The sequence below is a fragment of the Stenotrophomonas sp. SbOxS2 genome (assembly GCF_013416715.1).
Lineage (GTDB): Bacteria > Pseudomonadota > Gammaproteobacteria > Xanthomonadales > Xanthomonadaceae > Stenotrophomonas > Stenotrophomonas lactitubi.
Map to the genome: position 1 here is coordinate 230,687 of NZ_JAAVXD010000006.1, position 49,271 is coordinate 279,957.

47 protein-coding genes and 4 tRNA genes are annotated in these 49,271 nt (G+C 66.6%); 29 read left to right on the plus strand and 22 right to left on the minus strand.

What is annotated here, in order from left to right:
• Positions 1-366: 366 nt before the first annotated feature.
• The 5 genes from HFK18_RS14550 to ahpC form a co-directional block, all read right to left on the minus strand.
• A complete protein-coding gene (locus HFK18_RS14550; RefSeq protein WP_099820238.1) occupies positions 367-1,323 on the minus strand; it encodes a transaldolase in 957 nt (318 codons plus the stop codon).
• 58 nt (positions 1,324-1,381) lie between these two features.
• Positions 1,382-1,786: a nucleoside diphosphate kinase regulator gene (rnk, locus tag HFK18_RS14555; protein ID WP_089238903.1), complete on the minus strand. Its 405-nt coding sequence runs from the start codon at positions 1,784-1,786 to the stop codon at positions 1,382-1,384.
• Positions 1,787-1,909: 123 nt separating this feature from the next.
• Positions 1,910-2,875, minus strand: a complete 966-nt coding sequence (locus tag HFK18_RS14560; protein ID WP_180166804.1) for a LysR substrate-binding domain-containing protein — start codon at positions 2,873-2,875, stop codon at positions 1,910-1,912.
• A gap of 81 nt (positions 2,876-2,956) precedes the next feature.
• Entirely contained in the window at positions 2,957-4,549 is a 1,593-nt protein-coding gene (gene ahpF, locus HFK18_RS14565; protein ID WP_180166805.1) for an alkyl hydroperoxide reductase subunit F, read from the minus strand.
• 238 nt (positions 4,550-4,787) lie between these two features.
• Positions 4,788-5,351 (minus strand): alkyl hydroperoxide reductase subunit C, encoded by a 564-nt coding sequence (gene ahpC / locus HFK18_RS14570; protein WP_025877950.1) that lies wholly within the window; start codon positions 5,349-5,351, stop codon positions 4,788-4,790.
• A 387-nt stretch (positions 5,352-5,738) separates the two neighbouring features.
• Here ahpC and prmC point away from each other — a divergent pair, with 387 nt between their 5' ends.
• From prmC to HFK18_RS14585, 3 genes are all read left to right on the plus strand, one after another.
• A complete protein-coding gene (gene prmC, locus HFK18_RS14575) occupies positions 5,739-6,596 on the plus strand; it encodes a peptide chain release factor N(5)-glutamine methyltransferase (protein WP_180166806.1) in 858 nt (285 codons plus the stop codon).
• A 49-nt stretch (positions 6,597-6,645) separates the two neighbouring features.
• Positions 6,646-7,587, plus strand: coding sequence for a prolyl aminopeptidase (gene pip / locus HFK18_RS14580; protein WP_180166807.1), 942 nt, complete (start codon positions 6,646-6,648; stop codon positions 7,585-7,587).
• Between the two features lie 167 nt (positions 7,588-7,754).
• Positions 7,755-8,384: a hypothetical protein gene (locus HFK18_RS14585; protein WP_180166808.1), complete on the plus strand. Its 630-nt coding sequence runs from the start codon at positions 7,755-7,757 to the stop codon at positions 8,382-8,384.
• A gap of 96 nt (positions 8,385-8,480) precedes the next feature.
• On the opposite strand, the gene HFK18_RS14590 is transcribed toward HFK18_RS14585, so the two are convergent.
• Positions 8,481-9,365, minus strand: coding sequence for a LysR family transcriptional regulator (locus HFK18_RS14590; protein WP_180166840.1), 885 nt, complete (start codon positions 9,363-9,365; stop codon positions 8,481-8,483).
• A gap of 106 nt (positions 9,366-9,471) precedes the next feature.
• On the opposite strand from HFK18_RS14590, the gene HFK18_RS14595 reads away from it, so the two are divergent.
• Together HFK18_RS14595 and HFK18_RS14600 are read left to right on the plus strand one after the other, a co-directional pair.
• On the plus strand, positions 9,472-10,890 hold the full coding sequence (locus HFK18_RS14595; RefSeq protein ID WP_180166809.1) for an MFS transporter: 1,419 nt from the start codon (positions 9,472-9,474) through the stop codon (positions 10,888-10,890).
• The gene (locus HFK18_RS14600) at positions 10,887-11,558 is read left to right on the plus strand and encodes a hypothetical protein (RefSeq protein WP_180166810.1); all 672 of its coding nucleotides are present in this window, start codon (positions 10,887-10,889) and stop codon (positions 11,556-11,558) included. Before HFK18_RS14595 ends, HFK18_RS14600 begins: the two co-directional genes overlap by 4 nt.
• A gap of 71 nt (positions 11,559-11,629) precedes the next feature.
• Here the strand turns inward: HFK18_RS14600 and HFK18_RS14605 are convergent, their stop codons facing one another.
• From HFK18_RS14605 to HFK18_RS14620, 4 genes are read right to left on the minus strand one after another with little or no spacing between them, the layout of a single operon-like run.
• Positions 11,630-12,427 (minus strand): N-formylglutamate amidohydrolase, encoded by a 798-nt coding sequence (locus HFK18_RS14605; RefSeq protein WP_180166811.1) that lies wholly within the window; start codon positions 12,425-12,427, stop codon positions 11,630-11,632.
• On the minus strand, positions 12,420-12,974 hold the full coding sequence (locus HFK18_RS14610; RefSeq protein WP_089238921.1) for an NUDIX hydrolase: 555 nt from the start codon (positions 12,972-12,974) through the stop codon (positions 12,420-12,422). The genes HFK18_RS14605 and HFK18_RS14610 overlap by 8 nt, the downstream gene beginning before the upstream one ends.
• Positions 12,971-13,912, minus strand: coding sequence for a 5'-3' exonuclease H3TH domain-containing protein (locus HFK18_RS14615; protein WP_180166812.1), 942 nt, complete (start codon positions 13,910-13,912; stop codon positions 12,971-12,973). Before HFK18_RS14615 ends, HFK18_RS14610 begins: the two co-directional genes overlap by 4 nt.
• The gene (locus HFK18_RS14620) at positions 13,909-14,490 is read right to left on the minus strand and encodes a nitroreductase (RefSeq protein ID WP_180166813.1); all 582 of its coding nucleotides are present in this window, start codon (positions 14,488-14,490) and stop codon (positions 13,909-13,911) included. The genes HFK18_RS14615 and HFK18_RS14620 overlap by 4 nt, the downstream gene beginning before the upstream one ends.
• A gap of 332 nt (positions 14,491-14,822) precedes the next feature.
• On the opposite strand from HFK18_RS14620, the gene HFK18_RS14625 reads away from it, so the two are divergent.
• Positions 14,823-17,144: a DUF1631 domain-containing protein gene (locus HFK18_RS14625; RefSeq protein ID WP_180166814.1), complete on the plus strand. Its 2,322-nt coding sequence runs from the start codon at positions 14,823-14,825 to the stop codon at positions 17,142-17,144.
• 52 nt (positions 17,145-17,196) lie between these two features.
• Positions 17,197-18,276: an NAD(P) transhydrogenase subunit alpha gene (locus tag HFK18_RS14630; protein ID WP_180166815.1), complete on the plus strand. Its 1,080-nt coding sequence runs from the start codon at positions 17,197-17,199 to the stop codon at positions 18,274-18,276.
• A 72-nt stretch (positions 18,277-18,348) separates the two neighbouring features.
• Here the strand turns inward: HFK18_RS14630 and HFK18_RS14635 are convergent, their stop codons facing one another.
• From HFK18_RS14635 to HFK18_RS14645, 3 genes are read right to left on the minus strand one after another with little or no spacing between them, the layout of a single operon-like run.
• Positions 18,349-18,813, minus strand: a complete 465-nt coding sequence (locus tag HFK18_RS14635) for a DUF3106 domain-containing protein (protein WP_180166816.1) — start codon at positions 18,811-18,813, stop codon at positions 18,349-18,351.
• A gap of 4 nt (positions 18,814-18,817) precedes the next feature.
• Positions 18,818-19,144, minus strand: a complete 327-nt coding sequence (locus tag HFK18_RS14640) for a hypothetical protein (RefSeq protein ID WP_180166817.1) — start codon at positions 19,142-19,144, stop codon at positions 18,818-18,820.
• Positions 19,141-19,725: an RNA polymerase sigma factor gene (locus tag HFK18_RS14645; protein ID WP_180166818.1), complete on the minus strand. Its 585-nt coding sequence runs from the start codon at positions 19,723-19,725 to the stop codon at positions 19,141-19,143. Before HFK18_RS14645 ends, HFK18_RS14640 begins: the two co-directional genes overlap by 4 nt.
• 97 nt (positions 19,726-19,822) lie before the next feature.
• On the opposite strand from HFK18_RS14645, the gene HFK18_RS14650 reads away from it, so the two are divergent.
• Entirely contained in the window at positions 19,823-20,143 is a 321-nt protein-coding gene (locus HFK18_RS14650; protein ID WP_089238935.1) for an NAD(P) transhydrogenase subunit alpha, read from the plus strand.
• Positions 20,140-21,600, plus strand: a complete 1,461-nt coding sequence (locus HFK18_RS14655; protein WP_180166819.1) for an NAD(P)(+) transhydrogenase (Re/Si-specific) subunit beta — start codon at positions 20,140-20,142, stop codon at positions 21,598-21,600. The genes HFK18_RS14650 and HFK18_RS14655 overlap by 4 nt, the downstream gene beginning before the upstream one ends.
• 101 nt (positions 21,601-21,701) lie before the next feature.
• Here the strand turns inward: HFK18_RS14655 and HFK18_RS14660 are convergent, their stop codons facing one another.
• Positions 21,702-22,121: a hypothetical protein gene (locus HFK18_RS14660; protein WP_180166820.1), complete on the minus strand. Its 420-nt coding sequence runs from the start codon at positions 22,119-22,121 to the stop codon at positions 21,702-21,704.
• A gap of 121 nt (positions 22,122-22,242) precedes the next feature.
• Here HFK18_RS14660 and sufT point away from each other — a divergent pair, with 121 nt between their 5' ends.
• From sufT to HFK18_RS14675, 3 genes are all read left to right on the plus strand, one after another.
• Positions 22,243-22,794, plus strand: a complete 552-nt coding sequence (gene sufT / locus HFK18_RS14665) for a putative Fe-S cluster assembly protein SufT (RefSeq protein ID WP_025877975.1) — start codon at positions 22,243-22,245, stop codon at positions 22,792-22,794.
• A 59-nt stretch (positions 22,795-22,853) separates the two neighbouring features.
• Positions 22,854-23,948 carry a branched-chain amino acid aminotransferase gene (locus tag HFK18_RS14670; RefSeq protein ID WP_100463132.1) on the plus strand — a complete coding sequence of 365 codons (1,095 nt, stop codon included), beginning with the start codon at positions 22,854-22,856 and terminating at the stop codon, positions 23,946-23,948.
• Between the two features lie 449 nt (positions 23,949-24,397).
• Positions 24,398-26,137 carry a S8 family peptidase gene (locus tag HFK18_RS14675; RefSeq protein ID WP_100551629.1) on the plus strand — a complete coding sequence of 580 codons (1,740 nt, stop codon included), beginning with the start codon at positions 24,398-24,400 and terminating at the stop codon, positions 26,135-26,137.
• A gap of 305 nt (positions 26,138-26,442) precedes the next feature.
• Here HFK18_RS14675 and HFK18_RS14680 read toward each other — a convergent pair whose 3' ends face one another.
• From HFK18_RS14680 to wrbA, 3 genes are all read right to left on the minus strand, one after another.
• Positions 26,443-26,928 carry an asparaginase domain-containing protein gene (locus tag HFK18_RS14680; RefSeq protein WP_033830416.1) on the minus strand — a complete coding sequence of 162 codons (486 nt, stop codon included), beginning with the start codon at positions 26,926-26,928 and terminating at the stop codon, positions 26,443-26,445.
• A gap of 79 nt (positions 26,929-27,007) precedes the next feature.
• The gene (locus HFK18_RS14685; RefSeq protein ID WP_099820220.1) at positions 27,008-27,343 is read right to left on the minus strand and encodes a DUF2069 domain-containing protein; all 336 of its coding nucleotides are present in this window, start codon (positions 27,341-27,343) and stop codon (positions 27,008-27,010) included.
• A complete protein-coding gene (wrbA, locus tag HFK18_RS14690) occupies positions 27,340-27,933 on the minus strand; it encodes an NAD(P)H:quinone oxidoreductase (protein ID WP_093818977.1) in 594 nt (197 codons plus the stop codon). Before wrbA ends, HFK18_RS14685 begins: the two co-directional genes overlap by 4 nt.
• A 77-nt stretch (positions 27,934-28,010) precedes the next feature.
• Between wrbA and HFK18_RS14695 the strand changes: the two genes are divergently transcribed.
• Positions 28,011-29,285 (plus strand): YihY family inner membrane protein, encoded by a 1,275-nt coding sequence (locus HFK18_RS14695; protein ID WP_032977469.1) that lies wholly within the window; start codon positions 28,011-28,013, stop codon positions 29,283-29,285.
• Positions 29,282-29,845, plus strand: a complete 564-nt coding sequence (locus HFK18_RS14700) for a TlpA disulfide reductase family protein (protein WP_180166821.1) — start codon at positions 29,282-29,284, stop codon at positions 29,843-29,845. The genes HFK18_RS14695 and HFK18_RS14700 overlap by 4 nt, the downstream gene beginning before the upstream one ends.
• Positions 29,846-30,498: 653 nt before the next feature.
• Here the strand turns inward: HFK18_RS14700 and ppk2 are convergent.
• Genes ppk2 through hemA form a run of 4 tightly spaced genes read right to left on the minus strand, consistent with a single transcriptional unit; the run spans position 30,499 to position 35,383 of the window.
• The gene (ppk2, locus tag HFK18_RS14705) at positions 30,499-31,281 is read right to left on the minus strand and encodes a polyphosphate kinase 2 (RefSeq protein ID WP_180166822.1); all 783 of its coding nucleotides are present in this window, start codon (positions 31,279-31,281) and stop codon (positions 30,499-30,501) included.
• 46 nt (positions 31,282-31,327) lie between these two features.
• Positions 31,328-33,034 (minus strand): tetratricopeptide repeat protein, encoded by a 1,707-nt coding sequence (locus HFK18_RS14710; protein ID WP_180166823.1) that lies wholly within the window; start codon positions 33,032-33,034, stop codon positions 31,328-31,330.
• 5 nt (positions 33,035-33,039) lie between these two features.
• Positions 33,040-34,122, minus strand: coding sequence for a peptide chain release factor 1 (prfA, locus tag HFK18_RS14715; protein ID WP_180166824.1), 1,083 nt, complete (start codon positions 34,120-34,122; stop codon positions 33,040-33,042).
• Positions 34,100-35,383, minus strand: coding sequence for a glutamyl-tRNA reductase (hemA, locus tag HFK18_RS14720; protein WP_089238957.1), 1,284 nt, complete (start codon positions 35,381-35,383; stop codon positions 34,100-34,102). The genes prfA and hemA overlap by 23 nt, the downstream gene beginning before the upstream one ends.
• 63 nt (positions 35,384-35,446) lie before the next feature.
• Between hemA and HFK18_RS14725 the strand changes: the two genes are divergently transcribed.
• From HFK18_RS14725 to ychF, 9 genes are all read left to right on the plus strand, one after another.
• Positions 35,447-37,132: a tetratricopeptide repeat protein gene (locus HFK18_RS14725; protein WP_180166825.1), complete on the plus strand. Its 1,686-nt coding sequence runs from the start codon at positions 35,447-35,449 to the stop codon at positions 37,130-37,132.
• Positions 37,129-37,788: a lipoprotein insertase outer membrane protein LolB gene (gene lolB / locus HFK18_RS14730; RefSeq protein WP_180166826.1), complete on the plus strand. Its 660-nt coding sequence runs from the start codon at positions 37,129-37,131 to the stop codon at positions 37,786-37,788. The genes HFK18_RS14725 and lolB overlap by 4 nt, the downstream gene beginning before the upstream one ends.
• Positions 37,785-38,654: a 4-(cytidine 5'-diphospho)-2-C-methyl-D-erythritol kinase gene (gene ispE, locus HFK18_RS14735; RefSeq protein ID WP_180166827.1), complete on the plus strand. Its 870-nt coding sequence runs from the start codon at positions 37,785-37,787 to the stop codon at positions 38,652-38,654. Before lolB ends, ispE begins: the two co-directional genes overlap by 4 nt.
• A gap of 11 nt (positions 38,655-38,665) precedes the next feature.
• Positions 38,666-38,742: transfer RNA gene (locus tag HFK18_RS14740), tRNA-Gln, on the plus strand.
• Positions 38,743-38,880: 138 nt separating this feature from the next.
• Positions 38,881-39,840: a ribose-phosphate diphosphokinase gene (locus HFK18_RS14745; RefSeq protein WP_025879147.1), complete on the plus strand. Its 960-nt coding sequence runs from the start codon at positions 38,881-38,883 to the stop codon at positions 39,838-39,840.
• Positions 39,841-39,947: 107 nt separating this feature from the next.
• Positions 39,948-40,565: a 50S ribosomal protein L25/general stress protein Ctc gene (locus tag HFK18_RS14750; protein ID WP_089238965.1), complete on the plus strand. Its 618-nt coding sequence runs from the start codon at positions 39,948-39,950 to the stop codon at positions 40,563-40,565.
• 50 nt (positions 40,566-40,615) lie between these two features.
• Complete coding sequence (gene pth / locus HFK18_RS14755) at positions 40,616-41,194, plus strand: aminoacyl-tRNA hydrolase (protein ID WP_176021684.1); 579 nt, start codon at positions 40,616-40,618, stop codon at positions 41,192-41,194.
• Positions 41,195-41,235: 41 nt separating this feature from the next.
• Positions 41,236-41,817, plus strand: coding sequence for a DUF4375 domain-containing protein (locus HFK18_RS14760; RefSeq protein WP_240196452.1), 582 nt, complete (start codon positions 41,236-41,238; stop codon positions 41,815-41,817).
• A 98-nt stretch (positions 41,818-41,915) separates the two neighbouring features.
• Entirely contained in the window at positions 41,916-43,007 is a 1,092-nt protein-coding gene (gene ychF, locus HFK18_RS14765; RefSeq protein ID WP_180166828.1) for a redox-regulated ATPase YchF, read from the plus strand.
• A gap of 541 nt (positions 43,008-43,548) precedes the next feature.
• On the opposite strand, the gene HFK18_RS14770 is transcribed toward ychF, so the two are convergent.
• Complete coding sequence (locus tag HFK18_RS14770) at positions 43,549-46,287, minus strand: TonB-dependent receptor (RefSeq protein WP_180166829.1); 2,739 nt, start codon at positions 46,285-46,287, stop codon at positions 43,549-43,551.
• Between the two features lie 170 nt (positions 46,288-46,457).
• Here HFK18_RS14770 and HFK18_RS14775 point away from each other — a divergent pair, with 170 nt between their 5' ends.
• The 6 genes from HFK18_RS14775 to HFK18_RS14800 form a co-directional block, all read left to right on the plus strand.
• A complete protein-coding gene (locus HFK18_RS14775; protein WP_180166830.1) occupies positions 46,458-47,477 on the plus strand; it encodes a cyanophycinase in 1,020 nt (339 codons plus the stop codon).
• Between the two features lie 111 nt (positions 47,478-47,588).
• Positions 47,589-48,599 carry an isoaspartyl peptidase/L-asparaginase gene (locus tag HFK18_RS14780; protein ID WP_180166831.1) on the plus strand — a complete coding sequence of 337 codons (1,011 nt, stop codon included), beginning with the start codon at positions 47,589-47,591 and terminating at the stop codon, positions 48,597-48,599.
• A 144-nt stretch (positions 48,600-48,743) separates the two neighbouring features.
• Positions 48,744-48,829: transfer RNA gene (locus tag HFK18_RS14785), tRNA-Tyr, on the plus strand.
• A gap of 26 nt (positions 48,830-48,855) precedes the next feature.
• A tRNA-Gly gene (locus HFK18_RS14790) sits at positions 48,856-48,929 on the plus strand.
• A gap of 48 nt (positions 48,930-48,977) precedes the next feature.
• Positions 48,978-49,053: transfer RNA gene (locus tag HFK18_RS14795), tRNA-Thr, on the plus strand.
• A 39-nt stretch (positions 49,054-49,092) separates the two neighbouring features.
• On the plus strand, positions 49,093-49,271 hold a 179-nt coding region (locus tag HFK18_RS14800; protein WP_257216260.1), incomplete at its 3' end, for a GTP-binding protein.

The following is a 49,271-nucleotide window of genomic DNA, read 5'->3' on the forward strand; positions in this document are numbered from 1 at the left end:
GTCCCGCCATCTGCACCCGTCCCGCCTTCGACAGTTTCCCGGTGACGGTGGGCAAGAGCATTGGGTTACTGACGACCTGATAGAAAACAAAAAGGACGCGGCATTCGCCGCGTCCTTTTTGTTTGTGAGCACGCGCAGCGCGCGACCGGCTTTTGCTCTTCTTTTCTTTCTTCCGTGGCGGACCGCCGCAGGAAACTGTCGAAGGCAGGGCGGGTGGGTCGTGCAGGGGCGTGAGCCGCATGGATGCGGCGACCGAGCTTACATGGACGTACTTGCAGCGTCCCCTGCATGGCCCACCCGCCCTGCCAATCCCGCGATCTGCCTTGCGCGATCCGCCACGAGGGGCTCAGCCGTTGGCCGGAACCCTTACAGTGCCTCGCGGATCCGCTGACGCAGCGCTTCCAGATCCTTGGCAAACGCATCGATACCCGTCGCCAGCTTCTCGGTCGCCATCGGATCGGCCGCCAGGTCGGCAGCGAACGTCGCCGCGTCGATCGGCGTCACCTGCACGGCCTCAGCGGCACCGGCCACCAGCTTGCGCGGCAGCGCGCCGTGGTCGGCGTCCAGCTTCTCCAGCAGGTCGGGCGAAATGGTCAGGCGGTCGCAGCCGGCCAGCGCTTCGATCTGCGCGGTCGAACGGAACGACGCGCCCATCACCACGGTCGGCGAACCGCGGCGCTTGAATTCGGCATACACACCACGCACGAACACCACGCCCGGGTCCTCGTCGATGTTCGCCGGGGTCTGGCCGTTGGCCACGTACCAGTCGAGGATGCGGCCGACGAACGGCGAGATCAGGAACGCGCCCGCTTCGCTGCAGGCCAGTGCCTGGGTCGGGTTGAAGATCAGGGTCAGGTTGCAGTCGATGCCTTCGGCCTGCAGCACGCGCGCGGCTTCCACGCCTTCCCAGGTCGCGGCGATCTTGATCAGGATCTTTTCGCGCGGCACGCCGGCATCGGCGTACATCTGGATGAACTGACGGGCCTTGGCCACGGTCGCGGCAGTGTCGTGGGCCTGGTCGGCATCGACCTCGGTGGATACGCGGCCCGGCACCAGCGTGCTCAGCAGCGCGCCGACGCCGATGGTCAGGCGGTCGGCCACGGCGTGCACCACGGTCTCGCGGTCGCCGCCCTGCTGGCGGCCCCAGGCCAGTTCGCGTTCGATCAGTTCTGCATAGACCGGCAGGTCCAGTGCCTTCTTCACCAGGGTCGGATTGGTGGTGCAGTCCACCGGCTGCAGGCGCTTGATCGCCTCGTAGTCACCGGTATCGGCAACGACCACGGACAGTTCGCGCAGCTGGGACAGTTTGGACGGGGTACTCATTACGGCTCCTGGTGCGGGGATTGCAGGGAAACTGATCGCGCGCGGTGCGCAGCGCAGGTCAGGGACGGTCGTTGTGGACCGCGCTCACGCGCAGCCGCAGCTTGCGGCCGCCGGGGGCGGTCCAGTCGATGCTCTGGCCCACGGCCAGGCCAAGCAGGGCGCTGCCGACGGGCGCCAGCACGGACACCTTGCCTTCATCGACATTGGCTTCGCGGGGGAAGACCAGGGTCAGGACATGTTTCTCGCCCGACACTTCATCTTCGCACTCCACGCGCGAATGCATCATGACGATGCCTTCGGGAATCTGGTCTGGCGGCAACACGGTCGCCCGGTTGAGTTCGTCGGCAAGCGCACGCGCGGCCGGCGTCTGGCTGTTTGCCGGAGATTCGAGCATGGCGTCCAGGCGGTCCATGTCGAGGGTGGAAACGGTGATCGACGGCGGCAGGCCGCTGGCGGTGTTCATGGTGACGCTCCTTGGTTGAAAGCCATGCAAAAGGCGGCACCTGCTGGCGCCGCCTGACTGTATTGTGGGGACAAATGCGGCCGGAATCGACTCCCGGCGGTTTCGAGGCCCGGCTGCGGTGTCTCAGCCGTTCAGCACCGGCGTGGGCGGGGAGGCGGCATCGCCGTTTGCCGGGGCCAGCGCCTCCAGCGTGAACAGCGCATCGGGCAGGCGCTTGAACTGCTCGGCCAGCTCCATCAGGAACTCGTTCATCGCCGAGCTGCGGCGCCAGATCATGGCGATGCGCCGGCTGGGACGGCCCTCGCCGACGAAGTCGAGCAGGCGGATGTTGTTCGAGCGCGGCACCGGCGGCTGCACCGACAGGCTGGGCAGCAGGGTGATGCCGACGTCGGCAGCGACCATCTGTCGCAGTGTTTCCAGGCTGGTGGCGCGGAATTCGGACTTTTCATTGGCGCCGAACAGGCGACAGACTTCCAGCGCCTGGTCACGCAGGCAGTGGCCGTCTTCCAGCAGCAGCAGCTTCTGCGTGGCCAGTTCCTGTACGTCCAGATGCTCGCGCGTGGCCAGCGGATGGCGGCCGGACACGGCCAGCAGGAACGGCTCCTCGAACAGGAATTCGGCATGCAGCTGGTCGTCGATCACCGGCAGCGCCAACAGTGCGGCGTCCAGTTTGCCTTCGCGCAGGCGCTCCAGCAGCACATCGCTCTTTTCTTCCACCAGCAGCAGTTCCAGCTCGGGGAAGCGGCTGCGGATGCGCGGAATCACGTGCGGCAACAGGTACGGGCCCAGGGTGGGGAAGATCCCCAGGCGCACGGTACCCGCTTCCGGATCACGGCTGCGCCGCGCCGCTTCCTTCAGTTGTTCCACCTCGGACACGATCACCCGTGCCCGCGCGGCCGCTTCCTGGCCTGCAGGGGTCAACATCACCTTGCGCGGCGCGCGTTCCACCAGCGGCAGGCCCAGTTCTTCTTCCAGCTTGCGGATCTGCGTCGACAGCGTGGGCTGGCTGACGAAGCAGGAGGCGGCGGCCCGGCCGAAGTGCTTGTGATCGGCCAGGGCCACCAGGTATTTCAGGTCACGCAGGTTCATCCTCAGACCTCTCGGGGTACTGCACCGGCATGGCGTTGCCCCGCCGGTTGATGGTGCTCCCGATGGCCTGGGAACGTTGGATCAGGCCGCTTCGGCCACCGCACCGCTGCTCTTGGGAACCGAGGAGCGGATCAGGTGATCGAAAGCGCTCAGTGCGGCGGTCGAACCGGCGCCCATCGCGATGATGATCTGCTTGTAGGGTACCGTCGTGCAATCGCCCGCGGCGAACACGCCCGGCAGATTGGTCTGCCCGCGGTCATCGATGACGATCTCGCCACGCGGCGAAAGGGCCACGGTGTCCTTCAGCCATTCGGTGTTCGGCAGCAGGCCGATCTGCACGAAGATGCCTTCCAGTTCAACGCGATGGGAGTCGCCACCGACACGGTCCTTGTAGACCAGGCCGGTGACGCGGCTGCCGTCGCCCAGCACTTCGGTGGTCTGCGCGCTGGTCAGCACGGTGACGTTGGCCAGGCTGCGCAGCTTCTTCTGCAGCACTTCGTCGGCACGCAGGCTGGAATCGAATTCCAGCAGGGTCACATGCGACACGATGCCGGCCAGATCGATGGCTGCTTCAACGCCGGAATTGCCACCGCCGATCACCGCCACGCGCTTGCCCTTGAACAGCGGGCCGTCGCAATGCGGGCAGTAGGCCACGCCCTTGTTGCGGTACTGCTCTTCGCCGGGCACGTTCATCTGCCGCCAGCGGGCGCCGGTGGACAGGATCACCGAGCGCGACTTCAGCACCGCGCCGTTTTCCAGCTGCACCTGCACCAGGCCGTCTTCACCGGCCGGCACCAGCGCAGTGGCGCGCTGCAGGTCCATGATGTCGACCTCGTATTCGCGCACGTGCTGCTCCAGGGCCGTGGCCAGCTTCGGGCCTTCGGTCTCCTTCACCGAAATGAAGTTCTCGATCGCCATGGTGTCCAGCACCTGGCCACCGAAACGCTCGGCGGCGATGCCGGTACGGATACCCTTGCGCGCGGCGTAGATCGCCGCAGCGGCGCCGGCCGGGCCACCACCGACCACCAGCACGTCGAAGGCGTCCTTGGCGCCGATCTTCTCGGCATCGCGCTTGCTGGCATTGGTGTCCAGCTTGGCCACGATCTGCTCCAGCGTCATGCGACCCTGGTCGAACACCGCACCGTTGAGGTACACGGTCGGCACCGACATGATCTCGCGCTGCTCGACTTCTTCCTGGAACAGCGCACCGTCGATGGCCACGTGCTGGATGCGCGGGTTGAGCACCGCCGCCAGGTTCAGCGCCTGCACCACGTCCGGGCAGTTCTGGCAGGACAGCGAGAAGTAGGTTTCAAACTTGTACTCACCTTCCAGGTTCTGCACCTGCTCGATCAGCTCGGCGGTGGCCTTGGACGGATGCCCGCCGACCTGCAGCAGGGCCAGCACCAGCGAGGTGAACTCGTGGCCCATCGGCAGGCCGGCGAAGGTCAGGTGGATGTCCTGGCCCGGCGTGCCCAGGTCGAAGGACGGCACGCGGCCCTGGCCATCGCGCAGCACCTGCAGCGAGATCTTGTCCGACAGGCTTTCCAGGGTCTGCAGCAGGTCCAGCATCTCCTGCGACTTGGCACCGTCGTCGGCATGCGCGGTGATCTGGATCGGGCGGGTCACGCGCTCCAGATAGGTCTTCAGCTGCGACTGCAGGTTGGCGTCCAACATGGTCTTCTCCTGGCTTCAGGCAAAACGGGGGCGTGGCACCGCTGTAGAAGGTAGCGGACCAGCGAGGGGTAGGGGTGAACCCAAGGCAGCAGAGGCAGCTGGAGACAGCTGTGGAAGGGGCTGGCGAGCGGTGGCTTGCGGGCTCGGCTGTCTTGGGTTCACCCCCACGCCGGCGGGGGGACCGGCACGGGGATGAAAGGCGCACCGCAGCGTGGGGCTGCGGCAGGCCGGTACTGCTTTAGATCTTGCCGACCAGGTCCAGCGACGGGGTCAGGGTCTTTTCGCCTTCCTTCCACTTGGCCGGGCAGACCTGGTTCGGGTTGGCGGCGGTGAACTGGGCAGCCTTCAGCTTGCGCAGGGTCTCGGAGACGTCACGGGCGATCTCGTTGGAGTGGATCTCCAGGGTCTTGATCACGCCTTCCGGGTTGATGATGAAGGTGCCGCGCAGGGCCAGGCCTTCTTCTTCGATGTGCACGCCGAAGGCGCGGGTCAGCTGGTGGGTCGGGTCGCCGACCAGCGGGAACTGGGCCTTGCCGACGGCCGGCGAGGTTTCGTGCCAGACCTTGTGCGAGAAGTGGGTGTCGGTGGTGACGATGTAGACCTCGGCGCCGGCCTTCTTGAACTCGGCGTAATGGTCAGCGGCGTCTTCGATCTCGGTCGGGCAGTTGAAGGTGAAGGCTGCCGGCATGAAGATCAGGACCGACCACTGGCCCTTCAGGGTGCTGTCGGAGACCTTGATGAACTCGCCATTCAGGTAAGCATTGGCTTCGAACGGCTGGATCTGGGTGTTGATCAGGGACATCGTTTTTCCTCTGGGTGAAGGGGAGTGGGTGAATCGACAGCACCTAGATTACTGGTTCTGTTTCGATAAGGACAATGCATTGATTACATCTATTTAATAGATGGAGACTATCAAAATCCAATGAGCAGGCACTGAACCCGGCCACGTCCATCCTGCAACTGCCTGTGTGACAAGGAAAATCTTCCTGGACGTGTGAAGAGCGCTGATAGCCCCTCTTTATCCCCTCTGGCGGAACCTGAACGGATTCCAGCATGTTGTAGCGTCGAGCCATGCCCGGCTGTGGATCCGTAGAGCCGAGCCCACGCTCGGCTGTGGACCTGTAGAGCCGAGCCTACGCTCGGCTGTTCCAGAAGTTGCCGAGCATAGGCTCGGCTCTACAATTGCCGGATGTCTCTGCAACCCGAACCCACCCTGCGCCAAGTCGTGACCGACGCGAGTACCCGGCTGGGCGGCGTCGACGCCCGCCACGAGGCTGAGCTGCTGCTGCTGCACGTGCTGGAGCGCCCGCGCAGCTGGTTGTTCGCGCATGCCACCGATCCGCTGCCGGCCGCCGAACAGGCCGCCTTCGAGGCCCTGCTGGGCCGTCGCCTTGCGGGTGAACCGGTGGCTTACCTGACCGGCCGCCGTGGCTTCTGGACGCTGGACCTGGAGGTGGACCCGGCCACCCTGATTCCGCGGCCGGAGACCGAACTGCTGGTGGAACTGGCATTGGACCGCCTGCCACCGGACCGCGCGCTGCAGCTGGCCGACCTCGGCACCGGCAGCGGCGCCATCGCCCTGGCCCTGGCCAGCGAACGGCCGCAGGCGCAGGTGCTGGCCACCGACGCCAGTGCCGCGGCCTTGGCGGTGGCGGCCCGCAACGCCGCGCGCCACGAGCTGGGCAACGTGCGTTTTGCCGAAGGTGGTCACGACTGGTATGCGCCGCTGCGCGGCGAACGCTTCGATCTGATCGCCAGCAATCCGCCCTACATCGCCAGCGCTGATCCGCACCTGCAACAGGGCGACCTGCGCTTCGAACCGGCCACGGCGCTGGCCTCGGGCGTTGATGGGCTGGACGACATCCGCCGCATCGTCGCCGGCGGCGGCGACCACCTGCAGCCCGGCGGCTGGCTGCTGATCGAGCACGGCTGGGACCAGGGCGATGCCATCCGCGCGCTGTTTGAGCAGGCCGGCTACAGCGACGTGCAGACCGTGCAGGACCTGGAGCAGCGCGACCGGGTCACTCTGGGCCGGCGACCGGCCTAGAATGGGGGTTCTCCTGCCAAGGGCAGGGCACCACCACGGAGCTGCAAGCATGCGTACGCTGTACCCCGCCATCACCCCCTACGACGTCGGCACCCTGAAGGTCGACGACCGCCACACGCTGTACTTCGAACAGTGCGGCAATCCGGACGGCAAGCCGGTGGTGATGCTGCATGGTGGGCCGGGCGGCGGCTGCAGCGACAAGATGCGCCAGTTCCACGACCCGGCCAAGTACCGCATCATCCTGTTCGACCAGCGCGGTGCCGGCCGTTCCACGCCGCATGCCGACCTGGTGGACAACACCACCTGGGACCTCGTCGCCGATATCGAGAAGCTGCGCGAGCACCTCAAGGTCGATCGCTGGCAGGTGTTCGGCGGCAGCTGGGGCTCGACCCTGGCGCTGGCCTATGCACAGAGCCATCCGCAGCGCGTGACCGAACTGGTGCTGCGCGGCATCTTCATGCTGCGCCGCTGGGAGCTGGAATGGTTCTACCAGGAAGGTGCCAACCGCTTGTTCCCGGATGCGTGGGAGCACTACCTGAAGCCGATTCCGGCGGTGGAGCGCCACGATCTGATCTCTGCTTTCCATCGCCGCCTGACCAGCGAAGACGAAGCAACGCGTCTGGATGCGGCCAAGGCCTGGGCGGTGTGGGAAGGCGCGACCAGCTTCCTGCACGTGGACGACGACTTCATCAACAGCCATGAAGACCCGCATTTCGCGCTGGCGTTCGCCCGCATCGAGAACCACTACTTCGTCAACGGTGGTTTCTTCGAAGTGGAAGACCAGCTGCTGCGCGACGCGCACCGCATCGCCGACATTCCGGGCGTGATCGTGCACGGCCGTTATGACGTGGTCTGCCCGCTGGCCAACGCCTGGGACCTGACCAAGGTGTGGCCGAAGGCCAAGCTGGAGATCACCCCGGCCTCGGGGCACTCGGCGTTCGAAGCCGAGAACGTCGACGCGCTGGTGCGCGCCACCGATAGCTTCGCCTGATCGTTGGCAATGCCGGCCGCTGGCCGGCAACGCCTTGCCGGTAGCGCCGGGCCATGCCCGGCGGCATTCCGTTCCGCCGCCACGAAGATGGGATGGGTGCACCCGCCTTCTCCATTGTTCAAGGCTGACGCTATTAACCTTGAACCGCGAGGAGGGTGGCTGGCACCGTGGATGCCCGTGCATCCCTCGGCCACACCACCATGTACACCCGCCTGCTGTTGACCACGGAAAAGCCATCTCCCACAGATGCGTATGTTGGCGGTGGTGCTCTTCTTCCAGAGCACATTCCTTGGCCAACCTGTGCTGAAGGTCGTGCGCTCTTTCACTTGATGGCAATTCCGGCCCATTGGTTCTATTCACAGGAGATCGCCGAAGACTTCTGGTTCTCCATCTTCATTCCGGTCGATGTCCAGCGTCACACGCACCTCCGCCAGCTACGCGCTGGGGAGGGAACCAGTGAGGCTGTTGTACTCGCATACCGCCGTGGCGCTGCACCGAGAAGCCGATGCATGAGCGACTCCCTTGAGCGCGGTCGGATGGAGCGTGTCGAGTGTCTGGAGCCTGACGACGACGAGAACCTGGATTCCAAGCTGGATGGAATTGACGCATGGCTGCAGTCGCCCTTGACTTGGAAAGGGGGGCGTCGTCGCCTGATGCTCTATGGGGCGGACATCGATGACATTCTGCATTCGCACAAAGGCGTCCTGTCCGATGGCATGGCGTATCTCTTCATTCAGGATCAGCCTGATTTTGCTCTCGGAGGACGCCTCGGGGCGTTCTTCCTCCAATTGGGCTGAATCAGATTTCGCTACGTCGCGCGCCAGCTCTGCACCAAAGTCCTCATCCACGCATGGCGTGGATCTACTGGGTTGGTATCCACGCATGGCGTGGATCTACCAATCCCCAGCGAGCAACGCCTCGGCCAGCACCTGCAGCTTCGGCGAATGCTGCCGCGAAGGCGGGTAGATCAACGACAACGCGCGGCTGCGGCCTTCGAACGGCTGCAGCACGCGCTGCAGGCGACCATCGGCCAGCGCGTCGGCCACTGCGAAATCCATTACCTGCACGATGCCGATGCCCGCGATCGCTGCTTCGACCAACGGATCGCCGCAGTCGAACACCATCCGCGTCGGCGGCGTGACCTCGCGCAGCTGCCCGTCCTGCAGAAACTGCCAGTCCACCAACCGGCCACTGCGCAGGTTGCGCACCGCCAGGCAGGCATGGTCCTGCAATGCCGCCACATCGGCCGGCTCGCCCTGCGCGGCCAGGTAGGCCGGGCTGGCCACGGTCACCCAGCGCAGTGGCTTCAACGCGCGCGCCACCATGCGCTGGTCAGCGATGGTGCCAGTGCGCAACGCCGCATCGAAGCCTTCCTCCACCAGATCCACCAGGCGGTCGCTGAGCACCGCTTCCACCTGCAGCTGCGGATGCCGTTCCAGCAACGGCCCCAGCAACGGCACCATCACCTTGCGCCCGAACATGGAGGGCGCGCTGATTTTCAGCACGCCCGAGGGCGTGCAGGGGCGGTCGGCCAGCAGCCGCTCGGCGTCTTCCATGCCGCACAGCAACGGTCCCACCTGCTCGACGAACTGCTGGCCATCCGGGGTCAGCGCGACATTGCGGGTGTTCCGCTGCAGCAGCTTCACTCCCAGCGACGCTTCCAGCCGGCCGATCGCGCGTGACAGCCCGGACTGGCTCAGGCCGAGCTGGCCGGCGGCCACGGTGAAGCTGCGCGCTTCGGCTACCTGCACCAGCATGCGCACCGCATTGAGGTCCATCGAGGATCCATTCATGCCAAAAATCATGACAGAAATCGCGCGAAGGGGGTTTATTGATGCACCGGCATCAATGAGACTGCCGTCCCCCCTCCGAACCGGGCGCCGCATGCCTCCCCTGAAATACCCGCGCTGGGCGCTGACCCTGCTGGCCACCGCGCAGCTGATCATCGCCCTGGACGCCACCATCATCTTCGTTGCCCTGCACGACATGGGCCGCGCGCTGCAGATCAATGCGCAGCAGCTGCAGTGGGTGGTCAGCGCCTACACCGTGGCCTTCGGTGGCAGCCTGCTGCTGGGCGGGCGTGCGGCCGATCTGCTGGGCCGGCGCCGCTTCTACCGGCTGGGCATGCTGCTGTTCGCGCTGGCCTCGCTGCTGGGCGCGCTGGCGCCCAATGCCACGCTGCTGATCGTGGCGCGTGCGGCGCAGGGCATCGGTGCGGCACTGCTGTTCCCGGCCACCCTGGCCTTGATCAATACCCTGTATGCCGAAGGCCCGGTGCGCAACCGCGCGCTGGCGATCTGGAGCATGGCCAGTGCCGCGGGCCTGGCGCTGGGCACGCTGCTGGGCGGCGTGCTGACCCAGGCGTTCGGCTGGCCGGCGGTGCTGGCGGTGATCGTGCCACTGGCCACGGCCTGTGCGGTTGCTGCGGGCGCGTGGCTGCCGGCCGATGGCCCGCGCGTGCGCGGCCGTTCCTTCGACCTGGCCGGCTGCCTCACCGTCACTGCCGGCGGCAGCCTGCTGGTCACCACCCTGGTACAGGGGCCGGAGTGGGGTTGGACGGCGCCGGCCACGCTCATCTGCCTGCTGCTGTCAGCGGTACTGCTGACGGTTTTCGTGCAGATCGAAAAGCGCAGCCGTGATCCGCTGATGCAATTCGCACTGCTGCGCCTGCCTGGCCTGCGTGCGGCACTCGGCCTGACCTTCGCGTTCATGAGCAGCTATGGCGTGCAGTACTACTTCCTGGCGCTGTATTTCCAGGATGGTTACGGCTGGAGTCCGCTGCAGGCTGGCATGGCCTTCCTGCTGCCGACGCTGGTGTGCACCTTCGGCATCCGCATTGCCGAGCGCATGCTGCAGCGCCGTTCGCCACGGCAGGTGCTGGCCTGGGGCTTCGCCGCCGGTGCCATCGGCATCACCGCAGTGGCGCTGGCGATGCCGCACGGCGCCGGCTACTGGCCGCTGCTGCCGGGCATCGTGGTGCTCAGCGTCGGCCAGGGCATGAGCTGGACGGCGATGTGGATCGTGGCCGGGCAGGGCGTGCCGGGTCCACAGCAGGGTGTCGCATCCGGCATGGCCGCCACCGCACAGCAGATCGGCGGCGCGTTGGGGCTGGCGGTACTGGTGATGGTGGCCAATGCCGCGCGCGGTACGCAGGCGGCAACCAGTGCTGATGCCCTGCAGGGCATGGTCAACGCACAGTACGGCGCTGCGCTGTTCGCTGCACTCGGCGTGGTCATCGCGCTGGGCCTGCGTCCGGCACGGGTAGACTCGGCGACGACCGCTTGCCTGAGCAACGAAGCATGATCGAGCTGCTGGACCTGCAACAGACCCTGCACGCGTTCGCAGCCTGCAACGATGACGATGAGGTGTATGCCTCCTTCGGTTGGGTGCACGCCACCGATGACGACCTGCTGCAGGCGCGCTTCTGGTTGCCGGCCGATGAAGACGCCGCGTTCGATGATGACGGTGAGGTGCCCGAGGCCGCGCAGGCGCTGGGCCTGTCGACCTACCTGGAACCGGCCACGTTCGCTGACGTCCTGGATGTGCAGAAGCGCCAGCGTCCGCTTTCTTCCCTGTACGATTACGCCGAAGCGTTGGCGTACTACGCCGAGTACGACGCCTTCCTGCAGGTGGACGGTGTCGATGAAGCATTGGGCGAGGCGGGTGCTGCGGAGCAGGCCGCTGCGCACGCAGCCGGGGTAGGGCCGGGCATCTTCGCCGTGTTCGGGTTGACGCTGGAGGGATGTGCGGACGAACAGATCAAGGCTGCGGCACAGCGCGTGGCGCACCTGCTCGACATTCCGGTGGGTGAAGCGTTGGCACGCTGCCGTGCGCTGCCGCTGGTGCTGGGTGAAGCACTGGATCGGCGTCGCGCGCAGGCGATCAAGGATGATTTTGCAGCGATCGGCGCACGCGTGCAGGTGCGCGGGTTCAAGCCGTTCCCTTGGATGGATGTTCCCGTGCTGCGTTGACGAAAATCATCCACGCATGGCGTGGATCTACTTGTAGTGTCCCAGTAGATCCACGCCATGCGTGGATGCGTTCATCCGAACGCCAACAACTGCGGCTGCAACGCGGTGAAAATCCGCGCCAACCGCTCCGCCCATGCCTGCTGCCCGGCTTCATCGGCAATCAGGTCCTGGCGGATCTCCAGTTCCACATGCACCAGACCGCGGCCTTCGCCATGCACGGGCACCGCGTAGTCGCTGCTGCGGTTGACCGAATACGGTTCGTTGTCGCCCACCACCAGGTCGCCTTCATCGCGCAGCGCCTGCAGCAGGGCGTGGGCAAAACGGGTGTCCTGGTGGTACAGCACGCCGGCATGCCAGGGACGCTCAACGCCGTTCATCAGCGGGGTGAAACTGTGCATCATCACCAGCAGCGTTGGCCGTTCCGCATCGCCGCGCGCATCCAGTTCGGCATCGATGCGTGCATGGTAGGGCGCGTGGATCGCATCGATGCGCTGCTGCCGCTGCGCGGGCGACAGCCCGGCATTGCCCGGCACCACGGTGCGGTCGCTGACCTCGGGGATCAGCGTGGGCGAAACCAGCGGGCGGTTGCAGTCGATCAGCAGCCGCGAATAGGTCTGCTCGATCGCCCACGCATCCAGCCGCTCGGCCAGTGCACGGGTGGTGCCGCCGATGCCGATGTCCCAGCCGATATGGCGGTCCAGTTCGGTCTGCGGCAATCCAAGATCGGCCAGCGCACGCGGTATCCGCTGGCCTGCATGATCGGCCAGCAGCAGGAACGGCGAAGCGCCCTGCGACCGGTGGATCGTGTAGATCGCCGGATCGTCGGCACCCAGCAGCGTCGGCAGCGCGTGCAGGCCGGCATCAGCCACGGGGGCGGCCGTCCAGATGGTGCTCGATCATCCACAGGCCGGCCCAAAGCTTGGCATCGGCTTCATAGCCTTCGGCCATTTTCTGCACCAGCCAGGCGGCTGCCTGCGTACGCGGAATCTCATGCACGGTGATGTCTTCGCTCTCGTCGCCGCCGCCTTCGCCGATGCGACGCAGGCCGGTGGCACGGACGAAGGCGATCTTCTCGCTGCTGGCACCGGAGGAGGTAGGACCGATCATCAGCACTTCGGCGTGCTCGGCGGTCCAGCCGGTTTCCTCTTCCAGTTCGCGTACCGCGGAAACTTCGATGGACTCGCCCGCATCGATGTCGCCGACCAGCCCGGCCGGCATCTCGATGGTCGGTGCCTGCAGCGGTACGCGGAACTGTTCGACGAACAGCACCTTGTCCTCGGGGGTGACGGCGATGATGATCGCGGCCAGGCCGCCGGCGTGGGTGCGTTCGCTGTACTCCCAGCTGCCGCGCACCACCATGCGCTGGTACTTGCCTTCGTAGACGACACGCGGTGCTTCGGTATTGCGCTGGCTCATGCGGGCTCGCTGGAAGTGGGAGAAGTGGAAACGGGGTCGGAAATGCCGGCGGCATTGAACAGCCGGCGGCGGGTCATGGGGCCGAAGCGCAGGGTCTGGCACAGGCCGCCGAGCAGCTCCGGATCGGCCGCCTGGCGAGGCATGCCGGGCTGGCAACCTTCCAGCGGGGCGTCCAGTGCGATGGTGGTCAGCTGGCGCCAGAGCTGGGCATGTTCGCGCTGCTCACGCAGGCGCACCGCCATCTGCGCCGCGCCGCGCAGGCGCAGGAACGGCACTTCGTCGAGGCGTTCGTACAACACGTCCATGCTGCCGAAATGGGCCAGCAGCACGGCCGCCGACTTGGCGCCGACACCGCTGATGCCCGGAATGTTGTCGACCGCATCGCCACACAGCGCCAGGTAGTCGGCGATCTGGTGCGCGTGCACGCCGTGCCGGGCCTTTACCCCGGCCACGTCCCAGCGCTGATTGCGTGCGTAATCCCATTGCTCGTCGTGGTCGAGCAGCAGCTGCGACAGGTCCTTGTCGGCGGAAATGATCACGCCGCGATGGCTGGCGCGATGGCCATGCAGGGCGCTGCCGATCAGGTCGTCGGCTTCGTAATCATGATGGGCCAGTACCGCCAGGCCGAGCGCTGCGCACAACGCCTTGCAGTGCACGAACTGGCGCTTGAGCGCTTCCGGTGCCGGGTCGCGGTTGGCCTTGTAGGCCGGGTACAGGCGGTGGCGGAAGCCGCTGTCGAGCGCTTCATCGAAGGCGATGGCGATGTGCCGCGGGCGTTCGCGTTCCAGCAGGTCGAGCAGGAAACGGGCGAAACCATGCACGGCGTTGGTCGGCCAGCCCTGGCTGTCCTGGAACTCGTCCGGCAGCGAATGCCAGGCGCGGAACACATAGATGCTGGCGTCGACCAGGTACAGCGGCGGCGGTGCCGGCAGGCTCATGCCGGCGGGGTCCAGTCACGCAGCAGGGCCGCCGGGTCCGGGCGCTCGCGCTCGGGCACCTCGGCCTTGGGCGTGCCGATGTGGATGAAACCGGCAATGCCTTCGCCCTCGGCCAGTCCCAGATGGGCGTGCACGGCGGGATCAAAGGCCATCCACGCGGTCAGCCACTGCGCGCCGAAGCCCAGCGCCTGGGCCGCCTGCAACAGGGCAAAGCACACGCAGCCGGCGGTCATCAGCTGTTCCTGCGCGGGCACTTTCGGGTCCGGGCGCGGGCTGGCTACCACCACGATCACCAGCGGTGCATGGCTGAAGCGCTGGCGGTCCTTCTCGAACACGGCATCGCCGGCATGCGGGTCGCGCTCACGGCTGCGTGCGGCAAGGAAGTCGCCCAGAGTGTGACGTGCATCGCCGGCGATCCTCAGGAAGCGGAACGGTACGCGCTTGCCATGGTCGGGCACGCGCACCGCCGAGGTCAGCATCCGCTGCAGGGTGGCCGGGTCTGGTCCGGGCTCGCCCAGTTGCCGCGAGGGCACCGAACGGCGGGCATCCAGGGCAAGCAGGGCAGCTGGGTCGGGCATGGAGTCTGAACCGGTCATCACGGGTCGCTGATTATAGTCGGGGAGGTAGATGACGCCGTTTGTGTCGCGTCAGACCCCTGAATAGCAAACTGTGATGAACATCATGCCACTGGCGGATCACGAAGCCCCGCTTCCCCTCGCCTCGCAGGCCCTGCACGGCTTACGATACGTAATATTGCCGGGCCGCCGTTCATGAGGTTTGAAGTGAGGACTGTTTCACTGTCCGTGATGGGCTGGCCGGCCTACCATCGAGGGACCGGTGCATGGGGTGCACCGGCCGTCGCGATGTCCATGATGTCTGTCGCACCAGAGAAGGTGGGGAGCCTTCCCGAATGATGAGCGCGCCCACTCCGATGGGATCGCCGGGCCGTGACCCGGCCCAGCTCCAGCTTGCCCGGGACATCGTCCTGCCGGCGTTGTGCCAGGCCTTTGGCGCGGCACTGGCCCGCTTCGATGATGCCCTGTTCGACCGTGCTGGCAATGCCGGCTCGTCGCAGTTGCTGTTCCTGGACGCGATGCGCGAGCTGCGCCGCCGCCGTGAGGAGATTGCCGGTGCCTTCGCCGGCCATCTCGGCCATGCCTGGGCCGGCCTGGCTGCAGGCGAGCCCGTCTCTGCCGAGCTGACCCTGTCCGGACAGGCCCAGGACGGCCTGAGCCTGGTGCCGGAACATGTACTGGAATCGCGGTTGGCGGTGCGCAACTTCGCCACCGTGCTGCTGCGCGACTTCAAGCCGGTGCTGGCGCGGCTCGACCGTCGCCTGGGCTGGCTGGGCGGCGGTATCGACCTCGATGCCGACCGCAACCCGATCAGCCCCGAGCATCTGGGCGTGGCCATCCACGAAGCCTTCGCCGGCTGTGAGCTGGCCCCGGAAGTACACCTGGTGCTGATCAAGCTGTGCGAGCGCGACATGCGCGCGCCGGTGGGCCGCATCTACGAAAAGCTGGACGAGCACCTGGCCGCGGCCGGGGTGATGTCGCAGATGGGCGCCCCGCGCCGACCACTGGCGCCGGCCCCGACGCAGCACGTTGCGCATGGCCTGGATGATCTGGTCGAGCAGCGCACGGCACCTGGCTTCGACAACGAATTCAATGACGACGAACAGGCCGCACCGGCCTGGGCGCAGCGATTCGCCGCGCGCTGGTCGGAGCGTCGTGGCCACATGCAGCAACACGCGGGTGGCGAAGAGAGCCCGTCCGGTGAAGCCTATTCCGGCCAGCAGGGCATGCTGCTGGAGGCCCTGCACGAACTGCTGCAGCAGACCCGCCACGTGCGCGAGGACGCGACCTCTGCGGCGCAGGTCGCGGTTGGCCAGCATCGCCCGTTGAGCCAGCGCGAAATGATGTCCGTACTGTCGCTGCTGCAGGCCACGCCCAGTGCGACCCTGCGCGCGGCGATCGGCGAGGACGGCGAATCCCTGGCGCAGCGCTTGAAGAGCGAAGTGCTGTCCAGCGCCACCCGGCTGGGTGTCGATCCGGGCCAGACCCGGCTGGACGCGCAGGACGAGGATGCGATCGACCTGGTCGGCATGCTGTTCGATGTGATGCTCGATGAGCGTGAACTGGAAGGCCGCTCGCGTGAGCTGATCGGCCGCCTGGTGGTTCCGTTCGTGAAGGTGGCGATGCTGGATCGCCGCATGTTCGTGCAGAAGACCCACCCGGCGCGCAAGCTGCTCAACTCGCTGGCCGAAGCCTGCGAGGGCAACACCGGCGAAAGCCAGGCCGAACGCATGCTGATGGCCAAGGTCGAAGAAATCATCGAGCGGTTGGTCGCCGAGTTCAACGAGAACCTGGCAATCTTCCTGACCCTGGAAGAAGAGTTCCGCGATTTCCTGGTACAGCACCGCCGTCGCGTGGAAATCGCCGAGCGTCGGGCCGCCGAGACCCAGCGCGGCCAGGAAAAGCTGGAAATGGCCCGTACCCGTGCCGGTGCCGAACTGGATCGTCGCATCGGCGACGCCACCCTGCCGCCGGCGATCGCCGAATTCCTGCGCCAGCCCTGGCAGCACCATCTGACCTTGGCGCTGCTGCGCGAGGGCGAGGAGGGGGCTTCGGTGGCCGAGGCGCTGACCCTGGCCGATGGCCTGCTGGAGGAAGTGGCCGAGGCGCGCCGGCAGATTGTAGGCAAGCCGTGGCTGCAGGCCTGGCAGCCGCTGCTGGCCAAGGTGTTTGCCAGCGTCGGCGTGCATGGCGACGCAGCCACCGCCGCCGTCGATGCGCTGCACGACACATTGCAGGGCATCGCCGAATCGCGACCGGAGCTGCAGCGTGCGTTGCCTGAACTGCCGCAGGTGGTGCTGCCCGCACCGCCGGCACCGGAAACGCCGGCCGTGGAGCTGGGCAGTAGCTTCAATACCGACGATTTCGACAACGCCGATGCCGATCGCTTCCGCCGGATGGAAATCGGCAACTGGCTGGACTTCGTCGACAAGGATGGCAAGGTGCAGGCCGGCAAGCTGTCCTGGATCAGCCCGATTTCCGCGCGCCTGCTGTTCGTCAACCGTCGTGGCGTGCGCTTCTGCGTGGCCTCGCCCGAGGAGCTGGCGGTGATGGTGCGGTTGGGTCGCCTGCGTCCCCACGTCGACGATGGCGCCTTCGACAGCGCCATGCAGGGCGTGCTTGACCGCCTCGACCCGGGTGGTGCGACGCTGCACTGAGCCGCGTACGCCTGCTAGGATCGGACCCACTCACCGATCAGCGGGAATCTGCATGGCCGTGGCGTTGCTGGGGATCAAGGAGACCGCGCCGGGCGAACGACGCGTTGCGCTCACGCCGGAGACGGCGCGCAAGCTCGGTGCGCTTGGCATCACCGTGTGGTATCAGCCCGGTGCGGGCCAGGCCGCCGGTTTCACCGATGCCGCCTACGACGACGCAGGTGCCCGCGCGTTCGACGCCGCTCGTTGGGCCGAGATCGACATCCTGCTGTGCGTGCAGGCGCCAGCGGCCGAGGTGCTGGCCCAGCTCAAGCCGGGCGCCAGTGTGGTCGGGCTGCTGACCCCGGCGGCGGACCCGGCGTTGGCCGCATTGGCTTCGGATGACCGCCTGCACCTGTTCCCGCTGCAGCAGTTGCCGCGCACCACGCGCGCGCAGGCGATGGACGTACTCAGTTCGCAGGCGGGCATGGCCGGCTACAAGGCGGCATTGATCGCTGCCGAACGTGCGCCGCGTTTCTTCCCGATGCTGACCACTGCGGCCGGAACCGTGCGTCCGGCCAAGGTGCTGGTGATCGGCGCCGGTGTCGCCGGCCTGCAGGCCATTGCCACCTCGCGCCGCCTGGGTGCGCAGGTGGAGGGCTTCGACGTGCGCCCGGAAACCCGCGAACAGATCCAGTCGCTCGGTGCGCGCTTCCTCGACCTCGGGGTAAGCGCGGTGGGCGAGGGCGGTTATGCGCGGGCGCTGACCGATGAAGAACGCGCCGAACAACAGCGTCGCCTCGGCGACCATCTGCGCAGCGTGGACGTGGTGGTCTGCACTGCCGCCGTGCCGGGACGCCGTGCGCCGACGATCGTCACCGCCGCGATGGTCGAAGGCATGGCTGCAGGCAGCGTGATCGTCGATCTGGCCGCCGAGAGCGGTGGCAACTGCGAACTGACCCAGCCCGGCGAATGCATCGAGCACCAGGGCGTGACCATCGACGGCCCGCTGGGCCTGGCCAGCCGGGGCGCCACCCAGGCCAGCGAGATGTATGCACGCAACCTGATGAACTTCGTCGCCCTGTTCGTGCGCGACGGCCAGCTGGGCTTCGATTGGGAAGACGAACTGCTGGCCAAGACCCGCTGGCAGGCATGAGTTGGTAGCGCCGGGCCTCTCCGGTAGATCCACGCCATGCGTGGATGAGGGGCCCAGCGTGCGGATGGCGGGTTACCGCGGCTTCGCCGGCGGTGGGTTGTCGCGCACCCATTCCCTGCGTTCTTCCGCGCTCATCTGTGACCAGCGCTCGCGCATGGCATCGCGCTGGGCCGGGCTGAGGTCACGCATCTGGCCGAACAGCGCCCGGGCCTGCTCGCGCTGTTCCGGGCTCATGTGTTCGAAGCGGCGCAGGCCGCGGCGGGCCTTGTCGCGCTCTTCCGGGCTCATCGACTGCCAGCGCTGGCCGTGCGACAGCATGCGCTGGCGCTGCGCGGGATCGGCGCCGTTCCAGCGGTCACGCAGCGGCGCCAGCAGCGCCTCGCGCTGGGCCGGGCCCAGCTGTTCCCAGTTTGGCAGCGGCGTGGCAGCAGGTGCCGGCCGGGTGGCAGGCACCGGTGCGGAGGCCTGCGCCAGGGCCGACGCAGCCGGCAACAGGGTCAGGGCGATCAGCAGGGGCAGGGAGGGGTATCGCAACATGGGTTCACTCCATCGCCAGGTCGTTGTCGCCCAGCCACAGGTACAGATCGGGATTCTCGTCGTACAGCGCGCCATTGTCTTCTTCTGCGGCCGCGATCGGCGTGGTGGTAGCGCCCTGATGCTCGCCCGGGCCGACGAACTGGACACCGATGCCCAGCGCGATCACCAGCGAACAGGCGCTGGCCAGCCACCAGCGCCAGCGACCGGCGTGCGCCCTGGCAGCGCTGTGACGGGCACCACGCAGGCGTGCCAGCGTGGCCGGCGACAGCGCCTGCAACGACTGCGCGTGCAGGCTGCGCAGGGCGTCATCGGAAGGCAGGGGGCGGTTCACGGGTGTATCTCCAGTTGATTCTGCAGCGCCTGTCGGGCGCGCGCCAGATGGGTCTTTACCGCGCCCTCGCTGCAGCCCATGGCGCGGGCGGTGGTGGCGCCGTCCAGGTCCTGCAGCACGCGCAGGGTGAAGGCTTCGCGCTGGCGGGCGGGCAGCTCGCGCAGCGCCTGCACCAGCTGCTGGTACTGCTGGCGCTGCTCGTGCGCCTGCGAAGGGTCCGGGCCGGGATCAGCCCAGTCGATCTCGCCCCCCTCCGCATCCTGGTTGTCGCGCCAGAACGGCAGGCGGAAGCGGCGACGGCGCTGCACGTCGATCACCCGCCGGCGCAGGATGCTCCAGAACAGCGGCGCCCACTCGGCGGCCGGCTTGTCGGCGTAATCCAACATGCGCATCAACGCGTCCTGCACCGCATCCATGGCGTCGTCGCGCTGGCGCAGGCCGGCTTCGGCGAAGCGGAACGCGCGGGGGCCGACGCTGGCCAGGAACGCTTCCAGCGACGCCGGCAGGGCATCGGTCTCGGCGCTCGGGGGGACAGGGCTGCTCACCAGCACAGGGTACGGTTCCTCGACAGGGGTCACCATCGACAACGCGTGAGTGCCGCCGTGGTTGACCGGGACGCGCGCGGGGTTCAGCCCGTGGTTATGATGGGGCGACGAAGACAGAGCAGGAGCGTTGCCGGTGAGTGACGGGTTCGTGGCGCTGTACATCTTCATGTTGGCCGCCATTGCCGGCCACGTGATCATTTCCCGGGTCCCGGTGATCCTGCATACCCCGTTGATGTCGGGCTCCAACTTCATCCACGGCATCGTGCTGATCGGCGCGATGGTGGTGCTGGGGCACGCGCAGACACCGCTGGAGAAAATCCTGGGGTTCCTTGCCGTGGTGCTCGGCGCCGGCAACGCAGCCGGCGGCTACGTGGTCACCGCGCGCATGCTGGAAATGTTCAAGCCGAGCGTGCGCAAGACCGGCAACGATGAACCGAAGGAGCCGCAGGCTTGAACATCAGCACTGTCGAACTGCTCGATTGGCTGGTCAAGGCCAGCTACCTGGTTGCCGCCACCCTGTTCCTGCTCGGCCTGCAGCGCATGGCCTCGCCGATGACCGCAAGCAGCGGTATCCGCTGGGCGGGGCTGGGCATGCTGCTGGCCACGGTGGCGACCTTCTTCCTGCCCGAACTGCACAACGTGCCGCTGATCCTGGTGGCACTGCTGCTGGGTGCCGGCCTGGCCTGGTGGTCGGCGGGCAAGGTCGCGGTCACCGACATGCCGCAGATGGTCGCGTTGTACAACGGCATGGGCGGTGGCTCGGCGGCGGCCATCGGTGCGGTGGAACTGCTGCGCTATGCCTTCCTGGCCAACCGCGATACCACCCACTGGAGTGCGCAGGCGATGGCCGACCTGGCCGCGCGCCAGCCATCCGGCACGGTGCTGGTGCTGGCCGTGGTCGGCGCGGCGATCGGTGCGGTGTCGCTGTCCGGTTCGGTGATCGCCTGGGCCAAACTCGATGGCCGCCTCGACAAGCGCGTGACCTGGCCGGGCCAGCAGGTGATGAACCTGCTGGTGGCGCTGGCCGTAGTGGTGCTGGGCATCATCGCTGCCAGCACGCTCAGCACCTGGGCCATCGTCGCCTTCTTCGTGCTGGCGCTGGCGCTGGGCGTGTTGATGACGCTGCCGATCGGTGGCGCCGACATGCCCGTGGTGATCTCGCTGTACAACGCGTTCACCGGCCTGGCGGTGTCCTTCGAAGGCTACGTGCTGGGCAACGAGGCGCTGATCATCGCCGGCATGATGGTCGGTGCAGCGGGCATCCTGCTGACCCGGTTGATGGCCAAGGCGATGAACCGGCCGATCCGCAACGTGCTGTTCTCCAATTTCGGCGGTGGCACCGGGGGTGAAGCGCAGGCGATTTCCGGTTCGCAGAAGCCCATCGAAGCGGCCGACGTAGCCGCGATGATGGGCTTTGCCGAACGTGTGGTGATCGTGCCCGGCTATGGCATGGCCGTGGCCCAGGCCCAGCACAAGATCTGGGAGCTGGCACAGCGCTTGATCACGCGCGGGGTGAAGGTGAAGTTCGCCATCCACCCGGTGGCCGGGCGCATGCCCGGGCACATGAACGTGCTGCTGGCCGAAGCGGGTGTGCCGTATGACCTGATCGCGGACATGGACGACATCAATCCCGAATTTGCCACCACCGACGTGGTGCTGGTGATCGGCGCCAACGACGTGGTCAATCCGGTGGCGCGCACCGATCCGGCCAGCCCGATCTACGGCATGCCGGTGCTGGACGTGGTCAACGCGCGCAACGTGGTGGTGATCAAGCGCGGCAAGGGCACCGGCTTTGCCGGCATCGAGAATGCGCTGTTCTACGCCGACAACACGCGCATGCTGTACGGCGATGGTGCGGAGGCGGCGTCCTCGCTGGTCAGTGAGCTGAAGGCGCTCGACGGCGGGCATTGAGGGTTGGGGTCGGATCCCTTTCCGCAGGAAAGGGCTCTGACCCCGGATTCAACCACCCCATCCACGCATGGCGTGGATCTACCAAGGCATCACCGGCGCGATCAACGCGCCAGCCAGGCACCTACGGCAATGCCTACCGCCAGCCACAGCCATTCGACCACGCCATTGGCCAGGGTGATCAGCGTCCAGGCCAGGTGCGGGCCCATCCGCAGCGAGGCGTCCCACGGGTTCAGGCCCATCGAGCCGCCCATCCAGGCACTGGCGATGGCCCAGTTCGCGATGGCGGCCACCAGCAGCGTGCCCAGCACGACCAGGGCGATGCGCAGCTTACTGGGACCGAGCGTGCCCAGACGCAGCATGAACACCAGTTCCAGGGCGGTCAGTACCGCCATCCAGCCGACCGGACGGCCGGTGAACAGGGCGATAAGCATCCAGGCGAGGGGGGCGGAGGCCAGCGCCAGCAACAGCATGAAGGGCCAGAGCCAGGTAACGGTCCTGGCGCGTGCGGCATTGGAGGACATCGAAGCTCCTGAAGGTCGCCCACAGGATACTGTGGTTTGCCGCAGTGCACCGGCGAGGGCCGGGCGCCTACGTTAGAATGCCGTCTTGCGTGGCTTCGGCCGCAGCCCCATATCGGTCCCCATGTATTCCCGTAGCAGCGAACCTGTCCACTTCGAACGCGATTGCGAGGCCGTGATGGTCCCGCAGGGCGACACCGTGACCCTGCCCGCCGGCAGCTATGGGTACATCACCCAGGCGTTGGGCGGCAGTTATTCGGTGTTCGTCGAGGGCAATCTTTTCCGTATCGCCGGCAAGGATGGCGATGCCATCGGCAAGGAGGCGCCGGCGCCGCTGGAGCTGCCCGACGATGCCAGCGACGAGCAGGTCGAACAACTGGTGTGGCAGCAGCTGCGCACCTGTTTCGACCCGGAAATTCCGGTGAACATCGTCGAACTGGGCCTGGTCTACGAGGTCGAGATCAAGCACCTGGACGAAGGGCAGCGCGAGATCGACGTGAAGATGACCCTGACCGCGCCCGCGTGCGGCATGGGCGACATCCTGGTCGACGACGTGCGCAGCAAGCTTGAAATGATCCCGACGGTGGCCGAGGCCGACGTCGAGCTGGTCTTCGATCCGCCGTGGAACCAGCACATGATGTCCGAGGCCGCCCGGCTCGAAACCGGCATGCTTTGACCCACGGCCCGCAGTGACGCGGGCCCGGCATTACCCGCAACCAGAACAGGAAATCTCCGGTGTCCCAGTCCATTCCCAGCTTCGCCGTCACCCGTTCGGACCACCCGCGCAGCGCTGAAGAGCGCGCCCAGATCCTGGAGAAGCCGGGCTTCGGCCTGCACTTCACCGACCACATGGTGGAAGTGCGCTGGGACAAGGACACCGGCTGGCACAACGCCAACGTGCGTGCCTATGGTCCGCTGCAGCTGGACCCGGCCGCGGCCGTGCTGCACTACGGCCAGGAGATCTTCGAGGGCATCAAGGCCTACCGCCACGCCGACGGTTCTATCTGGACCTTCCGCCCGGATGCCAACGGCCGTCGCCTGCAGCGTTCGGCGCAGCGCCTGGCGCTGCCGGAACTGCCGGTGGAGATCTTCGTCGAATCGCTGAAGCAGATGATCGCCGTCGACAGCGCCTGGGTGCCGTCGGCCGATGAGTCGAGCCTGTACTTCCGTCCGTTCATGATCGGCGACGAAGCCTTCCTTGGCGTGCGCGGCGCGCACAAAGCCGGTTACTACGTCATCGCCAGCCCGGCCGGCCCGTACTTCGCCAAGGGCGTCGCCCCGGTGTCGATCTGGCTGTCCACCGAGTACGCGCGTGCGGCCAAGGGCGGCACCGGTGCGGCCAAGTGTGGTGGCAACTACGCCGCGTCGCTGCTGCCGCAGCAGAAGGCGCAGGCACAGGGCTGCTCGCAGGTGCTGTTCCTGGACCCGGTCGAAGGCAAGTACCTGGAAGAACTGGGCGGCATGAACGTGTTCCTGGTCTACAAGGACGGCACCCTGGTCACGCCGGAACTGTCCGGCAGCATCCTCGAGGGCATCACCCGCGAGAGCATCCTGCAGCTGGCCCGCGACCGTGGCATGAAGGTCGAAGAGCGCAAGGTCACCATCGATGAGTGGAAGCAGGGCGTGACCTCCGGCGAGATCGCCGAAGTGTTCGCCTGCGGTACCGCTGCGGTGGTCACCCCGATCGGCCAGCTGAAGGGCGAAGGCTTCTCGGTGGGCGACATCGATGCGCCGGCCGGCGAAGTGACCATGTCGCTGCGCAAGGAACTGACCGACATCCAGTACGGCCGCCTGCCGGACCGCCACGGTTGGCTGGTCAAGCTGGGCTGATCGCCTGCATTGAACTGTAGAGCCGAGCCCACGCTCGGCTGCTCCTCCGGAAAGCCCGTCCTCGCGACGGGCTTTCTGCGTTGTGAGCCTGGGGTCAGACCCCTTTTCCTGCGGAAAAGGGATCTGACCCCGAATCTCCCGACGCCGATGTCGGCAAAGACATGATGAGACAGGACATTGCGCAGTCAGGTCTGTGCAGGTGACGCGAAAGTTCCTTCACCTTCACAAACCCTCGACCCGGAAAGTCTCAGATCCAACATTTCATCTTGCTGAAAGGACGCTGAAAATCTTGTGGTGTCCGGTTTGAGCCACTAGCGTCATCAACACAGCGGATGGTCAGGGGAATCCGCTGGCTCGCCGGACCCGAACCTCGCCATTGCAAGCCAGCCCACGGTTCAGGCCGGTGCTTCTGCCGATTCCGGCATTCCTACCATTAGAAGGGAAATCCGATGTCCCAGGTAACGCAACCGCGTGTGCGTCGTGTGTGGGTGGTCCTTGGTGCGTCCGTCCTGTCATCGCTGCTGCTGGCCACGCCTGCGCTGGCCGGTGATGTCCAGCTCAGCGGCCTGCAGTCCGCGCCGACCCATCAGCGGTTCATCGTGAAGTACCGCGACGGCAGTGCGCCGGTGGCCAACACCACCGCACTCGCCTCTTCGCTGAAGACCGCCGCTGCCGGCATCGCCAGCAGCCAGGGCCGCGCGCTGGGCCTGCAGCAGGTCCGCAAGCTCGCTGTCGGCTCCACCGTGGTCAGGACCGACCGTGCGCTGGACCAGGCCGACGCCGAACTGCTGATGCGCAAGCTCGCCGCCGACCCGAACGTGGAATACGTCGAAGTCGACCAGATCATGCGCCCGACGCTGACCCCGAACGACACACGCTTCAGCGAGCAGTGGGGCTTCGGTACGTCCAACGCGTCGATCAACGTGCGCCCGGCCTGGGACAAGGCCACCGGCACCGGCGTGGTCGTGGCCGTGATCGATACCGGCATCACCAACCATGCCGACCTCAACGCCAACATCCTGCCCGGCTATGACTTCATCAGCGACGCGGCGATGGCGCGCGATGGTGGTGGCCGTGACAGCAATCCCAACGACGAGGGTGACTGGTACGGCGACAACGAGTGCCAGGCCGGTTACCCGGGCTCGAACTCCAGCTGGCATGGCACCCACGTGGCCGGCACGGTCGCTGCGGTGACCAACAACAGCACCGGCGTGGCCGGTACCGCCTTCAATGCCAAGGTCGTGCCGGTGCGCGTGCTCGGCAAGTGCGGCGGCTATACCTCCGATATCGCCGACGCTATCGTCTGGGCCTCCGGCGGCACGGTCAGCGGTGTGCCGGCCAACGCCAATCCGGCCGAGGTCATCAACCTCTCACTGGGCGGCGGCGGCAGCTGCTCGACCACCTACCAGAACGCCATCAACGGCGCGGTCGGCCGTGGCACCACCGTGGTGGTCGCTGCCGGCAACAGCAATACCAACGTGTCCTCGTCGGTTCCGGCGAACTGCCCGAACGTGATCGCGGTTGCCGCGACCACCTCGGCAGGTGCACGTGCCAGCTTCTCCAACTACGGCACCGGCATCGACATCTCCGCACCGGGCCAGGGCATCCTGTCCACCCTCAACAGCGGCACCACCACCCCGGGCAGCGCCAGCTATGCGTCCTACAACGGCACCTCGATGGCGGCGCCGCACGTGGCCGGCGTCGTTGCGCTGATGCAGTCGGTGGCACCGAGCCCGCTCAGCCCGGCGCAGGTGGAAAGCATCATCAAGAGCACCGCGCGTCCGCTGCCGGGTGCGTGCTCGGGTGGTTGCGGCGCCGGCATCATCGACGCCGATGCCGCAGTGACAGCCGCGATCAACGGCACCACCCCCAACCCGGGCGGCACCGTGCTGCAGAACAACGTGCCGGTCACCGGCCTCGGCGCGGCCAGCGGCGCATCGCTCAGCTACACCGTCAACGTCCCGGCTGGCAGCGCGCAGCTGCGCGTGGCGATCAGCGGCGGCAGCGGTGATGCCGACCTGTACCTGCGCCAGGGCAGTGCCCCGACCGACACTGTCTACACCTGCCGCCCGTACCTGAGCGGCAACAACGAGACCTGCACCGTCAACAGCCCCGCTGCCGGCGTATGGCACGTGCGGGTGAAGGCCTACAGCACCTTCTCGGGCGTGACCCTCAACGCCCAGTACTGAGCCCAAGCCCCTCTCCATGGGCACGCCCCGGCCTCGGCCGGGGCGTTTTTTTGTAGGCGGCGAAGCGGAGAAAGCAATGTGCAGCAGTGCATTTGCTCTTGCTCTGCCCTTGACCTTGATGGCCGCGCGCGATGATCTGTCAGGAGGGGGTGATCCCCCCGACGCAGGACCGTTGGCGCCAAGGATGGCGCCATCGAGCCCCCAGGGATGGGTTTACGGCGTGTCCTGCGTCGGGGGGATCACCCCCTCAACCCAGCAGCAACGAAAACGCTGAATCCATCCGCGCGACAGCGCGCCTCAATCCCTCAAACCGACTCGAACCGGTTCGCCGCCACGTTCTTGCGCACATGCTGCGGATCGAAGATCCGGCCATTCATCGCGATGAACACCCCCGCCGGCAGCGACTGCACCGCACCGATCGCACAGCCGATGTTGAACTCCGCATCCGAGCCACGGAAACGCGCCGGGCTCAGCGCACCGGTCATCACGATGGTCTTGTCGGGGATCGTCGCCAGCACCTTGCCGGTCTGCACCATCGAATCGGTGCCGTGGGTCACCAGCACGTGGCGGGTGGGCTGCGCAGCGATCGTCGCGCGGATCAGCTCACGATCGTCGTCGTTGATGTGCAGCGAATCCTTGCGCAGGATCGGAATCACGTTGAACCGGAACGTGACCCCCAGTTCGCGCAGGATCATGCCGATCTGCGGGTCGCCGATCTGGTAGTCCGACTTGTCGTCGAAATAGATCTTGTCGATCGTGCCACCGGTGGTGACGACCAGGAGCTCTTCCATCATGTGCATGCGCGAAACCAAGGCAGGTACAGCGGCGCGGGGCCGGGAACACAGATGATACGGCCCACCGGGCGCAGCGTCAGCGCCGCCGCCCGAAACGGGCGCGCAGGCCGGGCAGGCTGGCCGAAAAGATCACCAGCAGCGCCAGCACGATTTCGATCAGCGCCAGCCAGCGGGTCTCGGGATGGCTCCAGGCGCTCATCACGCCGTGGCTGAACCAGCCCAGTGCCAGCACCGCCGCCCAGAATCCGGCCTTGCGCCAGCCCAGCCGCAGGGCGATGGCCAGGGCCAGCGGTGGCGCGGTGAACACCAGCTGGGTGGCCAGCCAGTGCCTGTCGTTGATGAACCAGCCGGCAAACAGCGCCGCCAACCCCATCAAGGCCAGCAGCAGCACGGTGCGCGGCGCGGCGCTCATCGTGCCAGCCGCTGCGCGATGTCGGCCACGCGCCGGCCCAGCGCCCGTGCCAGAACCGCCTCATCGTCGGTCGGTTGCGGGTCGTCGGCGGCACCGGCCACGTGGCTGGCGCCATACGGCGTGCCGCCACTGGTGGTGTGGCTCAGCGCCGGCTCGGTGAACGGAATGCCGACGATCAGGCAGCCGTGGTGCAGCAGCGGCACCTGCATCGACAGCAGGGTCGACTCCTGGCCGCCATGCATCGACGCGGTGGACGTAAACACCCCGGCCGGCTTGCCCGCCAGCGTGCCGTTCACCCATTCGGCGCCGAGCCCATCGAGGAAATGCTTGACCGGCGCGGCCATGTTGCCGAAACGGGTGGGGCTGCCCAGCAGCAGTCCCTGGCACTCCACCAGGTCCTGCACGCTCACATACGGCGCGCCATCGTCCGGCACCGGAGGCTGCGCGGTCTGGGTGACGGCAGCCACCGGCGGCACCGTGCGCAGCCGCGCCGCCATGCCCGGAACCTCGCCGATGCCCCGCGCGATCTGGCGCGCCAGCCGTGCCACCGAACCGCCGCGGCTGTAGTACAGCACCAGGATTTCGCCCATTGCGCCCAGCTCTCCTCATCGTGTGGACGCCAGTATGGCTATCCTGCACCGATTCCGCATCGGGTACCCTTTCGCCGATGGAACCTTTGGATACGCTCAATTTGTGGATGGAGCGCGCGCGGGATCGCGCACGCGCCGCCAGCTTCGGCCGCTTCCTGTGGCGCCGCTTCCTCGACGACCGCCTGTTCCAGGCGGCCGCCGCGCTGGCCTACACCACGGTGTTCGCGCTGGTGCCGTTGGCGATCGTGGTGTTTGGCGTGCTCTCGGCCTTCCCGGTGTTCGACCGCTGGAGCGACCAGCTCAGCGACTACGTCTTCTCCAACTTCGTGCCCAATGCCGCGCGCGCCGCCGAGGGCTACCTGCGGCAGTTCTCGGCCAGCGCGGGCCAGCTCACGGCCGCCGGCTTCATCGCCCTGGTCATCTCGCTGCTGATCACCCTCAACAGTGTTGAAGAGACCTTCAACCAGATCTGGCGCGTCGGCAGCAGCCGGCCACGATTGACCCGCTTCCTGGTCTACTGGACGGTGCTGACCCTCGGCGCGATGCTCGCCGCTGCCTCGCTGGCCGTGTCGGCGCGGGTGTTCGCGATGCCGCTGTTCGGCACGCAGGAGGGGCGCTGGCTGGCCGATCTCGCGTTGCGGCTGGCGCCGATCCTGATCGAATTCGTCTGCATCACCCTGATGTTCCGGGTGGTGCCACACCACACCGTGAAGTGGCGCCACGCGGTTCCGGGTGCGATTCTCGCCGCGGTGATCCTGGAGCTGGTGAAGTGGGGCATCGGTGCTTACCTGGGCAGCTTCCAGTCCTACCAGAAGCTGTATGGCACGGTGGCCTTCGTGCCGATCCTGCTGCTGTGGATCTACCTGTGCTGGGTGGCCGTGCTGCTGGGCGCGTCGCTGGCATCGTCGATGGCGGCCTTCCGCTACCAGCCGGTGGAACTTCGCCTGCCGCAGGGCTACGAGTTCTATGGCCTGCTGCGCCTGCTCGGGCGCTTCCAGCACGCACGCGCCAAAGGCAGGGGTCTGGCCGACGACGAGATCCTGCGGCTGGAACCGATGCTGACCGACTCGCTGCTGCAGGACCTGGCCTGCCACCTGGAGGGCATCGGCCTGCTGCGCCGTGATGAGCGCGGGGAGTGGCTGCTGGCCCGTGACCTGGACCAGGTCAGCCTGGGCGATCTGTACGAATGCACGCAGCTGCGCATTCCGGTGGCCGAACAACACCTGCCTTACCGCGATGACAGCCTCGGCCGGGCCGCACTGGCTGCGCTGGACGAGTTGCGCCTGCCGCTGCGTGAGCGCCTCAAGCGTCGCGTCAGCGACATCTACCCTGATTCTGGAGACGCCCCATGACCTGCAAGACCCCATTGCTGCTGGCTGCGCTGCTGGCCCTGGCCGCCTGCAAACCCGCGCAGGAGCCGACCCCGGCCAGCAGCCAGCCGCCCGCGCAGGCACCGACCCCGACCGCGCCGGCGCCGGTGGAGGACACGCCCTCCGAGCGCGTCACTGCCGAGTTCCCGACGCTGAAGATGAAGGCGGTCGATGGCAGCGATTACGACCTGGCCGCACATCGCGGCAAGTGGGTGGTGGTGAACTTCTGGGCGACCTGGTGTGCACCCTGCCGCAAGGAAATGCCCGAGCTGTCGGCATTGCATGCCATGCGCAGCAACATCGAAGTGGTTGGCCTGGCCTACGAGGACATCGAGGCGCCGGAGATGCAGTCGTTCCTGACCAAGCATCCGGTGACCTACCCGATCGTGATCGTCGATCCGTTCGATCCGCCGGCCGACTTCGCCACCCCGCGCGGCCTGCCGCTGACCCACCTGATCGATCCGCAGGGCAAGCTGGCCCACAGCTTCCTGGGCCCGGTCACCGCCGCCGATATCGAACAGCAGATCGCGACTGCCAAGTAACAGGTGGGTCGGCAGGGCTGCGCCCTGCACCCGCCGAAGCGGTAGTGCCGGCCGCTGGCCGGCAACCTCAAAGCCAAAGCAACAGCAGGCATTCCGTGGGATGGCGGGGTGGGTCCGGTTGCGGGGGACGCTGCAAGTACGTCCATGTAAGCTCGGTCGCGCCTTGCTCGTGTGCGCTGTCCTGCGCACACGGCAAGACCGGGGTTGGGCGTCCTGCCCAACCCGCCCGAGGCATGCCTCGGGCCCATGGCGCTCACGCCCCCGCAATCGGACCCACCCCGCCTTCGACAGATTCTCGCGATCTGTCGGAATGTCATGGCCTGTTCTTGGTGGGTGTCGACCTTGGTCGACACGTAGATCCACGCCATGCGTGAATGATCTTCGTTCAATTGTCGAAATATTCGATTTCGACGGACATACATCCACGCATGGCGTGGATCTGCCAGATCGCGGAAATCTGTCAGAGGTGGGGCGGTGTCGGATTGCGGGGTGTCCGCGGCATGGATGCCGCGGCCAAGCCCCCATGGACGGGTTCACGGCGTCCCCGCAATCCGACACCGCCCCGCCATCCCTCGGAATATCCGCTTTTGCTGCTGCTTCGGCAGTTGCCTTTGCCGGTAGCAGGTGCAGGGCGCAGCCCTGCCGAACCTACCTCAGTCCTTGACCGGGAAATCCTCTATCGGCTTCAGTACATCGTAGTGCTCGCGATGCAGCTTGCCCTTCAGCTTCGGCAGCTCCGGCAGCGGCGCATCCACCCGCGTGTCCGGCAGCCGGTCCAGCAGGTTGCGGGCCAGGGTCAGGCGACCGAGCCGCTGGTCGTTGAAATCCACCAGCGTCCACGGCGCACCGTCGCGATGGGTGGCGCGCAGCATTGCCTCGCGCGCTTCGGTGTATGCGCTGTACTTGCTGCGTGACTTCAGATCCACCGGCGACAGCTTCCAGCCTTTCAGTGGATCGACATGGCGTTCGGCAAAGCGCTTTTCCTGCTGCTCCTGGTCCACGCACAACCAGTACTTGAACAGCAGGATGCCGTCATCCACCAGCAGTTGTTCGAACACCGGTGTCTGGCGCAGGAACTGCTGGTATTCGGTCTCGCTGCAGTAGCCCATCACCCGTTCAACGCCGGCACGGTTGTACCAGCTGCGGTCCATCAGCACGATCTCGCCGGCAGCCGGAAGATGCGAGGCGTAGCGCTGGAAGTACCACTGCGTGGCTTCGCGGTCGGTGGGTTTGGGCAGCGCCACCACCCTGCATTGGCGTGGGTTGAGGTGCTCGCTGATGGTCTGGATCGCGCCACCCTTGCCGGCGGTATCGCGTCCTTCGAACAGCACCAGCAGGCGTTGCCCGCTGTGCTGCACCCAGCGCGCCATCGCAGCCAGTTCCAGCTGCAGCGGCTGCAGCAGTTCGTCGTATTCCTTGCGCTTGAGCTTGGCCATCGTCATACCACGCGGGAAGGAAGCCCGAGCGTAGCGCAGGGCGATGTCAGCGCGTGTCGAGGCCCTGCCAGCCCTGTTCGCGGGCCAGCTGCTGCAGCAGTGCGGACAGATCACGCGCGAAAGCTGCCATGTCGAACAGGCCGCTGCGCTCGCGTGCCTGCGCCAGTTCGGCGCGCACTGCGGCCAAGGCGACAGGGTCGTTGCCGAGTGCACTGGCGGTGGCGACGAACGCCGCATCGTCGGCGACGTTCATGTGCTCCAGACCCAGCTGATGATTAAGGCTGCCGGCCACGCGCGCGGCGAAGGTGGCGCCGGGGCAGGTCAGTACCGGGCAGCCGGCCCACAGTGCATCCGACGCGGTGGTGTGCGCGTTGTACGGGTTCGTATCCAGGAACAGGTCGGCCAACTGATAGCGGGCCAGATACTGCGGATGCGGCAGCTTGGCCATGAACACCAGACGCGCCGGATCGAGTCCTGCTGCCTGCGCAGCGGCACGCAGCCGCGCATCGGCCTGGCCGGGGCCGGACAACAGCCACAGCACGCTGCCGGGTACGGCCTGCAGCACCGCGAACGCGCGGCCCATGCTGCGCGGGTTGAGCTTGTAACTGTTGTTGAAGCAGCAGAATACCGTGCCCTGCGCAGGCAGCCCGCACGCCGCGCGGTCCGGTGCCGGCTCCAGCACGCGGGTGTTGTCCGACGGCTGGAACGCGCGCGGCAGGCGCAGCACACGTTCGCTGTAGTGCGCCTCCAGCGGGGGCGGCAGCGTGAAGTGGTCAGCGATCACGGCATCCAGCCATGGTGCACCGGAGGTGCCGGGGTAGGCCAGCCAGTTGAGCTGTAGCGGGGCAGGGCGCATCGCCAGTACTTCCGGTGTGCCGCCGCCGCCCCAGCCGCGCAGGTCGAACAGCAGGTCGATGCCCTGTGCACGGATGCGTGCGGCCGTATCGGCATGGCGCAACCCCGCAACGTCATGCAGCCGGGTGGCGGTCTGCAGGCGCTGGCGGATGCGGCTGCCATCGTCGGCGTTGAGCGCGAACAGATGCAGCTGCAGGGCCGGGTCCTGGCTCATGTTCTCCAGCAGCGCCACCGTCAGCAATCCGGTGGGATGAGCGCCGAACCCGTTGGACAGGAAGCCCACGCGAAGTGGACCTCGTTCGCGCAGCTTCACCGGCGGCAGTGGCCGCACCGCAGCAGCGACAGCGGCCGCGCGCGCACGCGCACAAGCCAGCTGTTCGGCCGCGCTGGCGTCTTCGCTGAGGAACGCGAAGGGCTCAACCACGCCCTGGCCAGATGCAAGCGCGCCGCGCACCTGGGCGGCCAGCGCATCCACGTCCTGCCAATCGCACAGGCGACGCTGCCAGGCGAGGCGCTGCGCGGCGATATACGGCTCATCGGGCATCAGTGCGTGCGCGCGGCGATAGGCTGCCGATGCACCTTCCGCATCGTTGGCATCTTCCAGCGCGTGCCCCAGCCACAACGCGATGCCCGGGTGCTCCGGTGCCAGCGCGGAGGCCTGGCCCAGCAGCGTGGCGGCATCGGCGTGCGCCCCTGCCATCCACGCTACCCGGCCCAGCCGGGCAAGTGCTTCAGGATGATTGGGCCGCAGCTGCAGCGCGCGTCGCGCGGCCTGCTCGCCGGCCGCAATGTCGCCGGCTTCCAGTTCCAGGTCGGCCAGCATCACCCAGGCAACGAAGTCGCCGGGCTGGCGCGCGATCGCCTGCTGCAGTTGCTGCCGCTGCTGCCAGGCCGACATGCGGGTCAGCCGGCCGAAAGCTGGGCCAGGGCATCGACCTGGTGCTCGTGGCTCAGTCGCTGCAGCAGCGGATCCAGGTCGCCGGCCAATACGTTGGGCAGGTCGTACAGGGTCAGCCCTTCCACGCGGTGGTCGGTGATGCGGCCCTGCGGGAAGTTGTAGGTGCGGATGCGCTGGCTGCGGTCGCCGCTGCCGACCTGCAGGCGCCGAGATTCGGCCTGCGCCGCGTCATGGCGCTGGCGCTCGGCATCGAGCAGCTGTGCCTTCAGGCGTTTCATCGCCTTGTCCCGGTTGGCGTGCTGGCTGCGCTCGGTCTGGCATTCCACCACCACGCCGCTGGGCACGTGGGTGATGCGGATCGCCGATTCGGTCTTGTTGACGTGCTGGCCGCCGGCGCCGGAAGAACGGTAGGTGTCGACTCTCAGGTCAGCCGGGTTGATGACGATCTCATCGACTTCGTCGGCTTCCGGAATGATCGCCACGGTGGCCGCCGAGGTGTGGATGCGGCCCTGCGATTCGGTGGCCGGCACGCGCTGCACGCGGTGCGTGCCCGATTCGAATTTCAGGCGCGAGAACGCGCCACGGCCGACCACGCGTGCCACCACTTCCTTGTAGCCGCCATGTTCGCCGGGATTGTCCGATTCGATCTCGACCTTCCAGCCCTGTCGCTCGGCGTAGCGGGCGTACATGCGGAACAGGTCGCCAGCGAAGATCGCCGCCTCGTCGCCGCCGGTACCGGCGCGCACTTCCAGGAACAGGTTGCCTTCATCGCGCGGGTCGCGCGGCACTAGCAGCAGCGCCAGTTCCTGCTCCAGTTCCTGCAGGCGGGCCTGTGCGGCGGCGATTTCCTCGTCGGCCAGCTCGCGCAGGTCCGGGTCCGTACGCATGCTTTCGGCCGCAGCCAGGTCGGCCTTGGCGCGTGCTTCATCGGCCAGTGCGGTGGCGATCGGTTCGAGCTGGGAAAATTCGCGCGACAGATCGCGGAAGCACGCGTTGTTGGCGACCACCTCCGGTTCGGCGAGCAGACGTTCCAGTTCTTCGCGGCGCTCGGCCAGCGCTTCCAACTTACGGCGCAGGGTCGGCGTCATCGGTTCTCACAGGTGGGTGGCGGTAACCCGGCGTCGCCGGGAACAGGCGCTCGGCGGCGCGGGTCAGGTCGGCATCGCCGCTGAGCGCGGCCGCGCGCAGGGCGGCGGTCGGCGGGTGCAGAAGGCGGTTGGTCAAGCCGTGGGCAAGCAGTTCCAGCACTTCGTCGGCCGGCTTGCCGTTGGCCAGCTGCTGGCGCGCGCGTTCCAGCAGTTCGGCACGGGTGGCCTCGCCGAAGGCACGCAGCTGTCGCAGCGGTGCCTGGTGGGCACTGGCCTGCAGGGTTTCGACGAAGCGCGAGACCTGCAGGTCGATGATCGTCTCCGCTTCGGCGGCGGCCTCGCGGCGGCTGCGGCGGTTGTCTTCCACCGCGCGCTCGAGGTCGTCCACGGTGTACAGGAACGCATCGTTGAGACTGGCAACGTCGGCTTCAATGTCGCGCGGCACGGCCAGGTCGAACAGCAGCATGGGCTTGTGCCGGCGTGCGCGCAGGGCGTTGGCCACCGCGGCACGGTGGATCACCGGTTCGCGGGCAGCGGTGGCCGAGAACACCACGTCGGCCTCGGCCAGGTGGCGCTCCAGTTCGGTCAGCGGCAGCGCCACACCGCCATGGCGGCTGGCCAGTTCCTGCGCATGGGCGAGGGTGCGGTTGGCGATCAGCAGCCGCCGCACCTTGCCTTCGCTGAGGTGGCGCGCGGCCAGTTCGATGGTCTCGCCAGCGCCGACCAGCAGCACGGTGGAATCATCCAGGCGGGCAAAGGCGTTCTGCGCCAGGCGCACCGCCGCCGAGGCCACCGATACCGGGTTGGCGCCGACCTGGGTATCGGTACGCGCGCGCTTGGCCACCGAGAACGTCTGCTGGAACAGCCGGTCCAGGCGCTGGCCGAGCAGGCCGTGGTCGCGCGCGGTCGACCACGCGTCCTTCACCTGGCCGAGGATCTGCGGCTCGCCCAGCACCATCGAATCCAGCCCCGTCGCCACCCGGAACAGGTGGCGCACGGCATCGGCGTCGGCGTGCTGGTACAGATAGCCCTGCAGGTCGCCGGCCTGGGCGTGCAGCCACTGGTCCAGTGCCTGTGCGGATTCGGCCACGGCATACAGCTCGGTGCGGTTGCAGGTGGACAGCAGCACCGCCTCGGCGATCTGCGGGGTATCGCGCAGCGAACCGAGCGCGCGCGGCAACGCGTCACCGGCGAAGGCTGCGCGTTCGCGCAGTTCCACCGGTGCGGTCTGGTGATTCAGTCCGAGCACCCACAGGGTCATTGTTCAGTTGCTTGCGATAAGCTGCTGGCCATTGGACGACATTTTAAGGCCCCGATGCCGACGATGCCCGCATTGATTCGCATCCCCAGTGTTCTGCTGCTGTCTCTGGCCTGTGCCCAGGCCCTGGCGGCGGTGCCCGCCAAGGCGCCCGCACGGCCCGCGGTGACTGAGGAACTGGCGCTGGAGCCGGTCCTGGCTGGTGAGTTCGCCCTGCAGGCGGGCAAGCTGGCCGAGGCCGCGCGCTGGTATCTGCAGGCCGCCCAGCAGACCGACGGCGACGCCGGCCTGGCCGAGCGGGCGACCCGCATCGCCATGCTGGCCAACGAAGATGATGCCGCGGCCAAGGGCCTGGCCTTGTGGCAGCAGCGTGCGCCACGCTCATTGGCGATGCGCAGCGCCGCCGGTGCGCTGGCGATGCGCCAGGGCGATGTGAAGGCTGCGCGCAGCGAGCTTCAGGCCTTGTTGCAGGACCCGGGCGACGAGGGCTGGAAGTTCGCCCTGGGCGCGCTGATCGGTGGCGGCCGCGATCCGGCCGTGCCGGCCCAGGTGCTGGGCGAGCTGGTCGATGCCAACGCCATTCCGCAGAAGATCGAGGCCTGGCAGGAGTTTGGACGCCTGGCGCTGCGCATGGAAAAGCCCGAGCTGGCGCGGCGCATGATCGATGAGGTGGTCAAGCGCTTCCCCGAGGAGCCGCGCGTCGCCTTGCTGCGCGCCAGCCAGCTGCAGCAGGCCGGACAGACCGAGCAGGCGCTGTCGCTGCTGCGCGGGGTGGAGCCGAAGACCCGTCAGGATCCGGAACTGCGCAATGCGGTAGCCATCGCCTACGACAGCCTCGGCCAGCCGGCGGCGGCCGAGCGCGTGCTGGCGGTCGGTCCGCAGAATGTGCAGACCTGGGGCATGCGCGCTTCGCTGCTGGCCAAGCAGGGCGACAAGGCCGCGCTGTCCAATCTGTACAACGAGCTGTCGCGGCAGGCGGCCAAGCCGGACCCGGCGCAGCGCCTGTTGCTCGGCAAGATCGCCGAGTACCTCAAGCGCTACCCGGAGGCGGTCAACTGGTACCACAGCGTGCCTGGCGGCGATGAGCTGAATGAAGCGCGCCTGCGTGCGGCCAATGCGCAGGGGCTGGCAGGCCGGCAGTCGCTGGCGCTGGATGAAGTGCATGCGATCCAGTCCGATGCCGGCGTGGATGACGATGTGCGGCGCGATGCGTATCTGCTGGAAGCCGAGCTGCGTCAGCGCGCCGACGACCTTCCCGGCGAGATCGATGCACTGGCCCGTGGCCTGGCGGCGTATCCGGACGAGAACGGCCTGTTGTATGCCCGTGCGCTGGCCTGGGAGCGTCGCGATGACATCGCCCGCGCCGAGGCCGATCTGCGCAAGATCCTGGTGACCGAGCCGGAGAACGTGCCGGCACTGAACGCACTGGGCTACACCCTGGCCGACCGTACTGGCCGCTACCAGGAAGCGCTCGAGCTGATCGACCGCGCGCGCGTGGCCGAGCCGGACAACGCGGCCATCGTCGACAGCTATGGCTGGGTGCTGTATCGGCTGGGGCGCAACGCCGACGCGCTGGTACAGCTGCGCCGCGCCTGGACGCTGGCCAAGGACCCGGAAATCGCCGCCCACGTGGGCGAGGTGCTGTGGGTCCTGGGCAAGCACGATGAAGCCCGTCACTTCTTCGAGGAAGCGGCCAGGCTCGACCCTGAAAACCGCGCGCTGCTGCGCGCCCGCGAGAAATTCAATCCATGAGTGTTTCCACGATCCGGCCGTTGTTGCTGGTGGCCGTGACCCTGGCCCTGAGTGCCTGCACCACCGTTGGCCGGCAGAAAACGCCGGCGCCGGCCGTGGTCACCACCGTTTCCGCCGAAGCGGCCGCCGCCGAGACCGCTCGCGTGGATGCCGTGCGATCGGCAGCGGACTGGAATTTCCAGGGCCGGGTGGCGGTCAGCAAGGGCAAGGACGGTGGCAGCGGCCGCATTGACTGGAAACAGGAAGGCCAGCGCTATGTCGTCGAATTGAGCGCCCCGGTGACCCGCCAGAGCTGGAAGTTGAGCGGTGATACCCACCATGAAGCCGGGCGCCTGGAAGGACTGGCCGGTGGTCCGCGCGAAGGTGAAGACGCACAGGCACTGCTGTTGGAGGCGACCGGCTGGGATATTCCGGTCAATCAGCTGCCGGACTGGGTACGCGGCCTGGTCGCCGGCGACAGCGCGGGGCCGGGAAAGATCGATCGTGATGCGGATGGCCGTCCGCGGCGCATGCAGCAGATGGGCTGGGTGATCCAGTATCTGGACTGGTACCCGGCCGAAGCCGGACGGCCGGCCCTGCCGCGCAGGGTCGAAGCGGTCAATGGCGACGCCAAGGTGCGCCTGCTGGTTGACCAGTGGGGCCAGGGCGCACCATGAACGCGCGGAGGGATGACGCGGGCTGGTCCTGGTGGCCGGCCCCGGCCAAGCTGAACCTGTTCCTGCATATCACCGGCCGCCGTGCCGACGGCTACCACGAGCTGCAGACGGTGTTCCGCCTGCTCGACTGGGGCGACCGGATCGGCCTGCGCCTGCGTGAAGACGGTCAGGTGCGGCGGCAGGGCGAGGGTCTGGCTGGCGTCGCCGAGGCCGATGATCTGGCGGTTCGCGCGGCGCGGATGCTCAAAGAGGCGGCGAATGTCGATCAAGGTGTCGACATCATCGTCGAAAAGCATGTTCCTGCGGGCGGCGGCTTCGGCGGTGGTTCGTCCGACGCGGCCACCGTGCTGGTGGTGCTGAACCGGCTCTGGAGCGCGGGGCTGGACGAGAATGCGCTGGCCGCGCTGGGGCTGCGTCTCGGCGCCGACGTGCCGGTGTTCGTGCGTGGCCACAACGCCTGGGCCGAAGGGGTGGGCGAGCGGCTGCAGCCGATCACCCTGCCACAGGCCTGGTATGTGGTGGTCGAACCGGGCGTTCATGTGCCGACGCCCCTCCTGTTCGCTGATCCGGATTTGACGCGCGACAGTCCACAGGCGAAAATAGAGGACTTCGCTTCCGGCACGCTGGTCGGGAACGTGTTCGAACCGGTGCTGCGCCGCCGTGAGCCTGCCGTCGAGGCGGTGCTTGCTGCGTTGAGCGACATTGGCACGGCACGTCTGACCGGTTCGGGAAGTGGTTGTTTCGTCGAGTTCGATTCGCAGGCTGCCGCCGAGCAGGGACGAGCGAAGTTGTCGAAGGAGTTGCGGGCAAGGGTGGCTGCGGGCGTTGCACGTTCGCCACTGCTGGATGCACTCGAGCAACACTGATTCATCAATGCAGGGGCGTCGCCAAGAGGCCCAAGGCACCAGGTTTTGATCCTGGCATTCGGAGGTTCGAATCCTCCCGCCCCTGCCAATGCGGCTGCGTCCGCGCCTTCCAGCGCATCACCTGCGCGGGACGTGGGAACAGTCGCGGTGTTGTCAGCAGCAGGGGCCGCAGTGGTCCTTGCCGCTACCGGATCCCCGCCACTCGTCCCCGCCCGAGACAATCATGATGCAAGAGTCCCCGAACCTGCTGGTCTTTTCCGGCAACGCCAACAAACGTCTGGCGCAGAACATCTGCAAGGAACTGGGAGTGCGCCCCGGCAAGGCGCTGGTCTCGCACTTCTCCGATGGCGAAGTGCAGGTGGAGATCGAAGAGAACGTCCGCAAGCAGGACGTGTTCGTGATCCAGCCGACCTCGGCGCCGAGCGCGGAAAACCTGATGGAACTGCTGGTGCTGATCGACGCGCTCAAGCGCGCATCGGTGGCCAGCGTGACCGCCGTGGTGCCGTACTTCGGCTACTCGCGCCAGGATCGCCGCATGCGTTCCTCGCGCGTGCCGATCACCGCCAAGCTGGCGGCGAAGATGTTCAGCACCGCCGGCGCTGATCGTGTGCTGACCGTCGACCTGCACGCCGACCAGATCCAGGGCTTCTTCGATATTCCGGTCGACAACGTGTATGCCTCTCCGCTGCTGCTGGCCGACATCTGGCGCGCCTACGGCACCGAGAACCTGATCGTGGTGTCGCCGGACGTGGGCGGCGTGGTCCGCGCCCGTGCAGTGGCCAAGCGCCTGGATGACGCCGACCTGGCGATCATCGACAAGCGCCGTCCGCGCGCCAACGTCTCCACCGTGATGAACATCATCGGTGACGTCGAAGGCAAGACCTGCGTGATGGTCGATGACATCGTCGATACCGCCGGCACCCTGTGCGCCGCTGCCGCTGCCCTGAAGGCGCGCGGTGCGCTCAAGGTCGCCGCCTACTGCACCCACGCGGTGCTGTCGGGCCCGGCGGTGGACAACATCACCAATTCCCAGCTCGATGAGCTGGTGGTGACCGACACCATCCCGCTGAAGGACGCCGCGCGGGTGTGCAGCAAGATCCGCCAGCTGAGCGTGGCGGAAATGCTGGCCGAAACGATGCGCCGCATCGCCTTCGGCGAGTCGGTCAGCTCGCTGTACGTCGATTGATTTTTTCGTCCCCGCCGGCAACGGCAGGGACACACTGGGCGCTTCTGGTCGCGGAAGTGCCTTCAACCGCCAAGCCGCAAGGCAAGGCAACAACCGAGTAGTCGAAAATGTCGAAGACCCATGAAATCAAGGTCACCAAGCGTGAACTGCAGCGTAAGGGTGCGAGCCGCCGCCTGCGTACCGCTGGTGTGATCCCGGCGATCGTGTACGGCGGCAACGCCGAACCGGTCGCCATCAGCCTGGACCACAACGAAATCTGGCTGGCCCAGCAGAACGAGTGGTTCTATGCCTCGATCCTGGACCTGAACCTGGACGGCCAGGTGCAGAAGGTGCTGCTGCGTGACATGCAGCGCCATCCGTTCAAGCAGCTGATCATGCACCTGGACTTCCTGCGCGTGAACGAGAACGAGAAGCTGACCGCTTCGGTTCCGCTGCACTTCATCAACGAAGACACCTCGCCGGCTGGCAAGGCTGCCGACGTCGTGGTCGCCCACGAACTGAAGGAAGTGGCCATCAGCTGCCTGCCGAAGGACCTGCCGGAGTCGATCGAAGTCGACCTGGGCGAGCTGAAGGCTGGCGACGTTGTGTACCTGTCGGACATCAAGCTGCCGAAGGGCGTGGAAATCCCGGCGCTGGCGCTGGGCAAGGACCACGACGACGCCATCGTCACTGCCAAGCACGGCAAGCAGGACGCTGCCGACGCTGAAGAAGCAGCGGCCGAGTAATACCCCGCGGCGCCTGTCCTTCGGGGCAGGCGCCGTATCTGGATGGAACGATGGCAGGATTGCGACTGATCGTCGGTCTGGGCAACCCCGGATCGGAGCACGCCCGGACCCGGCACAATGCCGGGTTTCATTTCGTTGAGGCCCTGGCCGAAAAAGCCGGTGCACGATGGAACGTGGACAGCAAGTTGTTTGGCGAGACCGCCAAGGTCGACATCGCCGGACAGACGGTGTGGCTGCTCAAGCCCGCCACCTTCATGAACCTCAGCGGCAAGTCGGTCACCGCCGCGCAGCGGTTCTGGAAGATCGAGCCGGAGGAAACCCTGCTGGCCCATGACGAACTGGACCTGGCGCCCGGCGTGGCGCGGCTGAAGTTCGACGGTGGCCACGGTGGCCAGAACGGCCTGCGTGACACCATCCGGTTGCTCGGCCACGGCAAGTTCCATCGCCTGCGCGTGGGCATCGGCCATCCCGGCCACAAGGACCGCGTGGTGGGCTGGGTGCTGGGACGCCCCTCCAAGGACGATGAAGTACTGATCTCGCGCGCCATCGACGATGCGATCGACGTGCTGCCGTTGGCGGTGCAGGGCGATTTCAGCGAAGCGATGAAGCGGCTGCACACCCCGCGCTGATCATGACCGACCCGCGTACTCCCTGCACTGCGTGTGGCGCCATGATCCTGCTGGCGACGGCGGCCCGGAACGACGGGCTCTGCATGCCATGCCGGAATGGCACGCGACAAAGTATGGAAATGGCGAAGACGCGAGATCGGGAAATTCGTGAAGAGCGCAAGCGGTTCGAGGAATCTGCAGAGGGGCGGCATTGGCATTGGTTGGTCGAACAGGTCCACGGGAGCGGTTGTGGATTTGCTGGATTGTCAGTGCACGATCAGTGTTTCTTTGCGATCAACGCGCTCATCAATGATGTCTACCGTGGAGGGCTTGATGCCTATTTCCATAATTCTGCTGGCGGCTACATTGCTGAAGCGCTTGCAGGGCTTGAGGAGATACAGCAGCTTGACGTGCGCGACATCGTGCTGGCGGCCCAGCAGCTACTGTTTGGCAATGAGGCCATGGCAGATCATCATGCGCAGAGGCGCCTGCAGATCTATCGTACTGACGGGTATCTCAGCGATGAAGTTGAAACAGCACTTGATGCGCTGGATGGGCGATTCTATGCACTGGTCGATGGCGGCCAGCTTGAAGAACTGCTGAAAGCGTACGCAGAACGTCACAGGTTGTACGCCGCGTTCTAACGCGGGCTACTGGAAGGACGATTGGGGATTGAGGGCATGCCTGCGGGCGAGCCTTGAATCCCGAATCATCCACTTACACTCAAACCCGGATTCAACCCATGGGTATCAAATGCGGCATCGTCGGCCTGCCCAACGTCGGCAAGTCGACCCTGTTCAACGCGCTGACCAAGGCGGGCATCGCCGCGGCGAACTTCCCGTTCTGCACCATCGAACCGAACGTCGGCATCGTGCCGGTGCCGGATCCGCGTCTGAACGAACTGGCAGCGATCATCAACCCGCAGAAGGTCATCCCGACTGCGGTCGAGTTCGTCGACATTGCCGGCCTGGTGGCCGGTGCCGCCAGCGGCGAAGGGCTGGGCAACAAGTTCCTCGCCCACATCCGCGAAGTGGATGCGATCACCCACGTGGTGCGCTGCTTCGAGAACGCTGACGTCATCCACGTCAACAACAAGGTCGACCCGATCTCGGACATCGACACCATCGATACCGAACTGGCTTTGGCCGACCTGGACAGCGTCGAGAAGGCACTGAACCGCGCCGAGCGTGCGGCCAAGGGCGGCGACAAGGACGCAGCGGCACGCAAGCCGGTGCTGGCCAAGCTGCAGGCCGCGCTGGCCGACGGCAAGGCCGGTCGTTCGGCAGGTCTGGACGAGGAAGAGAAGGCGCTGGTGCGCGATCTGTTCCTGCTGACCCTGAAGCCGGTGATGTACATCGCCAACGTGCTGGAAGACGGTTTCGAGAACAATCCGCACCTGGATGCCGTGCGCGCCCGTGCTGCCGAAGAAGGCGCACAGGTGGTGCCGGTGTCGGCAGCGATCGAAGAAGAACTGTCGCAGCTGGACGACGCAGACCGCGATACGTTCCTGGCCGACCTCGGCCTTACCGAGCCGGGCCTGAACCGCGTGATCAACGCGGCGTACAGCCTGCTCGGCCTGCAGACCTACTTCACCGCTGGCGTGAAGGAAGTCCGCGCGTGGACCGTGCGCAAGGGCGCCACCGCGCCGCAGGCTGCCGCAGTCATCCATACCGACTTCGAGAAGGGCTTCATCCGCGCCGAAACCATCGCGTATGACGACTTCATCAAGTACAAGGGTGAAGCTGGCGCCAAGGAAGCCGGTCGCCTGCGCCTGGAAGGCAAGGAATACCGCGTGCAGGAAGGCGACATCCTGCATTTCCGCTTCAACGTCTGATCTGGCTGTATCGGATCGCCCCCGGACGCCCCGCTCAGTGCGGGGCGTTCGCGTTTGTGGCTTCGCTCGGGCTGTGTGGACAAAAATTCACCGCCTGCTGAGGCGCCTGCCGCGCGGGGCTCGCAGCTGCTTATCCACACCAAACCCCCACCGCTCTCCACGCCTGGTGTGGAAAACCCCGCGTACCGCTGTAAAGCCAAGCCGATGCTCGGCTGATGCCAGCCGGAGCCGAGCATGGGCTCGGCTCTACAGGATTCAATCGCGCAGTGTGGACAAATTTTCACCGCGCCCTGAAACGTCTGTGCAGCAACACTCACAGCCACTTGTCCACACCTAGTTCCCATCGCTTTCCACGGCGCATGTGGAAAACCCGGATTCTGCCTGGACAAAAAATCGCCACCCTTCGAAACCATTGCAATGTGTGGCTCGCCGGGACTTGTCCACACCAAACCCCCACCGCTTTCCACGCGCGGTGTGCATAAACAACAAGGCCCGCCAATGGCGGGCCTTGTTGTTCCACATCCGGCGATGCCGTGCGCCCTTACAGCGCGCTGCCGCCGAACTTGTGCGTGTACTGCAGGTTGATGGTGCGGCCGACGCTGTCGAACCAGGACACGTCGTAGTACGGATACGCCGTATAGGTCTTGTCCTTCGGCGGCATCTTGTTGAACACATTGACCACCGACAGCGACAACCGCGAGTGATCGTCGAAGCGGTACTGCAGCGAGGCGTTGTAGCGGTAGGTTGCCTTGATCCACGGGCTGTCGCCGCTCTCCTCGTCGAACACCTGGTCGTAGCTGTCCGAGGTCGGCAGCTTGCCCAGGCGCGAGCCGTACACGGTGGCCGACCACGCATCCTTCTCCCAGGTCACGCTGACGCTGGTCTTGGTGCGCGGAATATCAAAGCCACTGTTGATCGCGAACTGGTCTTCGGTCACATCACCGGCATAGCGCTGGAAGTCATGCTTCTTCACCCAGGTGTGGGTGCCATTGAAGATGAAGTCGCCGATGCCGGTCTGCAGGCGGTAGCGCAGGCCGACGTCGACACCGGAGGTGGACTCGCGCGCAACGTTGATCGGGTTCACATGCACGCCGTACAGACGGCCGTCGGCGGTGCGGGTGATGCGGGCCAGGGCGTCCACGCAGGTCGGTGAGCCGATGTCGGCGCTGCCCAGCCGGCAGTTCGCTTCGCTGGCCAGGATCGTACGCACGTCCATGTCCTGCACCTGGTCGCGCATGTCGATGTTGAACCAGTCGGCCGACAGGTCCAGGCCGGCGGCCGGCGACCACACGAAGCCAGCGCTCCAGGAGGTGCTGGTTTCCGGGTCCAGCTCGCGGTTGCCACTGCGGCTGCGGATCACGTTGCGCTCGTAATCGGCGCAATCATCGGCGGCATCGGCGCGGCAGTTGTACAGATCTTCCGCGCTGGTCTCGTCGTTGCCCGGGCCGGCGAAAACATAGTGCAGATCCGGCGCACGGAACGCGGTGCCGTACGAGCCGCGCACCAGCAGCGTGTCGATCGGACGCCATTCCAGGCCGCCGCTCCAGGTTGCCTTGCCGATGGTGTGGCCCGAATAGCGGTACTGGTCGTAACGGCCGGCCACGCTCAGGTTGACCGTTTCATGCAGCGGCATGCGCAGCTCGGCGGCGGTCGCCCAGCGGTTGCGCGATCCCTTGCCGTCCGAATCCTTCCAGCTGTAGTAGTAATAGCCGGTCGCCAGCGGATCGGGATTGAGCGCATAGGCCTGCTGGCCCACTTCCACCGTCGCGGCAAAGCCGGCATCGCCACCGGGCAGGGTGAACAGCGAACCATTGGTCAGCGTCAGAGCCGCCGTCTCGGTGCGCGACTTCGGCGTATAGGTGGTGCGTGCGGCGATCGAATCGTACTCGGCACGGGTCAGCGGCCGGTACAGGCGCGACGGATCGGCGTTGTAGATCGGGAAGCCGTCATCGTCCTCGCCCAGCTGCGGGCCCAGGAACAGGTCGTTGGCCTTGGATGCGATGATCTGCGCCCAGCTGATCCGCGACTGGTACTGCGAATGGCTAAGTGACGCTTCGTAGTCCCAGCTGCCGGTCAGGTTGCCCTTGAAGCCGGTGGTCACGCTGAAGGTCTTCTGCGTGCTGCGCACCATTGCATTGTCCAGCCCGCCCATTTCCTCGGGCGAGAACTGGCGCTGCCAGAACTCGATCTCGCCGGTCGCTTCATTGTTGAAGTAACCCGACTCGTCGCCGTCGGCGGCCATGCGGCCCCACTTGGTGACATCGCGCATCAGCGACATCGTGTGGTAGCCCAGCTGCACGTCGGCGAACCATTGCTGGCCGTTGTCGAAGTCGTAGCTGAGCGAGGCATAGCCGTTGGCGCCGCGACGCTTGCTGAGGATCGTGCCGTAGCCGATCGCGCTGTCGCTGCCGCAGTAGTAGCCGTAGCGCGGGCGGAACGCGCGGTAGGTGCTGCCCTGGTTCTGCGCCGACAGTGCATCACAGGTCGCTGCGCCCGGGTCCAGGTAGTCATCGTTGTAATCGGTGCGCAGGTAGGAGCGACGGGCGATGCGCGCGCCTTCCGTCGGGCCGTCCTGGGTCGAGTCCTGGATGTCGCGGTCGTAGGCCCACAGCGGCGTCTGCGACTGCAGTTCGACGCTGTACACCGCGTTGAAGTTGCCGCTGCTGAAGCCGCTGGCCAGGCTCATGTCGAACGACTCACCACCGCCTTCGGTAGTGGTGCCCATGCGCATGTCGATGGTGGTGCCATCGGCCTTCTTCTTCAGGATGAAATTGACCACGCCTGCGATCGCATCCGAACCGTAGATCGCCGACGCGCTGCCGGTGAGCACTTCAATGCGGTCGATCATGCCCAGCGGGATGTTGGACACATCGGTGAAGTTGCTGCGGCCCTTGAACGGCATCGGGAAGTCGGCGATGCGGCGGCCGTTGACCAGCACCAGGGTGTGGTTCGGCCCCAGCCCACGCAGGTCGACCTGCTGCGCGCCCGGCGAGAAGTCGGCGCCGCCGGAGGACTGCTGGCTCTGCGTCTCACCGCCGTTCTGGGTCATCGCGCGCAGCACGTCCGGTACGGTGGTGAAGCCGCTGGAGCGGATCTGCTCTGCGTTGATGACAGTGATCGGCGCCGGTCCTTCCACCTGGGCGCGCGGGATGCGCGAGCCGGTCACCTGCACCGCATCCAGCTGTTGTACCGAAGAGGAAGCGGGAGTCTGTGCTGCCGCCGAAGCAGCAACGCCCATCAACGCCAGCTGGATCGACCACGCCATCGCCTGTCTACGCATGAGAAATTCTCGGAAGTAATGCCGGCCCACAGAGGAGGGGCCCTGTCCCCCATTCACATTTCAGGAATGGGCGCGCGCATTTAACGCCTTTTTCATGTCCTTGACTACTGGGGATATGTCTGGCAAAGAGTGAAAACGGTTGCAAGTCGTTTTTGTTCAGGGAGATCAAGATGCGACGCCTTCGCTACGGGCTGCGTGGCCCGCTCCTCGCCTTGCTGCTGTCGGCGCTCTGCTGGACATCGCCGGCAGCGGCACAGGAACTGATGGACCCCGGCTTCGCCTATTACGAAGTGGGTGATCTGGATGCGCCGCGGCCCGGTGCGCGCGCCCCCGCGATGATGCTGATGGGCGGCGGCGAATGGGTCCCCGAGGCCTTCCAGTGGTGGCTGCGCCAGGCCGGCAATGGTCGCGTGCTGATCCTGCGCGCCTCGGGCACCGATGAGCTGCAGGACCGCCTGTACCGCGAGATCGGCGGCACCACCGCCGTGCAGACCCTGGTGTTCGACAGCCGCCGCGGTGCCGACGACCCGGCCGTGCTGCGGGTCGTGGCTGCGGCCGATGCGATCTTCATCGCCGGCGGCGATCAGTCCCGCTACATCCGCTTCTGGAAGGGCACCGCGCTCAATCGCGCGCTGAATGCCCACGTGCGCGCCGGCAAGCCGATTGCCGGTACCAGCGCCGGGCTGGCCATCCTCGGCGGCTACGCCTATGGCGCGCTGGATGGCGGCAGCATCGATTCGGCCAGCGCCATGGCCGACCCGATGGGCGAGGCCGTGACCCTGGACCGCGGCTTCCTGCAGTTGCCCTACCTGCAGCGGGTGGTCACCGACACCCATTTCGACAAGCGCGACCGTCTCGGCCGCCTGATCGTGTTCGTGGCCCGCGCCGCGCATGACAGTGGTGACCCGGACATGGTCGGCATCGGCGTCGACGAAGATACGGCCCTGTGCGTGGAGCCTGATGGCCAGGCCCAGGTCTACAGCGCCGACGGCGAAGGCAAGGTCTGGGTGGTCAGCCCCGGACGCGATGCCGATCGGCTGGTGGAAGGTGAACCCCTGCGCTTCCACGCGGTGCCGGTCACCGTGGTCGCCAGCGGCAGTCGCATGCGCCTGGACGACCTGCAGGCCGAGGCGGCCTACGAGGCCTTGGCTGACATCAGCGACGGCGAGATTGAAGTCATCCGCCAATGATCCGGTAGCGCCGGGTCATGCCCGGCGGATGCCGCCGCGCTGTGCCTTCCACCGGGCATGGCCCGGCGCTACCGTGCAATCCAATCCCTTTCCTGCTGGAGATCTGCTTCCATGAAACTGCGCCTGGCGCTGTCCGCGCTGTTGTCCCTGCCACTGCTGGCCCAGGCCGCACCCGCGGCATCACCGCTGCTGGTCATCCACGGCGGTGCCGGCGTGGAGCGCAAGGATCTCTCTGCGGCGGAAGAACAGGCCGCGCGCGCTGCGCTGAAGGCGGCATTGCTGAAGGGCCATGCCGAACTTGCAGCCGGGCGTCCAGCATTGGCGGCGGTCACTGCTGCGATCACCGTGCTCGAGGATGATCCGACCTTCAACGCGGGCAAGGGCGCTGTGTTCACCCACGAGGGCCGCAATGAACTGGACGCGGCGGTCATGGATGGCGCCACCCAGGCAGCCGGCGCAGTGGCCGGCGTGCAGCGCGTGCGCAACCCGATCCTCCTCGCGCAGACGGTGATGCAGAAGTCCAGGCACGTGATGATGGTGGGGCAGGGCGCCGAAGCCTTCGCCACCGAGCAGGGCGTGACCCTGGTCGACCCCGCCTACTTCCGCACCGACAAGCGTTGGCAGCAGCTGCAGCGTGCATTGAAGGAAGAAGCGAGCGGGCAGGCGCATGCCGACCTGGAAACCGCAAAGCACTTCGGCACGGTCGGTGCGGTCGCCCTGGATGCACAGGGGCATCTTGCTGCAGGCACTTCCACCGGCGGCATGACCAACAAGCGCTACGGACGTGTCGGTGATTCCCCGATCATCGGTGCCGGCACCTGGGCTGATGCGCGTTGTGCGGTGTCGGGTACGGGTTGGGGCGAGTACTACATCCGCACCGCGGCAGCCCATGAGATCTGCGCGCGCATGCGTTACCTCGGTCAATCGCCGGAACAGGCGGGCAAGGGCGTGATCAACGACGCGATTCCGCAGATGGGCGGCGACGGCGGGGCGATCGTGCTCTCCGCAGACGGAAAAGCGGCAACGCCGTTCAACACCCAGGGCATGTATCGGGGCTGGATCGGGGCCGATGGCGTTGCCCATGTGGCCATCTTTGCCGACGAGACAATCGCACTGCCCTGAGCAGACCCTTGCGTATCAAGGGGTTTGCGACGCGCGTGAAAAAAAGTGAAAAAAAGCGTTGACAGACCCCCGCTTCATCTCCAGAATTGCGGGCTCACCACCACACACCGCAACGCTTCGGCGGCACGGGACGGGGTGGTAAAAGGAGGGATACCCAAGCGGCCAACGGGGGCAGACTGTAAATCTGCTGGCTTACGCCTTCGGTGGTTCGAATCCACCTCCCTCCACCAGCTTCACGTTGTGGCACATTCCCGGTGCGGGAGTAGTTCAATGGTAGAACCTCAGCCTTCCAAGCTGATGGTGCGGGTTCGATCCCCGTCTCCCGCTCCATTGAGTGAACTTTGAATATTATCGAGTTCATGCCATAATGCAAAACTCGCTCACATAGCTCAGTCGGTAGAGCACTTCCTTGGTAAGGAAGAGGTCGAAGGTTCGATTCCTTTTGTGAGCACCATCTTCAGCACCACACCAGACGAATTCGAGATAAGCAGCCATGGCCAAGGGTAAGTTCGAGCGCACCAAGCCGCACGTCAACGTCGGCACCATCGGTCACGTCGACCACGGCAAGACCACGCTGACCGCCGCACTGACCAAGATCGGGGCAGAGCGCTTTGGTGGCGAGTTCAAGGATTACTCCGCGATCGACGCCGCGCCGGAAGAAAAGGCACGTGG

Coding starts and splice junctions, on each gene's coding strand:
- HFK18_RS14695 (WP_032977469.1), top strand. CDS start 28,011: ATGGAACCTTTGGATACGCTCAATTTGTGGATGGAGCGCGCGCGGGAT.
- HFK18_RS14660 (WP_180166820.1), bottom strand. CDS start 22,121: ATGTCCTCCAATGCCGCACGCGCCAGGACCGTTACCTGGCTCTGGCCC.
- HFK18_RS14610 (WP_089238921.1), bottom strand. CDS start 12,974: ATGAGCCAGCGCAATACCGAAGCACCGCGTGTCGTCTACGAAGGCAAG.
- prfA (WP_180166824.1), bottom strand. CDS start 34,122: ATGACGCCGACCCTGCGCCGTAAGTTGGAAGCGCTGGCCGAGCGCCGC.
- HFK18_RS14725 (WP_180166825.1), top strand. CDS start 35,447: ATGCCCGCATTGATTCGCATCCCCAGTGTTCTGCTGCTGTCTCTGGCC.
- HFK18_RS14685 (WP_099820220.1), bottom strand. CDS start 27,343: ATGAGCGCCGCGCCGCGCACCGTGCTGCTGCTGGCCTTGATGGGGTTG.
- ahpF (WP_180166805.1), bottom strand. CDS start 4,549: ATGTTGGACGCCAACCTGCAGTCGCAGCTGAAGACCTATCTGGAGCGC.
- lolB (WP_180166826.1), top strand. CDS start 37,129: ATGAGTGTTTCCACGATCCGGCCGTTGTTGCTGGTGGCCGTGACCCTG.
- HFK18_RS14600 (WP_180166810.1), top strand. CDS start 10,887: ATGATCGAGCTGCTGGACCTGCAACAGACCCTGCACGCGTTCGCAGCC.
- HFK18_RS14680 (WP_033830416.1), bottom strand. CDS start 26,928: ATGGAAGAGCTCCTGGTCGTCACCACCGGTGGCACGATCGACAAGATC.
- HFK18_RS14625 (WP_180166814.1), top strand. CDS start 14,823: ATGATGAGCGCGCCCACTCCGATGGGATCGCCGGGCCGTGACCCGGCC.
- HFK18_RS14630 (WP_180166815.1), top strand. CDS start 17,197: ATGGCCGTGGCGTTGCTGGGGATCAAGGAGACCGCGCCGGGCGAACGA.
- HFK18_RS14635 (WP_180166816.1), bottom strand. CDS start 18,813: ATGTTGCGATACCCCTCCCTGCCCCTGCTGATCGCCCTGACCCTGTTG.
- HFK18_RS14780 (WP_180166831.1), top strand. CDS start 47,589: ATGAAACTGCGCCTGGCGCTGTCCGCGCTGTTGTCCCTGCCACTGCTG.
- HFK18_RS14700 (WP_180166821.1), top strand. CDS start 29,282: ATGACCTGCAAGACCCCATTGCTGCTGGCTGCGCTGCTGGCCCTGGCC.
- HFK18_RS14675 (WP_100551629.1), top strand. CDS start 24,398: ATGTCCCAGGTAACGCAACCGCGTGTGCGTCGTGTGTGGGTGGTCCTT.
- HFK18_RS14770 (WP_180166829.1), bottom strand. CDS start 46,287: ATGCGTAGACAGGCGATGGCGTGGTCGATCCAGCTGGCGTTGATGGGC.
- HFK18_RS14750 (WP_089238965.1), top strand. CDS start 39,948: ATGTCGAAGACCCATGAAATCAAGGTCACCAAGCGTGAACTGCAGCGT.
- HFK18_RS14645 (WP_180166818.1), bottom strand. CDS start 19,725: ATGGTGACCCCTGTCGAGGAACCGTACCCTGTGCTGGTGAGCAGCCCT.
- HFK18_RS14710 (WP_180166823.1), bottom strand. CDS start 33,034: ATGTCGGCCTGGCAGCAGCGGCAGCAACTGCAGCAGGCGATCGCGCGC.
- pip (WP_180166807.1), top strand. CDS start 6,646: ATGCGTACGCTGTACCCCGCCATCACCCCCTACGACGTCGGCACCCTG.
- wrbA (WP_093818977.1), bottom strand. CDS start 27,933: ATGGGCGAAATCCTGGTGCTGTACTACAGCCGCGGCGGTTCGGTGGCA.
- sufT (WP_025877975.1), top strand. CDS start 22,243: ATGTATTCCCGTAGCAGCGAACCTGTCCACTTCGAACGCGATTGCGAG.
- ychF (WP_180166828.1), top strand. CDS start 41,916: ATGGGTATCAAATGCGGCATCGTCGGCCTGCCCAACGTCGGCAAGTCG.
- HFK18_RS14620 (WP_180166813.1), bottom strand. CDS start 14,490: ATGCCCGACCCAGCTGCCCTGCTTGCCCTGGATGCCCGCCGTTCGGTG.
- HFK18_RS14745 (WP_025879147.1), top strand. CDS start 38,881: ATGCAAGAGTCCCCGAACCTGCTGGTCTTTTCCGGCAACGCCAACAAA.
- HFK18_RS14595 (WP_180166809.1), top strand. CDS start 9,472: ATGCCTCCCCTGAAATACCCGCGCTGGGCGCTGACCCTGCTGGCCACC.
- HFK18_RS14760 (WP_240196452.1), top strand. CDS start 41,236: ATGATCCTGCTGGCGACGGCGGCCCGGAACGACGGGCTCTGCATGCCA.
- rnk (WP_089238903.1), bottom strand. CDS start 1,786: ATGAACACCGCCAGCGGCCTGCCGCCGTCGATCACCGTTTCCACCCTC.
- HFK18_RS14775 (WP_180166830.1), top strand. CDS start 46,458: ATGCGACGCCTTCGCTACGGGCTGCGTGGCCCGCTCCTCGCCTTGCTG.
- hemA (WP_089238957.1), bottom strand. CDS start 35,383: ATGACCCTGTGGGTGCTCGGACTGAATCACCAGACCGCACCGGTGGAA.
- HFK18_RS14550 (WP_099820238.1), bottom strand. CDS start 1,323: ATGAGTACCCCGTCCAAACTGTCCCAGCTGCGCGAACTGTCCGTGGTC.
- HFK18_RS14590 (WP_180166840.1), bottom strand. CDS start 9,365: ATGGACCTCAATGCGGTGCGCATGCTGGTGCAGGTAGCCGAAGCGCGC.
- ispE (WP_180166827.1), top strand. CDS start 37,785: ATGAACGCGCGGAGGGATGACGCGGGCTGGTCCTGGTGGCCGGCCCCG.
- HFK18_RS14560 (WP_180166804.1), bottom strand. CDS start 2,875: ATGAACCTGCGTGACCTGAAATACCTGGTGGCCCTGGCCGATCACAAG.
- ahpC (WP_025877950.1), bottom strand. CDS start 5,351: ATGTCCCTGATCAACACCCAGATCCAGCCGTTCGAAGCCAATGCTTAC.
- pth (WP_176021684.1), top strand. CDS start 40,616: ATGGCAGGATTGCGACTGATCGTCGGTCTGGGCAACCCCGGATCGGAG.
- HFK18_RS14615 (WP_180166812.1), bottom strand. CDS start 13,912: ATGAGCCTGCCGGCACCGCCGCCGCTGTACCTGGTCGACGCCAGCATC.
- prmC (WP_180166806.1), top strand. CDS start 5,739: ATGTCTCTGCAACCCGAACCCACCCTGCGCCAAGTCGTGACCGACGCG.
- ppk2 (WP_180166822.1), bottom strand. CDS start 31,281: ATGGCCAAGCTCAAGCGCAAGGAATACGACGAACTGCTGCAGCCGCTG.